Source organism: Bradyrhizobium sp. UFLA05-89 (genome assembly GCF_059803475.1).
On sequence record NZ_JBANBA010000051.1, the window covers coordinates 1 to 56,716 of the forward strand.

Consider the following 56,716-nt stretch of genomic DNA (forward strand, 5'->3'; position numbering starts at 1 on the left):
AGGGCACGTTGCGCGGATCCCCTCCCGTTCCCGAAGATGATGTCACCACACTCCAGACAGCCTTCTATCTGGTCGGCAAGAAGAGTCTCGACAACGATATGATTGCGGGCTTCACGCACGCCATCACGACCGCTCGCAGGGACCTTCTGGCCGAATTGCCGATCCTGGCGCAGTTCAAGGCACCTGATACCGACGCCGGCGCCTTTCTTCCCGTCCATGCGGGAGCGGCGGAGTTTTACAATGGCAGTCAGTTATCCTTCCTGGACAAGTGGAGCAACGCCATCTTCTTGGCACCGATGGCGCTTGGCGCGCTGATCACGGTGCTCGCGGCAGCCTGGCGGTTTCTCCGATCCGGCGAGCTGAAGCCGAGGGAGCCGGCGCTCGATACGCTCTATGCGTTGGGGCAACGGATAAGGCACGCCGGAAACGCCTCGGAATTGCTGGAGATCGAAAATCAGATCGACGACGTCTTGCGCGCGCAACGCGCCACGGCGGACGACGAAGAACAAGCCCTGGATGCTGCAACACTCAATGTTGCAGCCCATCGTCTCGAGAATCTGATTCATGATCGCAGGACGGCGCTCGTTGCCGCCGGTTCGGACGCGGCGCACAAGGCAATGCCGTGACGAATCCGTATTCGAGGGGCGGGCTTGCCGGGTCGTCCGTCGTCAGGCAGCTATACCGTGAGCTATTGCCCAGCTCGTGAGTATATGATCGAATGCCTCGATGGACGCAACCAGGCCCGACCTGATCATCTTCGACTGCGATGGTGTGCTCGTCGACAGCGAGCTCTTGAGCTGCCGCTGTCTCTCCGAGGTGCTGTCCGAATTCGGGATCGCGCTCAGCGAGCAGCAGGCGCTCGAGCTGTTCCTGGGGCGTAGCACCAAGGCGATCGAGCAGCATTATCGCGATCTCGGACAAGTCGTGCCGGATGGCTTCCTGCCTCGCTTCAAGTCGAGGGTGCTGACCACCTTCGCAGGTGCATTGCAGCCGATCCCCGGGATCGGCGCGGTGGTATCGGAGTTGAACAGGCCGTTTTGCGTCGCTTCGTCGAGCGACATCGATCGCGTGTCGCTTTCGCTCGACGTCACCGGCCTCAAGCCGCATTTCGGCGACCGGCTCTACACGGCGCAAATGGTCAGATACGGCAAGCCGGCGCCCGACCTGTTCCTTTACGCCGCAGAGAAGATGCGTGCCGATCCGGCGCGCACGCTGGTGATCGAGGACAGCGTCAGCGGCGTGCAGGCGGCCAAGGCCGCCGGCATGATGGTCTGGGGATTTGTCGGCGGCAGCCATTATCGCGCCCGCGACGGCCGCGCTATATTGACCGCTGCCGGGGCCGATCGGGTCTTCGCGCAGATGGGCGATTTCTGGAAGGACGCGTGACGCCGGCCATGGCGATGGAGAACGAAAAATCCAGGCTCGACGATGCCGCGCGCGCCGGCTGGCTCTACTTCATTGCCGGTCACACGCAGGACGAGATCGCCAAAATGCTCCAGGTTTCGCGCGCCTCGGCGCAGCGACTGGTTTCGCTGTGCCTTGCCGAACGCCTGATCACCTTTCGCCTCGAGCATCCCATTGCCGCCTGCATGGAACTGGCGGCGCGGCTGAAGCAGCGGTTTGAGCTTGCCCATTGCGAGGTCGTGCCGGCCGATCCCGCGGCGCCGCAGGCGACCGCTGGAATTGCCGAGCGTTGCGCCAACCTCCTGGACTCGACGCTGCGCTCCGAGACGCCGGTCATCGTCGCGCTCGGGACGGGGCGCGCCGTGCGCGCGGCGGTCGAGCGCGTTACCCCGATCGAGCGGCCGAATCACCAGATCGTCTCGCTGGTCGGCAACATTTCCGCGGACGGTTCGGCGAGCTTCTACGACACCGTCGGGCGCCTGGCCGACCGCACCGGGGCGCGCCACTATCCAATGCCGCTGCCGTTCCTGATGTCGTCGGAGGACGAGCGCAACAAGATGGGTCGGATCGAGCCGATCGCGAAGGTGAAGGCGATCGCGACCAAGGCCGATCTGCGGCTCGTCGGCATCGGCCAGATGGACCAGAAGGCGCAGGTCCACGTCGACGGCTTCGTCACCCGCGACGAGCTGTTCGAGATGATGCGGCTGGGCGCCATCGGCGAGATCACCGGCTGGGCCTATGATGCCAAGGGCCGCCTGCTCAAGGGCGGCACCAACAAGCGCCTCACCAGTATCCCGCCCGAGGTGCCGGTCAAGACCACGACGATCGGGGCGGCGGTCGGCGCGGCAAAAGTGCCGGCGATCGCCGCGGCGCTGAATGGCCGCCTGATCAACGGCTTGATCACGGACGAGGCGACCGCCCGCGCGATTCTCGAGCGCTGAACCAGCGGCCTCGCGGCGCATCTGCACTAATCTCTCTTGCACTGCACCACCCTGAATTGAGGGGAGGGCGCACGCGCCTGCTTGACAAAGCTCCGGCCTTGAGTTGAACATACGCCCAACGCGTGGGCAGATGCTCAAAACGCGAGTATAGGGAGGTCACCGTGAAAAAAGTCCTAGGCGCCGTCTGCGGCGTGTCTGCACTGCTGTTTTCCGCCCCCTCGATGGCCGAAACGACCCTGACGATCGCCACCGTCAACAACAGTGACATGATCCGCATGCAGGGACTGACCAGCGAATTCACTGCGAAGAACCCTGATATCAACGTGAAATGGGTGACGCTCGAGGAGAACGTGCTGCGCCAGCGCGTTACCACCGACATCGCCACCAAGGGCGGGCAGTTCGACGTCCTCACCATCGGCACCTACGAGGTCCCGATCTGGGCCAAGAAGGGCTGGCTTGTGCCGCTCGCCAATCTCGGCGCCGAATACGACGTCGCCGACCTCTTGCCGAAAATCAAGGATGCGGTCTCCGTCGATGGCAAGCTCTACGCAGCGCCGTTCTACGGCGAGAGCTCGATGGTGATGTACCGCACCGATCTGTTTGAGAAGGCCGGCCTGAAGATGCCGGAAAGCCCGACCTGGGATTTCGTGATCGATGCGGCCAAGAAGCTCACCGACAAGAATGCTGGCGTTTACGGCATCTGCCTGCGCGGCAAGGCCGGCTGGGGCGAGAACATGGCGTTCCTCACCGCCATGTCCAACTCCTACGGCGCGCGCTGGTTCGACGAGAAGTGGGAGCCGCAGTTCAACTCGCCGGAATGGAAGACGACGCTCACGACCTATGTCAATCTCATGAAGGAGGCCGGCCCTCCCGGCGCGAGCTCGAACGGCTTCAACGAGAACCTGGCGCTGTTCAACGCCGGCAAGTGCGCGATGTGGATCGACGCGACGGTTGCGGCGTCCATGGTCTCCAATCCGAAGGAATCGAAGGTCGCCGACAAGGTCGCCTTTGCGCTGGCGCCGAACACCGGGCTCGGCAAGAACGCAAACTGGCTGTGGGCCTGGAGTCTCGCAATCCCTGCCGGCTCGAAGAAGACGGACGCTGCCGAGAAGTTCATCGCCTGGGCGACGAGCAAGGACTACACCAAGCTCGTGGCTTCCAAGGAGGGCTGGGCCAACGTGCCGCCAGGTACGCGGACCTCGCTCTACCAAAATCCTGATTACCTGAAGGTCGCGCCGTTCGCAAAGCTGACGCTGGCCTCGATCGACGCGGCGGATCCGAACAAGCCGACTGTGAAGCCAGTGCCTTATGTCGGCGTGCAATATGCTGCGATCCCAGAATTCCAGGGCCTCGGCACGCAGGTAGGACAGCAGTTCTCCGCCGCATTGTCGGGATCGACCACCGTCGATGCCGCGCTTTCGGCGGCGCAATCCACGACCGAGCGCGAGATGAAGCGCGCCGGCTATATCAAGTAGGTAGGACCAAGGCTCACCCTCCTGAGAGCCTAAACTGCGGCCATCCGCCAGACAGGATGGATGGCCGCCTTCTTCCCTCCAGAGGAGAAGCAAGGATGGCAACCAAGCAGACCCAGATTCTTGCGCGGTCGCTCCTGGCCCCGGCCGTCGGGCTGCTGTTCATCTGGATGATCGTCCCGCTCGCGCTGACGCTCTATTTCTCGACGCTGCATTACAGCCTGCTCGATCCCGGCTCCGAAGCGTTCGTCGGTCTGGAAAACTTCCGCTACTTTCTCACCGATCCGGCCTTTCTCGCCTCGCTTCAGAACACGCTGGTATTGGTCGGTTCGGTGCTGCTGCTGACGATTCTGCTCGGCATTCCCCTGGCGCTTCTGCTCGATCAGCCCGTGATCGGCCGCAACATCGTGCGGCTGATGGTGATCGCACCATTCTTCGTGATGCCGACGGTGAGCGCGCTGGTCTGGAAGAATTTGCTGATGCATCCGGTTTCCGGCCTGTTTGCCTGGCTCGCCAAGGTGTTCGGGCTGACGCCGATCGACTGGTTCAACGACGTGCCGCTGTTCGCCATCATCCTGATCGTCGCCTGGCAATGGCTGCCGTTCGCGACTCTCATCCTCCTGACCGCGCTGCAATCGCTCGACGAGGAGCAGAAGGAAGCCGCGGAGATGGACGGGGCGAGCGGGGTTTCGACCTTCATCTACATCACGCTGCCGCATCTCGCGCGCCCCATCACTGTGGTGATCCTGATCGAGACCATCTTCCTGCTGACGGTGTTTGCCGAGATCTTCGTCACCACCGGCGGCGGACCCGGCCTTCAGACGACCAACATCGCTTTCCTGATCTATTCGCAGGCGCTGATCCAGTTCGACGTCGGCAGCGCGTCCGCGGGCGGCCTCGTCGCGGTGGTGATCGCCAACATCGTCGCCTTCTTCCTCGTCCGCATCGTCGGCCGCAATCTGGAGGCTTAGATCATGGCACGGATCGCAACGACGCAGCGGGTCGCGGTCTCGACGGCAGCCGCCTGGCTTTGCGGTTTCCTGATCTTCTTTCCAATCCTCTGGATGGTGCTGGCAAGCTTCAAGACCGAGTTGGAGGCCTTCGCCATTCCGCCTTCATTCCTGTTCTTCCACTGGACTCTTGAAAACTACGCGACGGTGCAGGAGCGCAGCGACTACCTCCACCACGCACTGAACTCGATCATCATCGCCGGCGGCTCGACGCTGATCGCGCTGTTGATCGCCATTCCGGCCGCGTGGTCGATGGCGTTCTCGCCCACAAAGCGCACCAAGGACATCCTGCTCTGGATGCTGTCGACCAAGATGATGCCGCCGGTTGGCGTGCTCGTGCCGATTTACCTGATCTACAAGAACGTCGGCCTGCTCGATTCACGCATCGGCCTCATCTTCATCCTGTGCCTCGGCAATTTGCCAATCGTGATCTGGATGCTCTTCACCTATTTCAAGGAGATTCCGCGCGACATCCTGGAAGCGGCGCGCATGGACGGCGCCACCGTCGGCCGCGAGCTCGTCTATGTGTTGACGCCAATGGCCATCCCCGGCCTGGCGTCGACCTTGCTGCTCAACCTCATCCTCGCCTGGAACGAGGCGTTCTGGACGCTCAACCTGTCGACATCGGAGGCGGCGCCGCTGACGGTGTTCATCGCGTCCTATTCGAGTCCCGAAGGATTGTTTTGGGCAAAATTGTCGGCGGCCTCCACGCTGGCAATCGCGCCTATTCTTGTCCTCGGTTGGTTCAGCCAGAAGCAGCTCGTGCGCGGGCTCACCTTTGGCGCGGTCAAGTAGCGAAAGGGCTGTCGCAACATGGGTCAAATCACACTTCAAGGCGTGCAGAAAGCCTTCGGGCCCGTGCACATTATCAAGGGCGCCGACCTCGACATCGCGGACGGCTCCTTCGTGGTGTTCGTCGGTCCCTCCGGCTGCGGCAAGACCACGCTCTTGCGGTTGATCGCCGGGCTCGAAGACGTGACGGATGGACGGATCCTCATCGACGGCAAGAACGTCGTCGCCGTTCCGCCCGCCAAGCGCGGCCTGTCGATGGTGTTTCAGTCCTACGCCCTCTATCCGCATATGAGTGTGCGTGGCAACATCGGCTTTGGGCTCAAGATGGCAGGACTCGCAAAGGACGAGATCGACCGCAAGGTCGAAGCTGCAGCCGCGACCCTCAACCTCACGCCCTATCTCGAGCGCAAGCCGCGCGAGCTGTCTGGCGGCCAGCGCCAGCGCGTCGCGATCGGGCGCGCGATCGTGCGCGAACCCAAGGCGTTCCTGTTCGACGAGCCGCTGTCGAACCTCGACGCCGCGCTGCGCGTGCAGATGCGGATCGAGGTGACGCGGCTCCAGAAGCAGCTCGGCACCACCGCGATCTACGTCACCCATGACCAGGTCGAGGCCATGACGATGGCCGACAAGATCGTCGTGCTCAATGCCGGTAAGATCGAGCAATATGGCTCACCGCTCGAGCTCTATGAGAAGCCGGCCAACCTGTTCGTCGCGGGCTTCATCGGCTCGCCCAAGATGAATTTCGTCACCGGCGAGCCCGCCCTTCAGCACGGCGCGATCACGATCGGCGTGCGGCCTGAGCATTTGAAGATCGAGCGCGATGGTGGAGGCGGCTGGCCGGGTACGATTGCGGTCGCCGAGCATCTCGGCAGCGATACTTTTCTTTATGTCGACGCCGGCCAGCTCGGCATGCTCACCGCACGCTATATCGGCGAGTTGAGCCTGCATGCCGGCGACCGTGTGTCGCTGGTGCCCGTACCTGCGCGCATTCACCGCTTCAACGAGGGCGGCAACGCGATCCGGGGCTGACAAGCTGGGCGAACAAGAAACGGGAAAAAGCAACATGTACCTGGAAAAGTTCAAGCTGAACGGCAGGACTGCGATCATCACCGGGGGCGGGCAGGGCATCGGGCTCGCCTGTGCCGAGGCGCTGGCGGAGGCCGGCGCCAGGGTGATCATCGCCGACCGCGACGGCAAGGTTGCCCAGGCCGCCCAGGCAGGCCTGAAGACCAAGGGCTACGATACCGAGACCGTCGTCATGGACGTGACCGACACCAGGCGCGTCGCCGACGTCGCGAACGAACTCGTCGCCCGTCACGGCAAGGTCGATATTCTCGTCAACAATGCCGGCATTGCCCGCAGCGAGACCCCGGCGGAGACCGTGACCGACGAGCACTGGCTCAACGTCATCGATGTCAATCTCAACGGGACCTTCTGGTGCTGCCGCGAATTCGGCAAGCACATGCTGAAGGCGAAGGCGGGAACCATCGTCAACGTCGGCTCGATGTCGGGCTTTATCGTCAACAAGCCGCAGGAGCAGTCCTTTTACAACGCCTCCAAGGCCGCGGTGCATCATCTGACCAAGTCGCTTGCCGCCGAATGGGGTGCGCGAGGCATCCGCGTCAACGCGGTCGCGCCGACCTATATCGAGACGCCGCTGAACGCCTTCGTGAAGAGCAATCCCAAAATGTATGACGCCTGGATTGGTGGAACTCCGATGGCACGGATGGGGCAGGTGGAGGAGATCGCCTCGGTTGTGCTGTTCCTGAGCTCCGAGGCCGCGAGCCTGATGACGGGCAGCATCGTGCTAGTGGATGGCGGTTACACTTGCTGGTAGGCTCCTCGTCGAAATTGACGGGAGCGACAATGCCGCAAGCGTATATCGGTGTCGATGTCGGGACGACCAGCACGCGGGCAGGGGTTTTCGACGAGGCTGGCAACCTTCTGGCGACGGCGCGGCATCCGATCCGGATCTGGCACGAGGCCGGCGATATCGTCGAGCAGTCGTCGTCGGACATCTGGGATGCTTGCGCGAGATCCGTCCGCGCAGCCATGGCTGAGGCGGGGATTGCGCCTGATACCGTGCGAGGCATCGGCTTCGATGCCACCTGCTCGCTGGTCGTGCTCGGCAAGGATGGCGAACCGGTCACAGTCAGCACCTCCGGCGACCGGGAGCGCAACGTCATCGTCTGGATGGATCACCGCGCCACGACCGAAGCGCGTCTGATCAATGAGACGCAGGACGATGTGCTGCGCTATGTCGGCGGATCGATCTCTCCCGAGATGGAAATGCCGAAGCTGCTGTGGCTGAAGCGCCATCTGCGCCAGAGTTTTGATATCGCCGGCCATTTCTTCGATCTCGCGGACTATCTGACCTGGCGCGCGACCGGCTCGCTCCAGCGCTCGACCTGCACGGTGACCTGCAAATGGAACTATCTGGCGCATGATGGTGGCGGCTGGAGTGCGCCGTTCTTCCAGCGTATCGGGCTGTCGGACTTCGTATCAGAAAAATATGCCCGGATCGGCACCGAGATCGTCGCGCCGGGCACGCGGCTCGGCGCCGGCCTGGCGCGGGCGGCGGCGGCCGACCTGGGGTTGAGTGCGGGTACGCCGGTCGGCGCATCGCTGATTGATGCCCATGCCGGCGGCATCGGCGCAATCGGCGGACGTGACGGCTCGGGCGGCACCGCAGATGTCTGCGACCGCCTCGCCTACATCATGGGGACATCCGCCTGCATCATGGCGACGACCACCGAGCCGTGCTTCGTTCCCGGCGTGTGGGGGCCCTATTACTCCGGCATGGTGCCGAATTTCTGGTTGAACGAGGGTGGACAGTCGGCAGCGGGAGCCGCGATCGACCATCTTTTGAAGTCGCACGCTGGATATACCGAGGCGAGCGCGGCTGCGCGCAAGGACGGGGTTGATATCATCGACTTCCTGGAGAAGCGCGTTATTGCGCGCGCGGGTGATGTGAGCCGTGCCGCGTTGCTGGCGCGCGACATTCACGTTCTCCCGGAGTTCATCGGTAACCGCTCGCCATACGCCGATCCAGATACGCGCGCGGTGATCGCGGGCCTCGATCTCGATACCGACATCGGCGCGATGGAGCGCTTGTTCGTCGCGGGGCTCTGCGGCCTTGCCTACGGCCTTGCCGAGGTGATCGAGGCCTTTGCCGCGCACGGCGTTCACTCCAGCATCATGATCATGGGAGGCGGGGCGAGCCGCAGCCCGCTGGTGCGGCAGATCATGGCGGACACCACGGGACTGACCGTCGCGCTGCCGCAGACCAGGGAGCCGGTGCTGCTCGGTGCCGCGATGCTCGGCGCGGTCGCCGGCGGCGCCTTCGCTTCGATCGGCGAGACCATGGCCAAAATGTCGGCGCTTGGCCGCCTCAGCGAGCCGACGGCTCCCGGCATGGCCGAATTTCACAGCCGCAAGCGGAAGGCCTATAAGATGTTGCGCGAGGTCGACCGTGGCAGCCGCGAAGCGATGGCCGGCTTCGGGCTGACGCTGCCGGGATAAGGGCAAGATAAGGTTAGGGGTGATGCTGCTCAGTTGTGGCGATGCGCTGATCGATTTCGTGCCGACGCGCGCAGCCGACGGCCGCGAGGCCGTGATGCCCGCGGTCGGTGGCTCCTGTCTCAACGTCGCCATCGGCATGGCGCGGCTGGGCGCGCCGACCGGATTCGTCGGAGGCCTCTCGAACGACATGTTCGGGCAGATGATCGCGGCCCATGCCGAAGCCTCCGACGTCGAGCTTCGCTGCGCCACGCGCAGCGATCATCAGACCACGCTCGCTTTCGTGCGCATCATTGCCGGCGAGTCGCATTACGCCTTTTACGACGCCGAGACCGCGACACGGAACTGGACCTATCGGCGCGGTTCCATTCCATTGGAGACCATCGAAGCGGTGCATGTCGGCTCCACCACGCTGGTCAACGACACCGGCGCGGCCGAGACGGAGGCGCTGATCGCGGACGCCAGGGCATCCTCGACCATCTCGTTCGATCCGAACTGCCGGCCCAACCTCGTCAAGGACAAGCCGTCCTATGTTGCGCGCATGGGTGAGTTCGCGGCGAACGCCGATATCGTCCGCATGTCCGACGTCGATTTCACATATCTCTATGGTGACGAGCCATACCAGCGGAAGGCCGAAGCGTTGCTTGGGCAAGGCGCCAAACTCGTCGTCATCACCCGCGGCATCGACGGCGCCGTCGCCTGGCACAAGGCGGCGGGGAAGATCGAGGTCGCCGCGCCCAAGGTGACGGTTGCCGACACGATCGGCGCCGGCGACAGCTTTCAGGCGGCGCTGCTGTTCGCCCTGCACAAGCAGGGACGTCTTCGACGTCAACCCCTGGAAGACATCGGCGCCGATGAGCTGCGCCGCGCGCTGTCCTTCGCGGCCAATTGTGCCGGCTTCACCTGCACCCGGCCCGGCGCCGATCCGCCGCGCCTCAGCGAGATCGACTGGCGCTGGTAGCGCATCCGGGCGCTCGCCTCCAAGAATGTCCCCCGGGACTGCGGCCATGCGCCGTCGGAAATGGACAGGCCCGCTTGAGGCTGCCAAGTTCGCGACAACGTCACGCGAGCCTGTCCCGACATGAGCGAAGATCTCTGTTTTCTATCGGCCGTTGAACTGCGCAGACGCGTCAGCCGCAAGGAGATATCTCCTCTCGAGGTCACACGTGCGGTGCTCGCCCGCGCCGAAGCGTTGCAGCCGAGGCTGAACTGTTTCATCACGCTGTGTGGCGACGAAGCGATGGAAGAGGCGCGCGAGGCGGAACGCAAGGTGATGGCGGGCGAGCCGCTCGGCCTTCTTCACGGCATTCCCACTACCATCAAGGACATCGTCAACACCAAGGGCGTGAAAACCACTTTCGGCGCCGTTCCCTACAAGGACAATGTGCCGGAGGAGGACGCCGTGGCGGTGGAACGGCTGCGCGCCCATGGTGCGATCCTGGTTGGCAAGACCACGACGCCGGAATTCGGCTCGAAATGCCTGACCGACTCGCCGCTGTTCGGCTGCACCCGTAACGCGTGGGACGTGCATCGCTCCTCCGGCGGTTCCAGCGGCGGTGCCGCAGTGGCAGTTGCGAGCGGCATCGCGCCGCTGGCGGTCGCAACCGATGGCGGCGGCTCGACCCGCATTCCCGCAGCTTGCAACGGCGTCGTCGGCCTTAAGCAGAGCAACGGCGTGATCCCGCACAGCCAGGTGCAGGACGTCTTCGGCAACCAGACCTATGTCACGCCGACCACGCGGACCGTCGCGGACACCGCGCTGATGATGCAGGCCATGGCCGGGGAGGATGCCTGCGATCCCTGGTCGATCGGTCTTCCCGCGCCTGATTTCGTCGGCGCGGCCGTGCCGCGCGGCGATCTGCGCGGACAGAAGATCATGTACTGCCTGTCGCCGCCCGGACGACCCGTCTCGGCCGATGTCGCCAGTGCTTTCAAGGCAAGCCTCGACCGGCTGGCGGGTCTCGGCGCGGAGCTCGAAGAATTCTCTGGCGAGGGGTTTGACATCGAGCCGATCTGGCGCGCGATCAACCACACCGTCTGGCGGACGCGTTTTTCCAAGCTCGCGGCCGACCACAAGGATGAGTTGAGCGAAACGTTCCTCAAGCAGCTCGCGCTCGCCACGAAGGTAAGCGGCGTCGACTACCAGGAGGCGATGTTCGCGCGCACGGCGTTATTCCGCCGCGTGCAATCGCTGCTCGCGCGCGGCCATTTGCTGGCGATGCCGACCCTGACCCGGACGGCGCTGCCGATCGACCAGGACCTGTTCGGCACCATCGAGATCGACGGCAAGAGCTTTGACAGCGTCCGGCCGCACTGGTTCCCCTGGACCATGCTGTTCAACATGACCGGTCATCCCGCGATCAGCCTGCCTTGCGGGTTCGGCCGCGATGGGTTGCCGATCGGCCTTCAACTCGCCGGCCGCTTCCGCGACGATGCCGAGCTGTTGCGTGTCAGCGCGCTGTTCGAGGCCTCGCACGATCTCTTGTCCCGCCGGCCCGGCTGAAAGTGGGACACAGGCACCGAGGTACTTGCACCAAGGTACTTGCACCAAGGCACTTGCGTCCGGCGCCCGGACATGTTGATCGTGCCAGGGAAGCCCTGAATTCCAGAGCCTGAACCCGAGAGCGCATGAGCGTATTTGTCCTAAGGCGGCTTGTGACCTTGCTGGCGACGCTGATCGGCGCGTCCTTGATCATTTTCCTGGTGCTGGATGCGCTTCCGGGCAACGCCGCGCAGATGCTGATGGGCGCCGATGCTTCGCCGGATGCAGTGCGGGCCCTGACCATCAAGCTCGGCCTCGATCAGCCGCTCATGGTGCGCTACCTGCAATGGATCAAGGGCATGGCGGTGGGTGACCTCGGCAACAGCTACGTCTACGGCACGCCGGTCGCCGGCCTGATCGCCGAGCGCCTGGTGCTGACCATTCCGCTGGCGATCATGTCCATGCTGATCACGGTGACACTCGCGCTCGCCGCCGGCATCTACACTGCCGCCAATCACAACAGGCTCGGCGATGTCGGTGTGATGTCGCTGACCCAGGTCGGCATCGCGCTGCCGAACTTCTGGTTCGCCATTCTGCTGATCTTGCTGTTCTCGGTGAAGCTGCAGTGGCTCTCGGCCGGCGGCTTTGCCGGTTGGGACGACGGCATCTGGCCCGGCGTCAAATCGCTGCTGCTACCGGCGATCTCGCTCGCCGTAGTGCAGGCAGCGATCCTTGCCCGCGTCACGCGCTCGGCTGTGCTGGAAGTCTTGCGCGAGGATTTCGTCCGCACCGCCCGCGCCAAGGGGCTCGGCAAGCGCGAAGTACTGTGGGGCCACGTGCTGCGCAACGCGATGATCCCCGTGATGACCGTGATGGGTCTGCAGTTCGCCAATCTGCTCGCCGGAACCATCGTCATCGAGAACGTCTTTTATCTGCCCGGCTTAGGCCGACTGATCTTCCAGTCGATCGCCAATCGCGACCTGATCGTGGTGCGCAACTGCGTGATGCTGCTTGCGGCCATGGTCGTCATCGTCAATTTCGTGGTCGATGTGCTCTATGCCTTCATCGATCCCCGCATCAAGGTCCACGACCTGTGAGTGATCCGCTGACCGCCGCCGTCGGCTTGCCGACGACTTCAGCACCGTCGCAGCCTGCGACCGGCTTCTGGCGCCGCGCGTTCCGCCATCGCAGTTTCGTCCTGGGCGGCGCGTTGGTTCTCTTGGTGATCGGCTCGGCGCTGCTCTCGCTGGTGTGGACACCCTGGTCGGCCTACGAGATCGACATCGCCTCGAAACTCAAGCCGCCGTCGTTGTCGCACTGGCTCGGCACCGACTCCTTCGGCCGCGACATCGTTTCGCTGCTATTGGTCGGTGCGCGCTCGACCATCCTGGTTGGCATCATCGCGGTCGGCATCGGGCTGAGCTTCGGTGTCTGCCTCGGCCTGATCGCCGCCGCGCGCAAGGGCTGGACGGAAGAGCTCATCATGCGCATGAGCGATTTCACCTTCGCCTTTCCGGCCGTGCTGTCGGCGATCATGCTCGCGGCGGTGGTCGGTCCGGGCATGCTGACCTCGATCACCGCGATCGGCATCTTCCAGATCCCGATCTTCGTTCGCGTCACCCGCGGTTCGGCCAACGCGATCTGGGCGCGCGAGTTCGTACTGGCGGCGCGCGCGGCGGGGAAGGGGGCTTTCCGCATCACGATCGAGCACGTGCTGCCGAACATCCTGTCGATCCTGATCGTGCAGGCGACGATCCAGTTCGCGCTCGCGATTCTCGCCGAAGCCGCGCTGTCCTATCTCGGGCTCGGCACCCAGCCGCCGCAGCCTTCCTGGGGACGAATGCTGAACGACGCGCAGACGCTGCTGTTCCAGTCGCCGATGCTTGCGGTCTATCCGGGCGCGGCGATCGCGGTCGCCGTCCTTGGCCTCAATCTTCTCGGCGATGGATTGCGCGATCTGCTCGATCCTCGTCTGGCGCGGGAGCGGTGACGATGGGCAACCCCGCAAACGCGCCGCTGATCGACGTCGACAATCTCGGCGTCCGTCTCAACACCAGCCGAGGCCCGGCCCAGGCCGTTCGCGGCGTGAGTTTTTCGCTGAAGCGCGGCGAGACGCTCGGTCTGGTCGGCGAATCCGGCTGCGGCAAGTCGGTCACCGCGCTCGCACTGATGGGCCTGTTGCCTGAGAGCGCTGTCCTTGGCGGCAGCGTCCGCCTCGACGGTCGCGAGCTCGTAAGACTTTCCGATGCGGATTACTGCAAGCTGCGGGGCAACCGCATCAGCATGATTTTCCAGGAGCCGATGACTGCGCTCAACCCGATGCATACGGTCGGGCATCAGGTCGCCGAGCCGCTGCGGCGGCACAAGAATTATTCGGCGGCGCAGGCGCGCGCCGAGGCGATCGCCTTGCTCGACCGGGTCGGGCTCCCGGACGCGGCAAAGCGCGTCGATGCCTATCCGCACCAGTTTTCCGGCGGCCAACGTCAGCGCGTCACCATCGCGATGGCGCTCGCCTGCGAGCCCGACCTGCTGATCGCGGACGAGCCGACCACCGCACTCGATGTCACCATCCAGGGCCAGATCCTCGACCTCATTGCCGATCTCGTCGAGGAGCGGGGCATGTCGATGATCTTGATCTCGCACGATCTCGGTGTCATCGCCGAGAACGTCGAGCGCATGATGGTGATGTATGGCGGCACGGTGGTCGAGAGCGGGCCGACCGACGACGTATTCAGGCGCATGGGCCATCCCTATACGCAAGGCCTGTTCCGGGCCCGGCCGCGGCTCGGCGCGCGGAAGGGGACGCGGCTCAAGACCATCACCGGCACCGTGCCCGAACTTGCCGATCTGCCGTCCGGCTGTACGTTTGCCGATCGTTGTCCGCTGGTGATCGATGGTTGTCGTGCCGCGCTCCCGCCGATGGTGGAGGTCGGACATGACCATGGTGTCCGCTGCATCAGGACTGACGTGTCAATGGCTGATCGCGTCGGAGCGGTGCCGGCATGACCGCCACCTCGCAACCGCTTCTCCGCGTGAACGACCTCGTGCAACGCTACACGCTGCCACGCGAAAGCCTGTTCCGGCCGCCGGGCGAGGTGCTGGCGCTCAACGGCGTGAGTGTACGGATCGAGGCGGGGAAGAGTCTCGGCGTGGTCGGCGAATCCGGCTCGGGCAAGTCGACCTTTGCCCGCGTGGTGATGGCGCTGGAGCGGCCGACGTCGGGGCGGGTCGAGCTGCTCGGCCGCGACCTCAATCAATTGCCCGCGGATGAGCTCCGTCGCGCGCGTCGCGATTTTCAGATGGTGTTTCAGGATCCGTACGGATCGCTCGATCCGCGCCAGACCATCGCGCGGATCGTCGCCGAGCCGCTCACCGCACTCGAGCGCACCGATCGTACGACACTGCGCGTGCGGGTCTCTGCGGTGCTGCGACAGGTTGGCCTGCGCGATGCGGACATGGACAAATATCCGCACGAATTCTCCGGTGGCCAGCGCCAGCGAATCGCGATTGCGCGCGCGCTGATCACCCAGCCAAAACTGATCGTCGCCGACGAGCCGGTCTCCGCGCTCGACGTCTCAGTGCAGGCGCAGGTTCTGAACTTGATGCAGGACCTCCAGGAGCAGTTCGGCCTGAGCTACATCCTGATCAGCCATGACCTTGCGGTCGTCGACTATCTTTGCGACGAGGTCGCGGTGATGTATCTCGGCCGGATCGTCGAGCAGGGCCGGCCGGAGGACCTGTTCGAACATTGTGCCCATCCGTATACGCGCGCGCTGCTGGAGGCGGTGCCGCGCGCGCGCGCCGGGCGTGTGCGTAGCCGCCGCGGCGCGCAGGCGATTGCCTCACAATCGTCAGCTGCGACCGGATGCCCCTATGTTTCCCGCTGCCCGCTCGCCGACCAGCATTGCCGCGAGGCCGCCCCTGCGCTACGCAAGGTCGGCGAATCGCACCTTGCCGCCTGCCACAAGGCCGAACAGGTGATGGCGTTGCCAGCCGCGACCAGCGAGGCGGGTTAGCGCCAAGCTGCGGATTGGCATAGATTGATCGGGTCAATGGCCGGGGAGAAAAGAAATGTTCAAGAAACTCATCATCGTCGCGGTAGCGGCCGCGTTTGCCGCGGCACCGCTGCCAGCTCTGGCGCAGAGCAAGAAGGACGGTGTCATCATGGGCATGACGCTGGAGCCGCCGGGGCTCGATCCGACCAATGCGGCCGCCGCGGCGATTGCCGAAGTCACGCTCTACAACGTCTATGAGACGCTGACCAAGATCAACGAGGACGGCTCGGTGTCGCCGCTGCTCGCCGAGAGCTGGGTGGCGTCGCCCGACCTGAAGACCTATACCTTCAGGCTGCGCAAGGGCGTCAAATTCCACAATGGCGAGCCGTTCGAATCCGCTGCGGTGAAGTTCTCGTTCGAGCGCAACGCAGCCGCGAACAGCACCAACAAGGACAAGAGTCTATTCCAGAGCTTCGAGAAGATCGACGCGCCGGACGCCGACACGGTCGTGGTTGCGCTGAAATATTCCGAACCGAACCTGCCGTTCCTGCTCGGGCAGGCGAGTGCCTCGATCGTCGAGCCGAAGAGCGCGCCGACCAACGTGACCCAGCCGGTCGGCACCGGGCCGTACCAGCTCGGCGCCTGGGTCAAGGGCTCCTCGATCACGCTCAACAAATGGGCTGACTATCGCAATGCCTCCGCGATCAAGCTCGCCAAGGTGACGATCCGCTTCATCGGCGATCCCGCAGCGCAGATTGCTGCCCTGCTGTCCGGTGACGTCGACGCGTTTCCGCGTGTCACGACTCGCGGCGTCGCTCAGTTCAAGGGCGATCCGCGGTTTACCGTGCTGGTCGGCGGCTCCAAGGCCAAGACCATCGTCGCCATCAACGAGAAGAAGAAGCCGCTCGACGACGTGCGGGTGCGCCGCGCCATCCTCGCCGCAATCGATCGCAAGGCGCTGATTGAGGGCGCCGTGGAAGGTTTTGGCACGCCGATCGGCAGCTTCTATACGCCAGGCTCGCTCGGCTATGTCGACACCACCGGTGTTAATCCCTACGATCCCGAGAAGGCGAAGAAGCTGCTGGCGGAAGCCGGCGTCGCCACGCCGCTAGAAATCAGCCTGAAGCTGCCGCCGCCGCCCTATGCACGGCAGGGCGGCGAGATCCTGGCGGCCCAGCTCGCCAAGGTCGGCATCACCGCGAAGATCGAGAACGTCGAATGGGCGCAGTGGCTGTCGCAGGTCTTCGCGCCGAACGGGCCACACAACTATGACCTCACGATCGTCTCCCATGTCGAGCCGTTCGATCTCGTCAAGCTGACTGAACCCGACTACTATCTCGGCTATAACAACGAGGCGTTCAACGCCCTCTACAAGCAGATCGTGACGACGCCGGACGAAGCCGGCCGCGCAAAACTGCTTGGCGACGCCCAGCGCATGCTGGCAACTGATGCGGTTGCCGGCTTCCTGTTCCAGCCGCAATGGGTCACCGTTACCAACAAGAAGCTGAAGGGTGTCTGGAAGGAAGTCCCGCAGTTCGAGAACGATTTCTCGGCCTGGTCGTGGGAGTAGGGGCGCGCTTCGCGCATCGCCTTCCTGAGTTATGACGGCCGGGCTCGACCCGGCCGTCGTCGCCCGTCATCAGCCCTTGAACGTCGGCTGTCGCGGGTGGACGACATCGCTGAAGTCCGCAAATCCCTTCCACTTCGGTTCCGGCGCGGCGCACCCGGCCTGCGGCGTGTAGATCGAGGGCTCGGCGAGCTGCATTGTCGGAATGTAGCGCGGACAGTTCGGGAATATCGCGCGCGCGGTGACACGCACGATGAGCTGCGCGCCGACGGTCTCGGCCAGAAGCGGATCGGCGTCGCTCACCTTCGCCGTGCCGTTGACGCGCAGGCGCCGCGGCTTGCCGTGCATGGCGATGAAGAGGAGGCCGACATCGGCGTTGACGACGATGTTGCCGAGACTCTTGAACATGCCGTTGCCGTCGTAGTCCGGAAAGGCGATCTCCGATGGCCCGATCACGCGCACGAAGCCGGGCGGCCCGCCCTTGAACGAGCAGTCCGGCTGTCCCTTCGCATCGGCCGTTGCCAGGAAAAAATAGGGCAGGCTCCCGATGAACAGCCTGTCGTCGTCGGAAAATTCTGTCCGCGTCAGCTTCTCCTCCAGCCGGTCGGAAATCCGCCGGCTGTCGAACTGGTCCTGCAACTGCCGATTTCCATCGTGAAAAATCACGCTCGCGGACATTGAGGTCCTCCCGCTGAAATACTGGTCCGGCCGGACAGGCGCAGGAGGAGCATACGCCTTTCGCGTGAATTCGGATATGGTCGATCTCGTCCCTTGAGACCCGTTCCGTCTGCCAGTGGAGGCCAGGATGCTTCAGCTCTACGGAAATCTGCGATCGCGCGCGACTCGCTGCCTTTGGATGCTCGAGGAGATCGGACAGCCCTACAAGCTGATCGAAAGGAGCACCAGCCCCGCTGATCTGCAAACGTCGGACTATCTCCGTCTCAATCCGAACGCGTTGATACCGACGCTCGTCGACGGCGATCTCGTGCTGTGGGAATCCATGGCGATCAATCTCTATCTCGCACAGAAGTATGGTGGGCCGATGCATTGCGGGCCGGAGGTCACCGGCCTTGCCTCGCAGTGGAGCATCTGGGCGATGCTGGAGCTGGATGGCCTGCTGCTCGATCTGTTGATGCATCGCGCATTGCTGCCGGACTTCTGCCGCGACCCCTCGCATGCCGCGCGCTCCGAACTTCTACTGAAAAAGCCGCTCGGCATCCTCGACCAGGCGCTCGCCGCACGCGGTCATCTCGCTGGCGACGGCTTCACGGTTGCCGACCTCAACGTCGCCTCCATCCTTGCCTGGGGCAGGATTTCCCGGCTCGATCTCTCGGTCTGTCCGCATCTGGCGCGGTGGCTCGACGGCTGCCTCGCACGTCCGGCCTACGCGCGCGTGCGCGCGCTGTCGGGGCGCAACTGAGCTGCGCATTGGTGTGCCTTCTCCGTATATTTGCGGGGGACTTGCGTGGCTCTGGTTGCTACCTGTTTTTCCCGCACTCTATGCTTGCGGAATTGCCGAAAGCCGATAGCGCCATGGCATGATCATGGAAATCTTATTTAACGATTTGACTCTAATTGTCACGATGTCGTTCTGGCGTTTCATTGCGTCGAAGCTTTTTGGTGTCGCGAATGACACGTTTTTTTGGGGACATTGTATGCCGGTGCGCGGCTCCTATCGCTCGATCGCCTTCCTTGCGACGATCGCCTCGGCTGGTCTTGGCGTTCTCGGCTTCAGCACGATCGGTTTTGGCGCGGCCGTCGTCGGTGAAAGCCGGAAGGTCGAGATCACGCAGAAGGCGTCGGGCGGACTTGATGCCCTGAAGGCGCAATACCGCCGGCCGACGACGATTCCGTTTCCCAAGGATGATCCGTACACGCCCGAGAAGGCTGCGCTCGGCAAGAAACTCTATTTCGATACGCGCCTGTCGGTGAGCTCGGCGCAGTCTTGCGCGAGTTGCCACAGTCCCGGCTTCGGCTGGGGCGACGGGCTCGCTGTCGGTATCGGTCACGGCATGGCGAAGCTCGGACGCCATTCGCCGACCATCGTCAACGCCGCCTGGAGCGCGATCTTCATGTGGGACGGGCGTCTTCCGACGCTCGAGGAGCAGGCGCTCGGCCCGATCCAGTCGCCCGGCGAAATGAACATGAAGCTCGACGATCTGTTGGCGCGCCTTTCGAGCATTCCCGAATACAAGCCGTTGTTCGACGCGGCCTTTCCCGGCGAAGGCATGAAGGCGAAGACACTCGCGCAGGCGATTGCCACCTATGAGCGCACCATCGTCTCGGAGCGCGCGCCGTTCGACGTCTGGATCGACGGCAACGAGAAGGCGATCTCGGAAGACGCCAAGCGCGGTTTCGCCGTGTTCAACGGCAAGGCGCAGTGCGCCGCCTGCCACGAGGGCTGGAATTTCACCAACGAAGGTTTTCAGGACATCGGTCTGCCGAGCAAGGATGTCGGTCGCGGCGAATATCTGCCCGGCGTCGTCAAGATGCAGCACGCCTTCAAGACTCCGGGCCTGCGCGAGATCGGCCGCCGCAGCCCCTATATGCATGACGGCTCGCTCGCGACCCTCGAGCAGGTGATCGACCACTACGACCATGCCGGCGTCGATCGTCCCAGCCGCTCGGACCTGATGCGGCCGCTCGGGCTGACGGTCCAGGAAAAGGCCGATCTCGTCGCCTTCCTCAAGACATTGACCAGCGAACTCGGTCCAACGGCCGTGCCGGTCCTTCCACGCTAGCAACGATCTTCAAAAAGGATATCCCCATGCGTACACTCGCTCTGTTCACCGGCGTCATCATCTGTGGTCTTTCGGTCGGCGCCTACGCTGCGACCGAGGTGATTCACCAGCAGGGCCGCGTCTTCTCGTCCGAAAGCATCTCGGTCAAGAAGGGCGAGGCGGTCACGTTTCTCAATGACGATACGGTGCCCCACAACATCATGTCGGCCACCAAGGGCAACGAGTTCAATCTCGGCTCACAGGCGCCGGGCACCTCGACCGATGTCTCCTTCAAGGAATCTGGCGACGTGCAGGTGATCTGCGCGATCCATCCGCGTATGAAGATGATGGTCAAGGTGACGGACTAACGGGCCCGCCGGGTACCGGAGATTGATGATGTCGATACGTTACAAGATTTTCGGTGCCTTCAGCGTCGTCGTCCTGCTCGCCTGCGCGATCGCTTTCTACGGTATTCGCGCGATAGGCAATTCCGGCGACATGGTCGTCAAGCTCTATGACGGACCCCTGATGGGGATCAACCATGCGCGCTCCGCCCATGCGGCCCTGCACGAGGCGCGCCTCGTGCTCCAGCGCAGCCTGGTTGCCGGCGCCTCGGGTGACATGGTCACGAAATTCGAAAGACTGGTGCGCAGCAGCTTCGAAGACCTCAATGTTGTGCGTGAACGCACGCCGTCGCCGTCCGTTGCAGCGGCGCGCGAGAAGGCCGAGAACCAGCTCAGGGACTGGTCGGGCGCTGCACTCAAAATCCTCAAGCCGTCGCCCGGCGGGGTGACGGAGATTCCGACGAGCTTCCTGCTCGCCGAGCAGGGCGATCGCCTGATGGCCTCGATCGACGATCTCGTCGAGCTGGTTGCAGCCTATGGCTACGAGTATCGCACTGCCGCAGAAGGGGCGGTGGAGCAGGCGCGCACCACGATGTTATCGGTTGCGGTCGGTACGGTGATGATCGGGCTGATCATCGCGCTCGCCTTCTCCTACTCGATGAGCCGGCCGATCTCGGCGGCGGTCCGGGTTGCCGAACGTGTCGCGGCCGGCAATTTCACCGATGAGATCTCCGTACGTCGCAGCGACGAGCTGGGCCGGCTCCTGAAATCGCTCGCCGTCATGCAGGCGAGCCTCAAGGCCCGCGCCGATGACGATCTGGCGCTGATTGCCGCCAAGGACCAGAGCAGCGCCGCGCAGAGCAACCGCCGGCAGCGCCTGGAAGCCGAGATCGATGCCTTCCGATCCGCCTTCAGCACGGTGCTAAGCAACACCGATCGCATGACCGGTGAACTGACCGACACGGCGCAAAACCTCGCCTCCACCGCGCGCACTGCGGGCACGCAATCGAGCGAGGCGGCATCAACCGCCAAGGAAACCTCGACCAACGTCCAGACGGTCGCGAGCGCCGCGAGTCAGCTCGGCGAATCCGTCCAAGCGATCACGTCCCAGCTTGCCGATGCGACCACGATCGTGCAGCGCGCCTCCGGCATGGCGGAAGCCGCGAACCAGACGATCGGCCGGCTGGCCGTCGCCGCGCAGCAGATCGACGAGGTGGTCGGCTTTATCCGTACGATTGCCGGGCAGACCAATCTGCTCGCGCTCAACGCCACGATCGAAGCTGCGCGCGCCGGCGAAGCGGGCAGGGGCTTTGCGGTCGTCGCCTCCGAAGTGAAGGCGCTTGCGACCCAGACCGCGAAAGCGACCGAGGACATTTCTTCGCAAATCACCGAGGTGCAGTCGGCAACGCGCCATGCCGTCGACAATGTCGGCGCCATCGCGCTGATCATCGGCGAGATCGACAGCTTTACCGGACGCATCGCGGCGGCCGTTAGCCAGCAGAATGCCGCTGCCGGCGAGATCTCCAGAAACATCGGCCAGGCGGCCAACGGCACCGCCGTTGTCGCACGCAGCATCGCCGGAACGGCAGAGGCGACCGACAACGCCAACCGGTCGGCTGACATGGTGCTTGCCACCGCGCACGATCTCTCCAACCAGGCGATGCAATTGCGCTCGTCGGTCGACCGCTTCCTGGCGAACGTGGCTGCGTGAGCGAAAGCTTCGGCGCCTCCCTTTTTGCGCCTCAATTTGAGCGTGTGTTTGCGCCCTCACGATGAGAACAGTGGGGAAGCATGCAGTTCAAACGAATATTGGCAGGCGCTGCAGTCGGCGGTCTGATTTTGGGGTGCGCTTCGGTCTCTCCGACCTACGCGGCGGGGTGCACGGTGGACAAGCTTCAGGGCGCCTATGTCTTCGACGGACGGGGCACCAACGTGCACTACGGGGTTTTCAATTTCGATGGCGGCGGCAGGTTCTCGGGCAAGCAGACCTCGATCCGCCAGACGAACAGCGCGGCGCGCGAGACGCTTCAGGGCACATATACCATCAACGCTGATTGCACCGGTGCCATGATCATGGACGGCCAGCCCGGCGGCACCGCGCATTGGGATATCTTCGTCACGTCCGACGGCAAGAAGGGGCGGATGATCCGCACCGATGCCGGCATTCACGGCGTGCGCACCTTCGAGCAGTGAGCTGACCGCGGACGAAGCGGCTTTGCGCACACCTGACGCCTGAGCTATGAAAGGCCTTGCGAAGGAGAGGTGCGCATGGCCGATCATCGGAAGGAGCTGCGGGTTGCGATCGCGGGATTGGGCTCGATCGGCACGAAGATCGCCGCCGAGCTCGATCGCGGCATCGAGGGCCTCGTCCTGACGGCGATCGCCGCACGCGATCCCGACAAGCATCGCCCATTTCTGAGCGGCCTGCACCAGCCGGCAGCCATCATGCCCATCGAGCAGCTCGCCGAGGTGGCCGATATCGTCGTCGAGTGCGCGCCGAGCCATCTGTTGCGCAGCATCGTCGAGCCCGTGGTGAGGCGAGGGAAGGCGGCGGTCGTCGTCAGCGTCGGCGCGCTGTTGGACAATTCCGACCTCATCGATCTCGCCAAGACCCATGGCGGCCGCATCATCGTGCCGACGGGTGCGCTGATCGGGCTCGATGCGGTCAACGCGGCAGCCGTCGGCACCATCCATTCGGTCAGGATGGTCACGCGTAAGCCGATCGACGGTTTGAAGGGTGCGCCGTTCATCGTGCAGAACGGCATCGACATCGACAATTTGCGCGAGCCGCTCAGACTGTTCGCGGGCACCGCGCGGGAGGCGGCCAAGGGCTTTCCGGCCAATCTCAACGTCGCGGTCGCGCTGTCGCTGGCGGGCATCGGCCCCGATCGCACCATGGTCGAGATCTGGGCCGATCCGACCGTGACGCGCAACGTGCATCGCATCGAGGTGGAGGCGGATTCCGCGCGCTTCTCGATGGGAACTGAAAACATTCCCTCGGAGAACCCCAAGACCGGCATGATCACGGCGTTGTCCGTGATCGCCCTGTTGCGCAAGCAGCGCGCCACGCTCAGCGTCGGGACGTGAGCGTGCTTACGCGCCCGTCACGCGCCAGATGACGTTGCCGACGTCGTCGGCCACCAGCAGCGAGCCGTCAGGCCCGAGCGCGACGCCGACCGGCCGGCCATAGGACTCCTTCTCGTCGGGTGCGAGGAATCCCGACAGGATGTCCCGTGCAGGACCAGAGGGTTTGCCGTTCTCGAACGGCACGAACACGACCTTGTAGCCGCTCAACGTCGAGCGATTCCAGGAGCCGTGCTGGCCGATCACCATGCCGTCGGGGAAGCCGGGCAAGGTGCCGGCTGGCATCCAGCAGAGCCCGAGCGAGGCGGTGTGTCCGCCGAGCGCATAATCCGGCGTGATCGCCTTTGCGACCATGGCTGCATCCTGCGGCACGCGGTCGTCAACGGTCTGGCCCCAATAGCAATAGGGCCAGCCGTAAAAGCCGCCGTCGCGCACCGAGGTCAGGTAATCTGGCGGGGTCTCGTCACCAAGCCCGTCACGCTCGTTGACGACGGTCCAGAGCGCGCCGGTGTTCGGCTCAAAGGCAAGGCCGACAGGATTGCGCAGGCCGCCGGCGAAGATGCGGCTTGCACCGCTTGCAAGATCGAGCTCATAGACCGCGGCGCGGCCTTCCTCGACCTCCATGCCCGTCTCGGCGATGTTGCTCAGCGAGCCGACGCCCGCATAGAGTTTCCTGCCGTCCGCGCTCGGCAACAGGCTGCGCGTCCAGTGTCCGGCCGGCTTGAAAGTGACGAGCGTGCGTCCAGAAGCCTTGATGCTTTCCGCGCCCGCGACATAGGGAAACGCGACCACGCCGTCGGTGTTGCCGACATAGAAGGTGTCGCCGATGAGCGCCATGCCGAACGGCTGGCTCAGTCCATCCATGAACGTTCCACGCTGCTCTGCGACGCCGTCGCCGTCCGCATCACGCAGCCGCGTGATGCGGTTGGCGCTGATGCCGAGCGCGGCGGCGCGCCGCATCGTCGCCTGCATCGCATAGTGAAACACGCTCCTCGGCGGACCCGCTATCTGCGTTGCCTCGGCGATCAGCACGTCGCCATTCGGCATCACGTTGATCCAGCGCGGGTGGTCGAGCCCGCTCGCGTATGCGTTGACCTTCAGTCCGGGCGCGGCGACCGGCGTCTCGCCATCGCGCCAGCCACGCGCGGTCGGCATCTTCAGCGTCGGGATGGCGCCTTGCGGCTTGGCTTCCGGAATCTGCGGTGCTCCGCCCCAGGCCGGTTGTGGCTGGGTTTCCGACATCCGCCGCCAGACGAGCGCAGCTCCGCCGATCAGCGCGACGATGCGCGCGAACACGCTGGAAAAACTCATGAAAATCCCCTGTTACGCCCGCGGAACCGATCCGGCCTGCGTGGCTGTCGCGATGGTCCTGCGGTCAGCCCGCTAGTAGAAGGCAGACGCAGATGACAGTAGTTATACGATCTTACCGTTTCCAATCGAATCGCCGAGATTGCATAGCGCTCCCTTGTCAGGGCGCTTCCTCCCTTAGAAATCCTGCCCGCCCTGGTTGGCGGGCCTCTTTTTGGGCCGCCAGGACTCCGGTGCAGGCGCGCGCCTTTCTTCGGCGCGGATCAGGCCAGCCAGCGCTTGCAGGGATGCCTGCCGGAGCGTGTCCAGCTCAAGGGCTGCGATCCGGCACTCCCCAATCGACATCGATGCGGCCGCAAGCTCGATCGCGTTGCAGGCTTCGAACAGGCGGACGAGGCCAAGCGCGCTGGCGGCGCTGCCGAGCCGGTGCGCGGATTTCGCAAGCTGCACGCGATCATCCGCGGCTACGGCCCGCATGATGTCTGCAACCAGCGTCTCACTCGTCTCTTCGAGCAGTTCGCAGAGCGCAGCGATCTGCTGCGCGCCCAGCAGCTCCTTCTGATCGCTCAGGAAACGCTCGTCGATCAGCGTGCCTGCGGCCAGCCGGGCTGTCTCCGATCCCTCTTGCAAATCGTCTTCGAGCGCGTGGCGCAGGTTCTTGATCAGGATTGGCTTGCCGACGATCTTGCTGATCCCGGCACCGGCGAGGCGCTCGCGCGCATTCCGCGACACGTCCGCGGTCACCGCAATGATGCGCGGCATCTGCTGCAATCGAAGCTCCCGGATGCGCGCCGCAGCCTCCACGCCGTCCATGTCGGGCATGTGCAGGTCCATCAGGACGACATCGAACGCCGCGCGGCGGACCTGCTCGACCGCCGACGCGCCGTCTGTGGCAATCACGGCATGGTGCCCGAGCCGGCCGAGCATGGCTTCGCCGATCTCGCAATTGACGGGATCGTCGTCGACCAGCAGTACGCGCAGCGCGCGCGATGGCGCGCGCGGCCCCCCCTGGGAGGTCTCGGGCTCGGCAAGTGCGAGCGGGACTGCGAGGTGGAACACGCTCCCGGAGCCCGGCGTGCTTTCCAGCGTCACGTCCCCGCCCATCAGTCGCGTCAGGCGGCGGGCGATCGCAAGCCCTAGCCCGGTGCCGCCGAAGCGTCGCGCAATACTGTCGTCGGCCTGCACGAAATCCTCGAAGACCCGCTCGTGCATGTCGGAGACGATGCCGATACCGGTATCGGCGACGGCGACGCGGAGCAGCGGGGCATCCTGTCGCTGCGTGAGCGCGGCCCTGAGCGTGATGCTGCCCTTCGCGGTGAACTTGACGGCGTTGCCGATGAGATTGAGCAGCACGCGATTGAGCCGCACCGGATCGCCATGCACATGCGCATTGAGGCTCGCATCGCAGGAGAGGTCGAATGTCAGCCCCTTCGCCACCGCCTGCGGACGCATCAGGTCGGCGGCCGTCTGGATAAGCTGGTCGAGGCGGAAGTCGCGGGTCTCCAGTGCTTCCGTGCTCGCTTCAAGCCGGGCATATTCAAGGATCGCATCCACCAATGCGATCAGGGTTTCACCAGATCCGGCCGCGGTCGTGAGGTGTCGCCGCTGCGTCTCGTTCAGGATCCCATCGTCGAGCAGTTGCAACACGCCCATGACGCCGTTGAGCGGCGTACGGAGCTCATGGCTGACTATGGCCAGGAAGCGCGACTTGGTCTCGTTGGCCTCAACGGCGGCGCTGCGCGCGCGCTCAGCGGCATCGTGCTCGGCGAGCGCATGATCACGGGCCTTTTCCAGCTCAGCCGTGCGTTCGGCGACCTTCCGCTCCAGCGTCGCATAGGAATCGCGCAGATGCGCGGCCATCACGTTGAACTGGTCGCCGAGCGCCTCCAGCTCGTCATTGGTGTTGATGGCGAGGCGCAAAGAGAGATCTCCGCTGCCGATCCGCTTTGCGCCCTGCGTCAGCATCTGGATGGGGACGGTCATGCGCCGGCTGAGCAGGAACGCTGCCAGAACGGCGAATGCGAGCAGGGCGACCAGCAGGAATGTCGAGCGCCCGATCGAGGCGTAAATCGGCGCATAGGCTTCGCTGATCGGCAGCTCGACGAAGACGAGCCAGCCGAGCGGAGGGACCGTTGCGTAGGTCGACAACACGCGCCGCTGCGCCAGGTCATCCTTGACGAATCCTCCCGCGGCGGGCGGGGTGCCGGCAAGTGCCGCCTGGACGTCGGGACGATTGGAAAGATCGGTGTGGCGCAGCGCCGGCCACAAGTCCGGATGTGCGATCAACTGTCCCTCGCGATCGACGACATAGGCCTTGCCGGTGCTGCCGACCTTGATCCTGGCGACGAGATCCCAGATGAAGCGCAGATTGACCTCGGCGACCGTGACTTGCGGATCGTTTCCGCCGCCGAGAACGGCAAGCGTCATGAACGGCTCGGTATCACCGAAGAAGTAGACCGGTCCGTAGTAGATGCCGCTAGCCCTGGCGCCGAGAAAAGCTGGCGAGGCCGCAAGATCGGCCTGGCTGCTGACCTTGTCGGCGAGGCGGCGTGAGACGCGGACCTGCTCGCGTCCGCGGGCATCGAGCGTTGCGATCTCGGCGATGGCGGGTGAGAGGCGCAAGAGACGGATGGCGTTCAGCCGCTCATCCTCCTGTGCCGACAGATCCGGCGGCAGGCGCGAGAGCCATTTGAGCTGGCTCTCGATCTGACCGATGAACTGGCCGATCTGGATCGCAGCCGATGCGGCCTGTTCGCGCTGGGTTGCCGCGAGGAGCCGCTTCTGCTCGCGGTAGGAGAACCAGACCTCGAGCGCAGTGTTGACGGCGAGCGCCGCGAAGGCGAGCGCGACGAACGAATAGAGATATTTGCGGAACAGCCGGCTCGGAGGCGCGCGCGAGGTGTCGTGGTCGGCCGGCTCGCTCACTCGCGGATCTCGTCGGCGCGTGCGAGCAATGTGGCCGGCAGCTTCAGCCCCAAAGCGTCAGCGGCCTTGCGATTGATCAGAAGCTCGTATTTGCGCGGCGACTGCACCGGAAGGTCGCCCGCTTTGGTCCCGCGCAGGATGAGGTTGACATAATCCGCCGAGCGCACCTCGAGAGAAGCGCCGTAGCTCATCAGCCCGCCGACGTCGATGAAATAGTGAAACGGATAGATCACCGGGACGCGGTGCTGCGCGGCGGCGTTGACGATGGTGCGCCGGTTGATGACGAGGAAGGGGTCGACGAGCGCGATCATCCCGCCCGGGGGCGCACCGGCATAGCCGCGAATGGCCTGGTCTATGCCGGTTGTGTCGTTGACCGGCAACGGCGTGACGGTCACGCCCAAGGACGCGGCTTCGGATTCGATCGAGTCGAGAAAGAAACGCCCGGCGCGCGGAGCGGTCGCAGGATTGAAGAGCACACCGACGCGCGCGATGGCGGGAGCTGCTTCCCGCAGGAGCTGAAGCCATTTGCCGCCCATTTCGGCGGTGCCGTTGGTGAAGCCGGTGACGTTGCCGCCGGGTCTCGCGAGACTCTCGACGAAGCCATTGCCGACGGGATCGTTGGCGGTGGCGAACACGATCGGGATCGTCTTGGTGGCCGCCGTCAGAGCTGCGGTCTCGATCGTCGACGAGGTCAGGATTACGTCCGGCTTGAGTGCGAGGATTTCCCGGATCGCAGCTTCCTGCTGCGCTGGGCCGCCGAAGCTCGAACGCGTCTCGTAGCGGACATTGACGCCTTCCACCCATCCGCGCTCGGTCATTCCCTGGATCAGAGCGCTCAGTCGCGAGGCAGCGCTCTCCGGTGCACTCCGGTTCGTCAGGGGGTCTCCGAGCGGCAATCCGATCAGGGAGGCGACGACGCGGACCCGGTCCGGCGATGCGGCGAGCGCAAGCCATCCCGCGGCCGATGCACCGGCGAGGCGAATGAAGTTTCGGCGGTCGACCGCCACCGGGGCGAGGGGATGCGCGGACTGCCCGGTCATGAAATAGACTGCACGATGGCCTGTTCCAGCCGGTGTGAATAGCGTGAAAGCGCGGTGATCACAAATGGTGAGGGATCGTGCCTGTGAATGCTCGTTCGCAGCTACCGGGCGTGAGAGCCTAACGGGAGTTTCTTTGCGGCCATCCGTCGAGACGCCCGCGTTTTGGCAGGAGACGAGACTGCAGGATGCCATAATTCCGAATTCTGTCAATGTGAAATTTGAGCGGTGGAAATGCCCGGGCGTCGGTGGGATTGGCGCCGGCGGCGCACGTGATTTCTCATTTAGCGAAAACAACCCCATGCAAAGTAGAAATCGTAGCCCGGGGTAAGCGAAGCGTGATCCGGGATCGCAGCCCGCGGGGCAAACCTGGATTGCGCTGCGCTCCATCCAGGCTTCGGGCGCCGGGTTGACTTGCCTGCCCAACCGAAGCGAATGCGCCCTCGGTTGCGCGCCCGGAGGGATTCTGGTACGTTTGAGGTGCGTGCCTCATTTTTTTCTTCCTTGCAGGCTGGAGCCGACGGCGCCCGCGACTTCCGTTGATCCGGAGCGGCGCTTCGTTGGTCCAGTGGTGGGGAGAAACAGGGTGGCTTGCGTAAATGACATGAAGAGTTGGCCGCGATCGACGGTCGACCGCTTAAAAGGGAGGGATGAATGAAGCGTCTCTTGGTTGCAGGTGTCTCCGTTGCGTTCGCGGTCGCGCTGGGTCTCGGCTCGGCCAACGCGGCGGACAAGAAGGTTCTGGCCTTCGTCGTGAACGGCGCGTCCGACTTCTGGAAAATCGCCGAAGCCGGCGTCAAGAAGGCGCAGGGCGAACTGCCCAATTTCGAGCTTCAGTTCAAATATCCGGAGCAGGCCGCGGCCGCCGTGCAGCAGCGGGTGATGGACGACCTCGTCGCGGCAGGTGCTGCCGGCATCATGGTCAGCGCGGTCGATCCCAAGAACCAGACCGAGCAATTGAACAAGGTCGCTTCGCAGACGGTGCTGTTCACGACCGACAGCGACGCGCCGGCCTCCAAGCGCGTGGCCTATATCGGTTCGTCGAACACCGATCTCGGCAAGGAAGCCGGCAAGCTGATGCTGAAGGCGCTGCCGAGCGGCGGCAAGTGCGTCGGCTTCGTCGGTCTGCCCGGCGCCGACAATGCCCGCGAGCGCATCGAGGGCGTCAAGGAAACGATCAAGGGCTCGAAGGTCGAGCTCGTGGACGTTCGCGGCGACGAGATCGACCAGACCCGCGCCAAGCGCAACGTCGAGGACATCCTCGCCGCGATGCCCGACGTGAGCTGCCTCGTCGGCTTCTACTCCTACAACACGCCGCGCATCTACGAGGTGCTCAAGGAGGCCGGTAAGCTCGGCAAGATCCAGATCATCGGCTTTGACGAGGATCCGATCACACTCGGCGGCGTCAAGGAAGGCAGCATCGCCGGCACCGTCGTCCAGCAGCCGTTCGAGTGGGGCTATCAGGGCATGAAGCTGATGGCCGCCTACATCGGGGGCGACAAGTCGGGCATTCCGGCAAACGGCATCATCATCGTTCCCGGCAAGGTCATCGACAAGGCGAATGTCGACGACTTCATGGCATCGATGAAAGCGATGCTCAAGAAGTAGGGGTGTCAGCGCTGCTCGCAGCCGCCAATGCCTGAGCCGTTCCTCGAATTGGTCGACATCAGCAAGACCTATCCCGGCGTGGTCGCCCTCGACCACGTCGACCTCAAGGTCGCGCCGGGCGAGGTGATCGCGCTGATCGGCGAGAACGGCGCGGGCAAGTCGACCTTGATGCGCGTGCTCGGCGGCGTCGTCGAGCCGAGTGGCGGCCTCATCCGGGTTGACGGCGTCGAGCGGGGCTCGTTCACCGTGGCGGAGGCGATCCAGGCCGGCATCGCCTTTGTCCACCAGGAGCTCAATCTCTTCGACAATCTCGACGTCGCCGGCAACGTCTTCATCGGTCGCGAGCCGGTCCATGGCGGGCCGCTCAGGCTGATCGATCGGCAGGCGCTCTATGCGAAGGTGCGGCCGTTGCTGGAACGGCTCGGCGCCGACTTCGAACCCGACGCGCCACTCGCCGAGCTGTCGCTCGCCCAGCGCCAGCTCGTCGAGATCATGAAGGCGCTCTCGCTCGACGCGCGCCTCGTCATCATGGACGAGCCCACCTCGAGCCTGACGCTCACCGAGACGGACCGCTTGATGCGGGTCATCGCGGGCCTCAAGGCTGACGGCGTCAGCATCATCTTCATCACACACCGCCTCAACGAGGTGATGCAGTGCGCCGATCGCGCGGTGGTGCTGCGCGACGGGCGGATGGTCGGCGCGCTGACCCGCGCAGAGCTGTCGCCGGCCGCGATGATCCGCCTGATGATCGGGCGCGACCTCAAATCGCTGTACGTTCCGCCGGCAGCTCCTCCCGGCAAGGCCGTGCTCGACATCGTCGAAGTCGTTACCGACACATATCCAGAGCGCGCCGTCAGCCTGTCGGTGCGCCGCGGCGAGATTTTGGGGCTTGCGGGCCTCGTCGGATCGGGGCGCACGGAACTCGCGCGGGCCATTTTCGGCGTCGATCCCTTGCGCGGCGGCGCGATCAGGCTGGAGGGCACGCCGATCCGCATTTCCAGTCCCCGTGCCGCGATCGAGCACGGCATCTATCTCGTCCCGGAGGACCGCAAGAGCTCCGGCCTCCTGCTCGACTTCTCGATCGCCGAAAACATCTCGCTGCCGGATCTGTCGTCCTACTTGCGGCTCTGGCTCGTGAACACCGCGCGCGAGACCGAGAACGCCCGCCGCCAGCGCGAGCGCCTCAAGATCCGCGCGCCTGACGTCGAAACCGCCGTGGGCTCGCTGTCCGGCGGCAACCAGCAGAAGGTCGTGCTCGCCAAATGGCTGTCGATGCGGCCGAAAGTCTTGATCTTCGACGAGCCGACGCGCGGCATCGACGTCGGCGCCAAGCAGGAGATCTATGACATGCTGCGCCGCCTGACCGATGCGGGCGTCGCGGTCCTGATGATCTCCAGCGACATGGAGGAGGTGATCGGGGTGAGCGACCGGATCGCGGTCATGCATGAGGGCGCGATCTCCGGTTTCCTTGATCGCAGCCAGTTCAGCGAGCACAATGTGCTGCAACTGGCAGTCGGCCACACAATCTGAGGCGAGGGGCCCTTGAACAAGAAAGATCTGAGCCTTTTGGTCCTGATCCTCGTGGTCGGCGCGGTCGTCACCTTCATCAACCCGCGCTTCCTGCTGGTCGGCAATCTCTCCAATACCGCCAACCAGGTCGGGATGTTCGGCATCTTCTCTATCGCGGAAGCGTTCGTCATCATCATCGGCGGCATCGAGCTGTCGGTCGGCTCGGTCATCGCGCTGCTCGGTGTGCTCTTCATCGACCTCATCGTCAATCACGACGTCAACTGGATGCTGGCCTTTGCGGCAATCATCGCCGGCGGGCTCGCGATCGGCCTCGTACACGGCACGCTCGTCACCAGGATGCACATCCAGCCTTTCGTGGTGACGCTCTGCGGACTTCTGATCTATCGCGGCGCCGCGCGCTACTACACCGAGGACGCGACCGCCGGCTTCGGCTTCGGCGCGAGCTTTCCGACGCTGGAATGGCTGACCGCGGGACGCACCAATGTGCTGGGCTTTCCCTTGCCGCACAGCGTGGTCGCGCTGTTCATCGTCGCTGCGGTCGCCTGGGTGCTGCTGCACCGTTCCGTGTTCGGCCGCTATCTCTACGCCGTCGGCAAGAACGAGGAAGCGGCGCGCTATTCCGGCATCCGCTCCGATCGCGTCGTTGTTTCAGCCTACATCATCTGTGGCGGGCTGACCGCGTTCGCCGCGATCCTGATTGCGATGTACACCCGATCGATCTCGCCGGCGGTGCACGGCTCCTTCTACGAGCTCTACGCGATAGCCGCCGCGGTGCTCGGCGGCTGCTCCTTGCGCGGCGGCGAGGGCTCGATCATCGGCGTCGTGCTCGGCACCGTGCTGCTTCAGGTGCTGCAGAATCTCGTCAATCTCCTGGGCATTCCGAGCTCGCTGAATTTCGCCGTTATGGGGACGGTGATCCTGATCGGCGTGCTCGGCGACCAGTATCTCATGCAGCGCCGCCGCACGACGACCGCAAAGGCGCGGCCGCAGGCGAACGTCGCGGCCGCGCCGCTGGAGCGCGCGAACGCGGAGTGAGGTTGACGCGCGGCGTCAGACCCAGCCGCCGTCGACGACGTAGTGCTGCGACGTGCACGCCGAAGCCTCATCGGAGGCGAGGAACAGCGTCACCTTCGCGATCTCGTCCGGCATCAGCTTGCGTTTCAGGCACTGGCGGCGCATCAGCTCTTCCACGCCTTCCGGGGTCAGCCATTTCGTGACCTGACGCTCGGTCATGATCCAGCCGGGCGCGATCGCGTTGACGCGGATGTTGTAGGGGCCGTAGTCGCGCGCGAGCGAGCGGGTGAGGCCGATCACGCCGGATTTGCTGGCGGTGTAGGCGGCCATGCCGCCTTGTCCCGCCATCCAGGAGACCGAGCCGAAATTGATGATGGCGCCGGCGCTCGCCGCCTTCATGTCCGGCAGGACCGCCTGCGCCGCGAAGAACTGATGCTTCAGGTTCACGGCGATGCGGTCGTCCCAATATTCCGGCGTCACCTCCTCGGTCGGATGCCGCTCGTCATGCGCGGCGTTGTTGACGAGGATGTTGATCGGGCCGTGGGCCTTGCGGGCCTCCGCGATGCCGGTCCGCAAGGCCGCGATATCGGTGAGGTCGACGTGGTGGAAATGCGCCGCGAGGCCTTGGTCTGACAGCTCGCGTGCCAGCCGCGTGCCGTCATCCGCCTTGATATCGAAGAACACGACGACGGATTTTTGCTGCGCAAAGCGCCGCACGATCGCTTCGCCGATGCCGGACGCGCCGCCCGTGACGAGAACGACCTTGTCTGCAAGGTCCGGATAAATGGCGGCCACGATGTCCTCCCAATACTGGTGTCCGGGCAATGCTTGCCCGGCAAAACTACTCGTCGGAACCTTAGCCACATGACCGGTGAGGTGCATAGATCAGAATTTTAGTTGCGTACCTCAAAAAATGAGGGCAGCATTGCCGCAACGACATAAGCAAGACCAAAACCAATAGTCGGGAGGAATGCTGATGAGGCTGCTCAGGAAACTGGGACTCGCTGCTACCGCATGGCTGCTCGCGCAAGGCGCGGCGATGGCCGACACCACGGTGAAATGGCTCCACATCGAGGTCAATCCCGCGCAGGTCAAGATCTGGGAAGAGGTGGCGCGGGCCTATGAGGCCTCGCATCCCGGCGTCAAGATCGAGATGCAGTTCCTCGAGAACGAGGCGTACAAGGCGAAGCTTCCGACCATTCTTCAGTCCAAGGACCGGCCCAACATCATCTATAGCTGGGCGGGCGGCGTGTTGAAGACACAGATCGAGGCCGATGTCCTCGACGACATCACCGACCAGGTGAAGGGTTATTCCGACACGCTGACGCCTGCGGCGCTTGCCGCCTTCAGCAGGGATGGCCGCGTCTACGGCTTGCCGACGGCGCTGTCGCAGGTCGGCTTCCTCTACAACAAGGAGTTGATGGCGAAGGCAAATGTCGATCCAGCCGCCATCAAGACCTGGGACGATCTGCTCGCAGCGGTGAAAACGCTGAAAGCCGCGGGCGTGACGCCGATCGTCGTCGGCGGCGCCGACAAATGGCCGCTGCATTTCTACTGGACGCACCTTGCGGTGCGGATCGGCGGCAAGCCGGCCTTCGATGCCGCGCTGCGCGGCGAAAACGGCGGCTTTGCCGGCGAGACATTCCAGAAATCCGGCGAACTGTTCAAGCAGCTCGTGGACCTCCAGCCGTTCCAGAACGGCTTCCTCGGCTTCAAGAATCCGCAAGCCGTGGGCTATTTCGGCGACGGCAAGGCGGCGATGACGCTCGCCATCAGCACCGTCTATCACCTGCAGCGCGCGCTTGCCGCCGACAAGGTGGGCCTCGGTGAAGACAAGATCGGCTGGTTCGATTTCCCGGTGGTGACCGGTGGCAAGGGCGCGCCATCAGACACGCTCGGCGGTATCACCGGCTGGCTCGTCACCAAGGGCTCGCCGAAAGAGGCGGTCGACTTCCTCAAATACTTCGTCTCCAAGGACGTGCAGACGCGCCTTGCCGCCGGCAATTACATCATTCCCGTGGTGAAGGGCGCCGATGCCGGGCTCAACAACGCCTTCATGAAGCGCATCGCGGACAATCTTGCGAAATCGAACTACCACCAGAACTTCTATGACCAGAGCCTCGGTCCTTCCGTCGGTCGCGTCGTCAACGACGTCGCGGCGGAGATTGCCGGCGGCAGCATGAGCCCGCAGGATGCGGCCAAAGCGATCGAGGCAGCCTGGAAGCAGGGCAACTGACCGTGGCGCGGCGGATGGCGACTTCGCCGGCGATGGGTGTGGTTGAGCCCGCACCATCGCCGATCGCGGTGCGCGGTCCGAGCTGGGACGGCCGGCTCACCGTGCTCGTGCTGTTCCTTCCGCCGGCGCTGCTGCTGTTCACCCTGTTCGTCGTGGTGCCGATCGGGGAGGCGGCCTGGTATTCCACCTTCACCTGGAACGGTTTTGGCCGGCCGACCAACTGGATCGGGCTCGACAATTACCGCTTCGTGCTCCAGACGCGCGCCTTCTGGCTCGCGCTGCGCAACAACGGCCTGATCATCGCGGTCTCGCTGCTCGTCCAGTTGCCGCTGGCGCTGACCCTCGCGCTCATGCTCGCCGAACGCTTTCGCGGCGCGGTCGCGCTGCGCATGCTGTTCTTCATGCCTTACATCCTGGCCGAGATCGCCACCGGGCTGATCTTCTCGTTCGTTTATGACGGTGATTACGGCCTCGTCGCCTCGATCTGGCGCGCCTTCGGTAGCGAAGCGCCGCATCTGCTCGCCTCGACCGACACCGCGATGCTGGCGGTGCTCATCGTGATCGTCTGGAAGTATTTTGGCTTCCACATGATGCTGTTCATCGCCGCGCTGCAGAGCCTCGACAGGAGCCTGATCGAGGCGGCGCGCATCGACGGCGCAACGCGCTCGCAGACGCTGCGCCACGTCGTGATTCCCTTGCTCTATCCGACCATTCGTCTCTCGGTATTCTTCGCCATCATAGGGTCGTTGCAGCTATTCGACCTGGTGATGCCGTTGACGCGTGGGGGGCCGGCGGATTCCTCGAATACGATGGTGAGCTTCCTCTACAACAACGGCATCTCGCGCATGCGGGTCGGCTATGGCAGCGCCATCGGTGTCATCCTGTTCATGATCTGTGTCACCTTCGCCTTCACCTACAAGCGATGGTTCATGCGCGATGAGTAACGTCGAGGTCACCCGCGCGCCGTTCGATCCCGCCGTGCTGTACAAGGCGATGTTCCTTGCTCTCGTCGCGATCTTCGTCGCGATGCCGCTGCTCGCGACCGTGCTCGGCGGCTTCAAGACGCTCGGCGAATTGCGCGTCAATCCGTTCGGTCTGCCGCGGCACTGGGAATGGCAGAACTACGCCGACATCCTGTTCTCGCAGCGCTACTGGCAGCTCCTGCGCAATTCACTCATCATCTCGACGCTGACGGTGACGCTCACTCTGATCGTCGCGTCGATGGCGGCATTCACCTTCGCCCATGTCCGGTTCTTCGGCAGCTCGATGCTGCTGAGCTACTTGACGCTGGGACTATTGTTTCCGGCCGCAACCGCCGTGCTGCCGCTGTTCATCAAGGTGCGGGATCTCGGGCTGCTCGATACCTATCTCGGCGTCGTGCTGCCGCAGGTCGCCTTCAGCCTCGCCATGAGCATCCTGCTGCTCAGGCGTTTCTTCAAGGACATCCCCTACGAGCTGCTCGAGGCGGCGCTGGTCGATGGTTGCAGCTACATCAAATTCTTCCGCTACGTGACGCTGCCGCTGTCGCGGCCGATCCTGGCCACCGTCGGCACCATCACCTTCGTCAATAGCTGGAACGCCTATCTGTTGCCGTTGGTGATGCTCAACACCGATGCGCTTTATCCCTGGCCGCTCGGCATCATGGTTTACCAGGGCGAATATTCGTCGGAGTGGCACCTGATCCTCGCCTTCATCACATTGACCATCCTGCCGACGATCATCCTCTTCCTCTTGGCGCAGAAGCACATCGTCGCCGGTCTCACCGCGGGCGCAGTCAAGGGATGAACGACACCTCACGGAGACAAGAATGAGAAAAGTCGGCATCGGCATCATCGGTTGCGGCAATATCAGCACCGCGTACCTCAAGGCAGCGCAGGGCTTCCCGGTCCTCGACATTCGCGCGCTCGCCGACATGCGCAGCGATGCGGCGGAAAAACGGGGGGCCGAGTTCGGCCTGCCCGCGATGCGCGTGGACCAGTTGCTCAAGCGCGACGATATCGAGATCGTGGTCAATCTCACGGTGCCGCTCGCCCACACCGACGTCAGCCTCGCGGTCCTGAACGCGGGCAAGCACGTTCATTCCGAGAAGCCGCTGGGCGTCAATGTCGCCGAGGCGTGCAAGGTGATGGATCTCGCCGCGCAAAAGAACCTGCGTGTTGGCTGCGCGCCGGACACCTTCCTCGGCGGCGGCCACCAGACGGCGCGGAAGCTGATCGACGACGGCGCCATCGGCACGCCGGTCGCGGGCAGCGCATTCTTCATGTGCCCTGGCCACGAACGCTGGCATCCGGCGCCGGGCTTCTACTATTTGCGCGGCGGCGGGCCGATGCTGGACATGGGGCCATATTATATCACCGACCTCGTGCAACTGCTCGGTCCCGTCGCGAGCGTGATGGGCTCGACCGCGCGGCCGAGATCCGAGCGTCTCGTGACCAGCCAGCCGATGAACGGCCAGATGATCCCTGTCGAGGTCGCAACCCACGTGGCCGGCACGCTTGAATTTGAAAGCGGCGCGGTGGTCTCGATCGCCATGAGCTTTGACGTGCCGAAGCACCGACATGCGCCGATCGAGATCTATGGCGACAAGGGCAGCATGCTGGTCCCCGATCCCAACCGCTTCGGCGGCGAGGTGCAGGTGGCGAAGACCGGCGGCGAGTGGGAGGCCGTGCCGCTGACCCATGGCCATGTCGAAGGCGAATTCCGCTCGATCGGCGTCGCCGATATGGCAACCGCAATCGTCACCAACCGGCCGCACCGCGCCAGCGGCGCGCTCGCTTTCCACGTGCTGGAGGCGATGGAAGCGTTCCAGGCCTCCGCCGATGAGGGACGCCGCGTCAAAATCGAGAGCCGCGTCGAGCGGCCGGCGATGTTGCCGGCCGGGCGTGAGACCGGACAGATCGACTGAGGATCATGACAATGCGCAAGGCAATGATTGTATGGGGTGGCTGGCCGGGACACGATCCTGATCTGTGCGCCTCGATGATACGAGGCTGGCTGAAGCAGGAAGGCTTCGAGGTCCGTATCGAGACCACGACGGCGGCGTTCGCCGATCCCGCGATCCACGACCTCTCGCTGATCATTCCGATCTACACCATGTCGAAGATCGAGAAGCCGGAGGCGCTCAACCTCTGCGCGGCCGTGCGCGGCGGCGTCGGACTCGCGGGTCATCATGGCGGCATGTGCGACGCCTTCCGGGAGTCCGTCGATTATCAATTCCTCTGCGGCGGCCAGTGGGTTGCCCATCCCGGCAACATCATCGACTACAGGGTGGACTTGACGAAGCCGGATGACCCCATCATGAAGGGTCTGAAGAGCTTTGAGCATCGATCCGAGCAGTACTACATGCATGTCGACCCCGCCAACGAAGTGCTGGCCACGACGACGTTTTCCGGCGAGCACGCGCCCTGGATCGAGGGCGTGGTGATGCCCGTGGTCTGGAAGAAGCGCTATGGCGAGGGCAGGGTGTTTTATTCCTCGCTCGGCCACCGCGCCTATGAACTGGACGTGCCCGAGATCAGGACCATGATGATCCGCGGCATGCTGTGGGCCGCGCGCGGATGACGGGCGGCGAGACGCAATCGGCCATGCGCGCGACGCTGGAAGACGTCGCGCGCATGGCCGGAGTGTCGCTCGCAACTGTCGATCGGGTCGTCAACCGTCGCGAAGGCGTGCGTGCCAAAACTGTGGCGCGCGTGGAGGCGGCGGTCGCAAAGCTTGGCTATCGCGCCGATGTCGCCGCCGCCCGGCTCGCTCGTGGCCAGACGTTCCGCTTCGCCTTCGTGCTGCCGACCGGCAGCAACAGCTTCATGACCAACCTGACCGAGCAAGTGCAACGTACGGCTGAATGGCTCGCGAGCCAGCGCGGATTCATCGATATCCTGCACGTCGACGTGTTCGACCCGGACGTGCTGGCCCGCACCCTGGAAGAGCTGTCGACGGCCTATCACGGTGTCGCCGTCATCGCGCTCGATCATCCGCGCGTGCGTGCTGCGATCGACGATCTCGCGGCCCGCGGGGTTGCCGTGGTGACGCTGGTCTCGGACGCGCCGAGCGCGCGGCGCCTGCACTATGTCGGTATCGACAATCCGGCCGCCGGTCGCACGGCTGCGACCCTGATGGGACGCTTCCTTTCGGGACGCACAGGCAGCGTGGCCGTCATCGCCGGCTCGCTGTCGCTACGCGATCACACCGAGCGACAATTTGGCTTCCACCAGATTCTGACGAGCGAATATCCGGATCTGGTTGTGCTGCCGGTGCTGGAGGGGCGCGACGACAGCAAGCGCACGCGCGTACTGACCACAGAGCTCTTGTCGCGACGGTCCGATCTGCTTGGCATCTACTCCTGCGGAGCGGGCAATCGCGGCATCGCGGAGGCGTTGGAAGCCTCGGGTCGTGCCCGCGATGTGGTCTGGATCGCCCACGAGCTCACCCAGTTCACGGGGCGCTTTCTGGTGCGCGGCACCATCGATGCGATCATCAACCAGGATCCCGGCCACGAGGCGCGCTCCGCCGCGCGCGTGTTGCTCGCGCATTGCTCGGGCGAGCCGATCAGTGCTGACCAGGAGCGTATCCGCATCGATATCTTCTTGCGGGACAATCTGCCGTGACAGAGCGCCTCAGCGCCGGATCGTGACGTCCGTCGACGGCCGCCGGTGTTCCCAGTCGACCCGCTCGAGCTCGGGACGATCGAGCTCGGCCTCGGGATAGCCGATGCAGAGATAGCCGATGAATTTCCAGTTGACGGGCACGTCGAGAATCTCGCGCACGCGGGCGGGGTTAAGGATCGACACCCAGCCGATGCCGATGCCGTCGGCGCGCGCAGCGAGCCAGGCCGAGACGATTGCGGCGACGACTGAATAGTCGAGGGTCTCCGGCATCGTCGCGCGGCCGAGGCCGTGCCCGGTCTCGCACGTTTTTTCTGAAAACACCGCCAGATGTCCGGGTGCCTCTTCGAGGCCGGCGAGCTTGAGGGCGGCATAGCGCGCGGCGCGCTCGCCGGAATAGGTTTTGAGCGCGTCCGCGTTGCAGATCTTGAAGTCGTCGATGATGGCGCCGCGCCGCGCCGGATCCTCGACGATCACGAAGCGCCAGGGCTGGCTGAGCCCGACCGATGGCGAGAGACACGCGATGTCGATCAGCCGCTCCAGCGTGCCCTCGGGCAGCGGGTCTCTCCGGAAGCGCCGCACGTCGCGCCGCCAGACGAAGAGCTCGCGCAATTGCCGGCGGAAATCGTCGTCAAAAGAGACCATCATCAGGCGGCCGCATGAAACAGCGAGGCGGCCATCAGCAGGATGGCGGTCTCGGCGACTTGCTCGTAAGCACCGAGTATATCACCGGTCTGTCCCCCGAGCTGCCTGATCGCGAGCCAGGCGATCAGCAGGCCGAGAAAGGCGAGGAGGATCACGGCCAGGATTGCCTTGCCCGGCCCAAAGCCGATCGCGAGTACGATGGCACCGAGGCCGAGCGCAATGGCGGCGTTTGGCCCTGCGGGCCGGCCGGCGCCCGCGGACAATCCATCCGTTCGCGCCGGCGGCACCAGCGCCATGAACAGCGGCAGGCCTGCGCGCGCGGCGACATGCGCTAGCAATAGAGCGATGAGGATCGAGCGCGGGGCGGCGATGGCGGCGAGAGCGCTCCAGCGCAGTGTTAGCGAGACAATGAGCGCGCACACGCCAAAACTGCCGATCCGGCTGTCGCGCATGATCTCGAGTTTTCGCGCGCGCGTCGAACCACCGAGACCGTCGGCGGCGTCCGCGAGCCCGTCCTCGTGCAGTGCTCCGGTGATGATGATCGTGCTCGCAAGCGCCAGCATCGCGGCGGGACCGGGCGTCACGCCGAGCGCATGTGCGCTTCCGTACACGCCGGCACTGAGGAGACCGATCAGCAATCCCGCGACCGGCAGTGTCCAGCCCGCACGCGCAATGTCGCCATCGCCGACCGGCGTCGACGGGCCGAGCGGCAGGATGGTGGCGAGCGACACGCCGATCCGCAAATCCGTGACGATGGCGGTGAGTTGCGTGCGGTTGGTCATAGCTTCACTTGACCTTCATCGGCAGGCCCGAAACCACGAGCTCGACCTCGTCGGCGACTTCGGCAACCGCCTGGTTCAGCAGGCCTGCGGCATCGCGAAACCTGCGCGCCAGCGCATTGTCGGGCACGATGCCGAGGCCGACCTCGTTGGTCACGAGGATCACCGGGCTCTGTTGCCTGCGAAGTGCAGCGGCGAGCAGCGCTGCCTCGTTCGACCAGTCGCGGCCGGCATGGAGCAGGTTGGAGAGCCACAGCGTCAGGCAGTCGACGAGCCGTGCCCCGCCGCCGTCGGTCGCATCGAGCGCCGCCACGAGATCGAGCGGCGTCTCGCGCTCGATCCACTCGTCGCCGCGGCGGGCGCGATGGTGCGCGATCCGCTCCGCCATCTCCGCATCGAGCGCCTCCGCGGTCGCGATGTAGACGGGCCGGCCGGGAAAGCTGCGGACGCGCGCCTCGGCGCGACGGCTTTTCCCGGACCTCGCCCCTCCCGTGATCAGGACAACCGCCATGAAACCTCCCGTTCTGACCCGCACTAACCACCAAACGGGTGCAAAGACAAAGCCGAAATCGGCGAGGAGGGGCTTGCGCTGTGACCCAAATCTTGCGCATCAGGGCATGCGAGGAGATGTGACGTGGGATTTGCCGGTGCGATGGCGGTAGCGATGACTGTGGATGCCATCTGGGGATGGCCCGCCGCATTGTTCGCGCGGATCGGCCATCCCGTGACCTGGATCGGCAGGTTGATCGCTCTGCTCGATCGCAACTGGAACAGGTCCAAAGATGCGCCCGAGGCGCGGCGCATGGCCGGCGTCGCCGCCGCACTTCTGGTGATCGCGTTGTGCGCCGGCATCGGCTGGATCGTGCAGAGCTGGCTCGTTCCCGGGTGGAGCGCCGTCCTGCTTGGGGTTCTGGCCTGGCCGCTGGTCGCACTGCGCTCGCTCCACGATCACGTCGCTGCCGTCGCGCAGCGCCTGCAGTCGGGCGATATCGACGCGGCGCGGCTTGCGGTCGCAGAGATCGTCGGCCGCGATCCCGCGTCCCTCGATGAGGCCGGGATTGCGCGTGCGGCGCTCGAGAGCCTCGCAGAGAATGCTTCCGACGGCATCGTGGCGCCGGTGTTTTGGGGCGCGCTGCTCGGCCTGCCCGGCATCCTTGGCTACAAGGCGATCAACACGCTTGATTCCATGATCGGTCATCGCTCCGAGCGTCACCTCTGGTTCGGCTGGGCAGCCGCGCGCATCGACGACGTCGCCAATTTCATTCCGGCGCGGCTGACGGGCCTGTTGTTCGCGCTGGTGACGGCGCACCCTTGGGCGCCCTTGTCCTGCATGTCGCGCGATGCAAATCGCCATCGCTCGCCGAATGCCGGCTGGCCGGAAGCGGCAATGGCGGGTGCGCTCGGCGTGCGCCTGAGCGGGCCGCGCAGCTATCACGGCGCTGTGACCGAGGAGCCCTGGCTGAACGCGGGCGCGCGCGATCCGCTTGGCGCTGACATCCGGTTGGGCCTGAAACTCTACGTTCGCGCGATGCTGCTGCTGGGCGGCTTACTCGTAGCATTGGCATTGGTTTGAGGGGCGGCGATGCGCGAGCATGGTGGCAATCTCGACTCCGCGATGCAGCGTTTCGGCGGGCGCATCAAGGACTGGATCGATCTGTCGACCGGCATCAATCGGCAGCCTTACGCGGTGGGCGAGATCGAACAGCACGCATGGCGTGCGCTGCCGTCGCGATCCGAGATTGAAGCGCTGCACGAGGCCGCGCGGCAGGCCTATGCAACGCAGGCGCCGCTGCTCGCCATGGCCGGCGCGCAGGCGGCGATCCAGTGTCTGCCGAGTTTGTCGCGCAAGGGCCGCGCGCGCATTCTCGCGCCGACCTACAATGAATATGCCGCGGTGCTTTCTCCGGTCGGCTGGGACGTTGCCGAGGTCTCCAATCTCGACGCGCTCGCTGGTGCCGATCTCGCCGTCGTCGTCAATCCCAACAATCCCGACGGTCGGCAGCATGACAAGGCCGATCTGCTTGCAATCTTGCCGCGCGTCGGTCGCCTCGTGATCGATGAGAGTTTTGCCGATGCGCTGCCCGAACTCTCGCTCGCGCCCGAAGCTGGCCAGGGCGGCCTCCTGATCCTGCGCTCGTTTGGCAAGTTTTACGGATTGGCAGGCTTGCGCCTTGGCTTTGTGCTCGGCGCGGAAGCGGACATTGCAACGCTCGTAGCGATGGCGGGGCCGTGGCCGGTCTCAGGCGCTGCGATCGCCGTCGGTCGGCGCGCGCTGCTCGATCGCGAATGGGCCAGCGCAACGACGGCGCGGCTCGGCCAAGACTGCGCACGTCTCGATGCCATGGCGACTGCGCAAGGATGGCGGCTGATCGGCGGCACGCCACTGTTTCGTCTGTACGATGTCGGTGATGCGCTTGCCGCGCAGGATAAGCTCGCGCGCGGCCGGATCTGGTCGCGCGTCTTCAGCCAGCAGCCGAATTGGCTGCGCCTGGGCCTGCCGGGCGACGAGAGGGAATGGGCGCGTCTTGCGTCAACGCTCTCCAGTTGACCTTCAGCGCGCCAGCGCGAGCAGGCCTTCGACGTCGAGATGGGCCTCGATGTGATCGGCGAGTGCGTCGAGCGCGCTCTCGACCCTTGCGCCGTATGGCTGGTCTGTCGTGGGAATATCGAGCTGCGCGAGGAACGCCTTGCGGAAACCGTCCGACGTGAACAGCCCATGCAGATAACTGCCGTGCACGCGCCCATCGCTGGAGATGGCGCCCTCCGGTGCACCATCGAGCATCGCGAAGGGACGCGCGCGATCCGGCCCATCGGTGCGGCCAATGTGAATCTCGTAAGCGTCAATCGGCTCGCTGGTCCCGGCATGGCGCGCGGTGACGCGCGTCAGCGTTTTTTGCGGCGACATCACCGTCGTCACCTCAAGAAGGCCGAGGCCGGCTGTCGCGCCGGTCGAGCCCTCGATGCCTTCGGGATCATCCACGCTGCGGCCGAGCATCTGGTAGCCGCCGCAGACACCCAGCACGTGCCCGCCGCGGCGGTGATGTGCGAGGAGATCGATGTCCCAGCCTTGCGCGCGCAGGAAGGCGAGGTCGCCGCGCGTCGATTTCGAGCCAGGGATGATGACGAGCTGTACGTCGCCCGCGATGGCTTCGCCGGGACGGACCATCACGAGGTCAACGTTTGGTTCGAGCTTGAGCGGATCGAGATCGTCGAAATTGGCGATCCGCGACAGCGCCAGAAACGCGATCTTGCATCTGCCGGGCCTTCGCGCGTCGCCCAATCCCAGTGCATCCTCGGCCGGCAATTCGCCGGCGCGGTTAAACCAGGGCAGCACGCCAAAGCCGCGCCAGGATGTCTTGTCCTGGATCAGCCGGTAGCCGTCGTCGAACAGCGTGGGATCACCGCGGAACTTGTTGATGACGAACCCCTGGATCATCGCGGCATCGTCAGGATCGATCACGGTCTTGATGCCGACGAGCTGCGCGATGACGCCGCCGCGGTCGATGTCGCCGACCAGCACCACCGGAACATCAGCCTTGCGGGCAAAGCCCATATTGGCGATGTCGGCCTTGCGCAGATTGACTTCGGCCGGGCTGCCGGCGCCTTCGACCAGCACGAGATCGGCGCGCGTCTTCAGCCGTTCGAAGCTTTCGAGCACGGCGCCCATCAGCGTCGGCTTCATCGCCGCGTAGTCGCGGGCGCGCGCGGTGGCGATGCGCTTGCCTTGGACGATGACTTGCGCGCCGACATCGGTCTCGGGCTTGAGCAGCACGGGATTCATGTCGGTGTGCGGCTCGACGCCGGCGGCGAGCGCCTGGAGCGCCTGCGCGCGGCCGATCTCTCCGCCATCGACGGTCACCGCCGCATTGTTCGACATGTTCTGCGGCTTGAAGGGAAGCACGCGCAGGCCGCGGCGCTTTGCGGCACGCGCAAGGCCCGCGACGACGAGCGACTTGCCCACGTCCGAGCCCGCTCCCTGGATCATCAATGCGCGCGCCATCGAAGTCTCAGAACTCGACGCCGGCTTGTGCCTTGATGCCGGAGCGGAACGGATGTTTCACCAGCGTCATCTCGGTGACGAGATCGGCGATCTCGATCAGCTCGTCCTTGGCGTTGCGTCCGGTGAGGACGACATGCGTCAGCGGCGGCTTCTGCGTTTTCAGGAAGTCGACGACCTCGGCAATATCGAGATAGTCGTAGCGCATTGCGATGTTGATCTCGTCGAGCACGACCATGCGCAAATTGGGGTCGAGGATCAGCTCCTTCGCCTTCTCCCAGCCGGCCTTCGCCGCGGCGATGTCGCGGGCGCGGTCCTGCGTCTCCCAGGTAAAACCTTCGCCCATGGCGTGGAACTGGCAGAGATCGCCAAAATGCCCGGTGAGCAGGCGGCGCTCGCCGGTATCCCAGGCGCCCTTGATGAACTGGACGACCGCGCAAGGGAAGCCATGCGCGACGCAACGAACGATCATGCCGAAGGCGGAGGAGGACTTGCCCTTGCCCGCGCCGGTATGGACGATGATCAGCCCCTTTTCGCCGCTCTTGGTCGCCATGATCTTGTCGCGGGCAACCTTCTTCTTCGCCATTTTCGTGGCATGCCGGGCGTCGGTGTCTTGCACCGCTGGGGTATCCGGTTCAGGCGTCATCTGAAATGGTCCTTCGGCTTGACAAGTGGCGGCCATGGGCAAATGGTGGGCCAGTGTTGGTTCCTGTCCTACGACAGGCGAAGAGGGAATGCGATAGGGCTCGAATCGGCAAGATTCGTGTTCGAAAAGCAGCCGCCCCCGCGACCGTGACCGGAGAGATGCCCGAAGCCACTGATCCCATGGGATCGGGAAGGCGGGGATCGAAGGGAAATACCCTGCTCCGCAAGCCGGGAGACCTGCCAGCGCGACTGTTTTGGACCGGCGGACGGGGTGTTCCGCGACGGGGAAACGGACCCTCTTTCGAGCGGTTCGTGCGCCTCATCGCCTCCCGCAGATATCCTGGAAGGGGCGATGGCCGTCACACTTCACGTTTGTATCACCTGCCGCGCCGGGCAGACACCCGGCGAAGGTGAAGCCACGCCCGGCGCACGGCTGCATGCCGCGATCCTCGAGGCCGGCGTGCCCGAGGGCGTCAACCTGGTTCCCGTCGAATGCCTCTCGGCGTGTAGCCAGGGCTGCTCGGTCGCACTCAGCGCGCCGGGCCGATGGTCCTACGTCTACGGCCGCCTGTCGGATGCCAATGCGAACGATGTGATCGCAGGCGCTTCGGCTTACGCGGCTGCGCCCGACGGCATCGTGCCATGGCGCAGCCGCCCCGAAATCTTCCGCAAGCAATCGCTTGCCCGCATTCCCCCCATCGCCGTCGTGCCGGAGGCCGCCGAATGAACACGCTCGCAAAAGTCCCGGTCACGGTCGTCACGGGTTTTCTGGGATCAGGCAAGACGACGCTGATCCAGCATCTGATCAGCAATGCCAACGGCAAGAAGCTCGCGGTGCTCGTCAACGAATTCGGCAGCGAAGGTGTTGACGGCGAGATCCTGAAATCCTGCGCAGATGCCAATTGCCCGGAGGAAAACATCGTCGAACTCGCCAATGGCTGCATCTGCTGCACCGTGGCCGACGATTTCATTCCGGCGATGGAGCAACTGCTCGCACGTCGGGTGAGGCCGGATCATATTCTGATCGAAACGTCGGGGCTGGCCTTGCCGAAGCCGCTGCTGAAAGCGTTCGACTGGCCGGAGATCCGCTCACGCATCACGGTCGACGGCGTGATTGCGCTCGCCGACGCCGAGGCTGTCGCGGCCGGACGCTTCGCGCCCGATCCGGCTGCGGTGGAGGCGCAGCGCGCGGCGGATGAGAATCTCGATCACGAGACGCCGCTGTCGGAGGTGTTCGAGGACCAGATCGCCTGCGCCGATATCGTGCTCCTGACCAAGGCCGATCTTGCCGGCGCGGCGGGACTCGAAGCAGCGAAGGCGGCGATCGCGGCGGAAATGCCGCGCCCCGTTCCAATGCTGCCGGTCGTCGACGGCGCGGTGGACTTGCGCGTGATCCTCGGTCTTGAGGCGGCGGCCGAAGATGATCTCGCCGCGCGCCCCTCGCATCACGACGGCGAGGACGATCACGAGCACAATGATTTCAACTCCGTCGTGATCGATCTGCCTGAGGTCGTCGACGTCGAGGCGCTGATCGCCTCGGTGCAACGGCTGGCGCGCGAGCAGAACGTGCTGCGCGCAAAGGGCTATATCGCGGTCAAGGGCAAACCGATGCGGCTGTTGCTGCAATCGGTCGGCGAACGCGTGCGGCACCAGTTCGATCAGCCCTGGGGCGTGCGTCCCCGGCAATCCAAGCTGGTCGTGATCGGCGAGCATGGCGACATCGACGAGACCGCGATCAAGGCAGGACTTGGTATCTCAGGGCTTGGGATCTGATGCACGTCGTCTTCCGCGAGAGCCGTGGTCTGGAAGAGACTGCGACGCCAAGGGACATCGGCCAGGATCCGGCCGATCTCGTGGTGCTCTCGTTCTCGGACTCAGATCTCGCCGCGTTCGCGGCTGGTTGGCGGCGAGGGTGCGCGAGCCTGCCGTCGCTGCGGCTGGCGAATCTCGCCGAGCTGCGTCATCCGTTGTCGGTCGACACCTATATCGAGCGGACGCTGTCGCAAGCGCGCGGCATTCTGCTGCGCCTGATCGGCGGCGAGTCCTATTGGGCGTATGGGCTTGCAGCCCTGCAGCAACTGGCGAAGGACCGCGGCATCGCGCTTGCCGTGTTGCCAGCGGATGGTCGCGACGATGAACGGCTGGATGCGTTCTCGACCTTGCCGGTCTCGACGCTCAGACGGCTGAAAGTGCTCTGCGACAAGGGCGGACCGGTCGCCGCACAAGCCGCGATCGCGCAGCTTGCGCTGGCCTCGGGTCTCTATGCGGGACCGGTGGTAGGTGAGATCGAGGTTCCCGAGATTGGATTTTACGAGCCGGGAAGCGGCGTTGTCGGGGCGCTGCCCGACCCCGGCGGAAAACCTCGCGCGATCGTGACCTTCTATCGCTCTTATCTCACGGCCGCCGATACTGCGCCCGTCGATGCGCTGATCGCAGCGCTGCGCGAGAGAGGTTTCGAAGCCTTTGGTGTCTTCGTTACATCGTTGAAAGCGCCCGGCGTGGCGGATTGGCTACGCGCACTGTTTGCACAATGTCTGCCAGCGGCCATCGTCAACGCGACGGCGTTCTCTGCGCTTGGCGATGACGGCACGACGCCGTTCGATGCTGCGTCATGCCCGGTCTTCCAGGTCGCGCTCTCCACGGCACGTCGTGAGGACTGGGCCGAGTCGCTCCGCGGTCTCTCGCCGGGCGATCTTGCGATGCACGTCGTGCTGCCGGAGGTCGACGGCCGCGTGTTTGCGGGCGTGGTGAGCTTCAAGTCGGCTGGCGAGCGCGATCCTGATCTGCAATTCGCGCATCTCGCCCATCGGCCGGACGAAGAGCGCATTGCCGCCGTCGTTGCGCGCGTGGCGGCCTGGCAGCGGCTCGCGGAGAAGCCGGCAAGCGAGAAGCGGCTGGCGATCGTGCTCTCCAACTATCCCGGTCGGCCGCACCAGATCGCCCACGCGGTCGGGCTCGATGCGCTTGCGTCCGTCGAGGCGCTGCTCTCTGATCTCAGCGAAGCTGGCTTCGATGTTGAACCACAGAGTGCTCTCGGCGATCACTTGCTGAAACAGGAATTGACGTGGAGCGCAGCCGATTATCGCGCGGCGCTTTCCCGCCTTCCGCAGGCATTGCAGGACGATCTGGCCCGCGCCTGGGGGCCGCCGGAGAATGATCCGAGCTGCCGCGGCGGCGCATTTCATTTCGCGGCGATCAGAAGCGGCAAGGCTATCATCGCGGTGCAGCCGGAACGTGGCTATGTCAGTCACCGCGACGCCGACTATCACGATCTTTCGCGCACCCCGCGCCATGCCTATGTCGCGTTCTATCTCTGGCTCCGGCAGCAGGGCATGGACGCCGTCGTGCACATGGGCGCGCATGGCACGCTGGAATGGCTGCCGGGGAAATCCGTGGCGTTGTCGTCGTCCTGCTGGCCCGAGGCGCTGATCGGCGGTCTGCCTGTCGTCTATCCCTTCATCGTCAACGACCCCGGCGAGGCCGCGCAGGCCAAGCGGCGCACCGGTGCGGTGACGATCGGCCATCTGCCACCGGCGCTGGCGAAGTCCGCGGTGCCGGAGGGCTTGCGCCGGCTCGAGCAGCTGCTCGACGAATATTCGACCGCCGACGGCCTCGATCCCGCGCGCCGGCACCGGCTCATTGCCGCTATCCGCGACGAGGCGCACGCGGCCGGCCTCGACGCCGACCTCGGCCTTGCCGCATCGGCGCTATCTGCCGAAGCGATTCCACGCATCGACCGTTTCGTCTGCGATCTCAAGGAAAGCCAGTTCGGCGATGGCCTGCATGTGTTCGGTCGGGGGATTTGCGGCGAAGCGGAGAGGGACGCGCTCATTGCGGCGCTGTCCGGCAGGCGCGTCGCCCCCGGGCCAGCGGGCTCGCCCTATCGCGGGCGCCAGGACGTGCTGCCGACCGGGCGCAACCTGTTCGCCGTCGATCCGCGCGCCGTGCCGACGCCGTCGGCGCATGCGCAAGGTGTGAAGCTCGCCGAAGAACTGTTGCGCCGCCACTTGCAGGATCACGGCGACTGGCCGAAGGGGCTCGTCGTCGATCTCTGGGGGTCCGCGACCATGCGCACGGCGGGTGAGGAGTTTGCGATGGCGTTGCATCTGGCCGGGCTCGCGCCGCGCTGGGATCACGCATCAGGACGCGTGACTGGCTACGACATGATCGCGCTGGCCGAGCTCGGCCGTCCTCGCATCGACGTCACACTTCGCGTGTCGGGACTGTTCCGCGACGTCTTCGCGGGTCTCGCCCAATTGTTCGAGGCAGCCAGCGAGGCACTCTCGACCCGCGAAGACGAGGGTAACGAAAATCCCTATCGCACGCGCGCCGCGCGCGTGTTCGGGCCACGTCCCGGACAATATGGCGTCGGCCTCTCCTCGATACCGGATGTCTTCACTGAAGGTTCGCGTGAGGCGGCCGGCGAGGCCTGGCTGTCGGCGTCATCCTGGGCGTTGTCTTCAGACGGCGAGATGCGGCCCGATCGCGCCGGCATCGAGACGAGGCTCGCCAGCGCCAACGCCTTCGTCCATGTGCAGGATCTGCCAGAGACAGACCTGCTGCTCGCCGCCGACTATGCCGCGCATGAGGCGGGCGTTGCGGCTGCGGCGGCAAAGCTAGGCGTGGCCGCGCCGTCGCTCTATCACCTCGACGCGACGCGGCCCGACCAGCCGCAGGCGCGCGCGCTTACGGAAGAGATTTCGCGCGTCGTTCGCGCCCGCGCCGCCAACCCGGACTGGATCGCAGGCATGATGCGCCATGGTTTTCGCGGCGCTGCCGAGATCACTGCGACGCTCGAGCACATGGCCGCATTCGCGCATCTGGCGGGCGCCGTGCCGCCGCATCTGTTCGATGTCTATTATGATGCGACCCTAGGCAACGACGATGTCCGGTCGTTCATGGCGCGGGAAAATCCGGCCGCCTTGGCTGCGATCGAAATCTGCTTCGCTCGCCTGCACGAAGCCGCCCTCTGGAAGACCCGCCGCAACTCGATCGCGGCGGCGCTGAAGGAGGCCTCATGAGCGCGGTCGCGATCAAGGGCTGGTGTCCCGGCGCGCTGCGGCCGATGCTGTCGGGTGACGGCCTCGTGGTCCGCGTGCGCCCGCATGGCGGCCGGCTGGCGGCGGCGCAGGCGGCAGGCATTGCGGAGCTTGCCGCGCGGTATGGCAACGGTTTGATCGACGTGACCAGCCGGGCCAATCTTCAAGTGAGGGGCGTGACCGAGGCGGCGCATCTGCCTCTCCTCGACGGCCTCGCGCAATTGGGCCTGCTCGATTCCGATCCGGAGACCGAATCACGACGCAATATTCTGGTGACGCCATTCTGGAACGCCGGCGACGACACCTGCCTGCTCGCCGACGAGCTCGAGCAGGCTCTTGCGGGTAGCGCGCTCGATCTTCCGACCAAGTTCGGCTTTGCCATTGATGACGGTCGTGAGCGTGTGCTGACGAGCGCATCCGCGGACATCCGGATCGAGCGCGACCGTACGGGGGCGCTCATGGTGCGTGCCGATGGCGCGCAACTTGGGCGCGCGGTTACGCGGCGAGAAGTTGTGACCGCGGCGCTCGCGCTGGCAGAGTGGTTCGTGGCATCCCGTGACGCCAAGGTCAGGCGAGGGCGGATGGCAGCGCATATCGCTGCCGGCGCGAAATTGCCTGACGCCTTGCGTGGCGGGGTCGAGCCTGCCGTCACGGCAGCTGCAGCCCGTCCCGATCTTTACCCGCAAGGCGCGATGATTGGTGCGGCCTTTGGGCAGTTGCCGCATTCGGCGCTCACTCATCTTGCCTCTTGCGCGTCGGCGCTGCGCATGACGCCGTGGCGGATGATTTTGGCGGAGGGCATGCGCGAGTTGCCGGGCGGTGAAGGCCTCATCACCCGGGCCGATGATCCCGCGCTGCGCGTGATCGCCTGTAGCGGCGCGCCGCGTTGCCGTGAGGCACATGCCGACACCCGCGCGCTTGCTGCCGCGCTCGCGCCTCACATCGCGCCTGATGCGCGGCTTCACGTCTCCGGCTGCGCCAAGGGTTGCGCGCATTCGGGACCGGCAACGCTTACGCTCGTTGCAACTCGTGACGGATTTGATCTCGTCCGTTGCGGCTCGACCCGCGATATGCCTGTGCGGCGTGGTCTGAGCGGCGCCGAGATCGTCAAAAATCCCTCCGTGCTAATGGGAGGGCGCTGATGCCGCACGTGTACGAGACCGACGGCGCGGCGATCTATCGGCAATCCTTTGCGACCATCCGTGCCGAGGCCGACCTCGCGCGCTTCACGCCGGACGAAGAGCAGGTCGTCGTGCGCATGATCCATGCCGCTGGGATGGTTGGGCTCGAGGTGAATGTCCGCTTCACGCCCGGCATGGCGCGCACCGCGCGCGCGGCGCTCGAGAGCGGCGCGCCGATCCTGTGCGATGCGCGCATGGTGTCGGAAGGAATTACGCGCGCGCGGCTGCCGGCGAACAATGCCGTCATCTGCACGCTCGGCGATCCTGCCGTGCTCGCGCTCGCCGAAACCATGCGCAACACGCGCTCGGCGGCGGCGCTCGAGCTTTGGCGGCCGCATCTGAACGGTGCGATCGTTGCGATCGGCAACGCGCCGACCGCGCTGTTTCACCTGCTGAACATGCTGGAGGACGAAAACTGTCCACGTCCGGCGGCGATCATCGGCTGTCCGGTCGGCTTCGTCGGCGCGGCCGAATCCAAGGCAGCCCTGATGGCGAATCCGCCGGCGCCGGCATTGGCGGTCGACGGGCGCCTCGGCGGCTCGGCGATTACCGTTGCCGCCGTGAATGCGCTGGCGAGCCGGAGCGAATAGAGATGGGGCGTATCATCTGCTGCGGCCTTGGGCCCGGCGATCCCGATCTGATGAGTGTGCGCGCCGATCGCGAGGTGCGCACGGCCAAGCACGTTGCATATTTCCGCAAGAAAGGGCGTCCCGGCCAGGCGCGGCGCATCGTCGAGGGCATGCTCGCAGGCGACGTCACCGAATATCCGATGGAATATCCGGTCACGACGGAGATCGCCTTCGACAGCCTGGAATATGTGCGCCTGCTCGCCGGCTTCTACGACGAATGGGCCGAGCGGCTGGCGCGGCTGGCGCGCGCGGTCGACGTCGTCGTGCTCTGCGAAGGCGATCCTTACTTCTACGGCTCCTTCATGCACCTGCACGCACGTTTGCAGGGGCGCGTCGAGATCGAGGTCATTGCCGGCATTCCCGGCATGGCCGGCTGCTGGAACGCGGTCGGCCAGCCGATCGCGCTCGGCGATGACGTGACGACGGTCCTGATGGGCACGCTGGCCGAGGACGAGCTTGAGCAGCGCATGTGCAATTCCGATGCGCTCGTCATCATGAAGACCGGTCGCAATCTGCGAAAAGTGCGTCGCGCGCTCGCCTCCGCCGGCAGGCTCGATGATGCCTGGCTGGTCGAGCGCGGCACCATGCCTGGTGAGCGCGTTGCGCGGCTCGCCGATATCGACGAATCCGACTGTCCTTATTTTGCAATCGTGCTGGTGCACGGGCGGGGACGGCGCATGGACGCCGGCGAATGACGGGAACGCTGACCATCGCGGGGCTTGGGCCCGGCGACGAGGCCTTGGTGACGCGGGAGGTTTCTGCTGCGCTCGCGGCTGCGACCGACGTCGTGGGCTATGCTCCCTATGTCGCGCGTGTTGCGCCCCGCGATGGCCTGACGCTGCACCCCTCGGACAATCGCGTGGAGCTTCAGCGCGCGAGCGAAGCGCTGCGGCTTGCAGCGGAAGGACGGCAGGTGGTCGTGGTGTCGTCCGGCGATCCCGGCGTGTTCGCGATGGCGTCGGCCGTATTCGAGGCGCTTGAACAGACTCCAGAATGGCGGGAACTGCCGATCCGCGTGCTGCCCGGCGTGACCGCGATGCTGGCCGCCGCCGCGCGCGCGGGCGCGCCGCTCGGCCATGATTTTTGCGCGATCAATCTCTCTGACAATCTCAAGCCATGGCCATTGATCGAGAAGCGCCTGCGACTCGCGGCGGAGGCCGATTTCGCCATTGCGCTCTACAATCCGCGCTCGGCGAGCCGGCCGGAAGGCTTTGGCCGCGCGCTCGCGGTGCTGAAGGAGGCGGGCTGCGGCGAGAGGCTGGTGATCTTCGCCCGCGCGATCAGCGCGCCGGACGAGCGGATCGAGACGGTCGCGCTGAACGAGGCGACACCGGAGATGGCCGATATGCGCACGCTCGTGATCGTCGGCAATTCGCAGACGCGCCGTGTCGGCCGTTGGGTCTATGCACCGAGGCAGGCCCGATGACCGAGCCACGCCATGACTTCGGCTACGCTTTCTACCCGCAGCCGCTCGGGAAGTCGCGGCCGTGCGATCATGATGACGGGCAGGCTAAGGGCGCGGGCCGCGTCGATCTTGGCGCGCGCGCCTTCGCCGCCGGAATTGCGGGCGACGATCCATGCGATGCCACGCGACCGCAGCAGCTCAACCTCGCCCTCGAAGGTGAACGGCCCACGCGACACGATGATTTCGGCTTCGAACGGCAGCGTCGCCTCGGAAGGATCGACGAAGCGCAATGTGTAGGTGTGCTGCGGTCTCTCGCCAAACGGGGCGATATGCTGCCGGCCGATCGCGAGGAAAACGCGCGCCGCCTCCTCGGGCAGCGCCGCGACAGCGGCGGCGAGATCCTCGACCTCGATCCAGTTATCGCGCGGCGCTTTCATCCAGGGCGCGCGTTCGAGCGCGATCAGCGGTGTTTGCGTTTCCTCGCAGGCCAGGGCCGCATTGCGGCTCATCTCAGCGGCAAAGGGATGCGTGGCGTCAATGACGTGCGTGACGCCTTCTTGCCGGATGTAATCCGCAAGTCCGCTCACGCCGCCAAAGCCGCCGGTGCGGATCGGCAGGGGCTGTCCGGCAGGCACGCGGGTGCGACCGCCATAGGAATAGATCGCATCGACGCCGGCGCGCGCGATCTCCGTGGCGAGCGCATTCGCATCACTCGTTCCGCCCAGAATGAGGGCGCGCATCATGGCTGATCCCTGGCTGACCATCATCGGTATCGGCGAAGATGGCCTTGCCGGCCTCTCCGAGGCAAGCCGAAAGGCGCTTGCCAGGGCCGAGACCGTGTTCGGCGGCGAGCGCCATCTTGCGCTGGCAGGCATAACCGATCGTGGCCGCCCGTGGCCAGTGCCGTTCGATGCGGATGTCGTGCTGGGCTGCCGCGGCCGGCCCACCGCGGTGCTCGCGTCCGGTGATCCGTTCTGGCACGGCGCCGGCGCCAGCCTCGCAGAGAGGCTTCAGGCCGGTGAGTGGATCGCGCATTCCGCGCCGTCGACGTTCTCGCTTGCCGCGGCGAGGCTGGGCTGGCGGCTGGAGAATGTCGTCTGTCTCGGATTGCACGCCGCGCCGTTCGAACGCCTGGTGCCGCATCTCGCCAATGGTGCGCGGATTATTTGCCTTGTGCGCGACGGCAAGGCCGCCGGCGATCTCGCGAAGTGGCTGACGGAACGGGGCTGGGGTGCTTCAGCACTGTGGACTCTCACCGCGCTCGGCGGCCCGCGAGAAAACATCAGAGCGCATCGTGCAGACGGTTTCACGGCGGAAGCCGGCGACAGCCTGATCGCGGTCGCGCTAGAGACAAGGGGCCTGAATGGCATTCCGCGCAGTTCCGGACTTGCCGACGATCTCTTCGCGCATGACGGCCAGATCACAAAGCGGCCGATGCGCGCGCTGGCCTTGTCCGCGCTGGCGCCTCGACCCGGTGAATGCCTCTGGGACATCGGCGCGGGCTCCGGCTCGATCTCGGTCGAATGGGCCTTGTGCGGCGGTTCGGCGATTGCGGTCGAGGCGCGCGAGGACCGCGTTGTAAACATCCGGCGCAATGCCACGGCACTCGGACTTGCACACAAGATCACCGTCATCGCCGAACCTGCGCCCGGTGCACTGGTAGGTCTGGCGGCGCCGGACGCCGTGTTCATCGGCGGTGGTCTCGACGCCGCGATGTTCGATGCTATCTGGTCTCGCATTGGGTCAGGTACGCGGCTGGTGGCCCATGCCGTGACGCTGGAGACGGAAACGTTGCTGGTGGAGCTTCACCAGCGCCATGGCGGCGACTTGATGCGGGTCGAGATCGCACATGCGGGCTCGTTGGGGCGCTATCGCTCCTGGGAGGTGGCGCGGCCGGTCGTGCAATGGAGCGCGGTGCGATGAGGGTCGCAGGGCTCGGCTTCAGGAGCGACGTCACGCTTGCCGCGCTGCGCGAGGCGCTTCTCGCCGCCGGCGGTGTGGAAGGTTTAGCGGCTGTCGCAACCGTCAGCGACAAGGCGGACAGCGCCGCGCTGAAGCTGCTCGCGGGCGAATTCAACGTGCCGATCAAGGCCATTTCCGCCAATAAGCTCGTGGGCATTACGACGCCGACGCAGTCAGGCCTCATCAAGGAAAAATTCGGCACCGGATCGGTGGCGGAAGCCGTCGCGCTCGCGGCAGCGGGCCGTGATGCGCGCCTGATTGCGACGCGCGTGGTCTCGCAGGACCGGACCGCGACCGCGGCGATTGCGGAGGGAGACGGCGAATGACCGTGCATTTCATTGGAGCAGGGCCGGGCGCCGCCGATCTCCTCACCTTGCGCGGGCGCGACCTGATCGCAGCCTCACTGGTTTGCCTTTATGCGGGCTCGCTCGTGCCCGAAGGCGTTCTGGTGCACTGCCCGAAGGGCGCCCGGATCGTCAACACGGCGCCATTGTCGCTCGACGAGATCATCGCCGAGATTGCCAACGCGCACGCGGAAGGCAAGGATGTCGCGCGGCTGCATTCGGGCGATGTTTCGATTTGGTCGGCGATGGGTGAGCAATTGCGCCGCCTGCGCGCGCTCGGCATTCCCTTCACCGTCACGCCGGGCGTGCCGTCCTTCTCGGCGGCCGCCGCAGCGCTGGAAGCCGAGCTGACCTTGCCGGGGCTTACGCAATCTGTGGTGCTGACGCGTACGCCAGGCCGGGCGAGCGCGATGCCGGAGGGCGAGAAGCTTGCTGCGTTCGCCGCGACCGGCTCGGTGCTTGCCATTCATCTGTCGATCCATTTGCTCGACAAGGTGA

Annotated in this window: 53 protein-coding genes, 1 pseudogene and 1 riboswitch (1 of these 55 cut by a window edge); of the genes and pseudogenes, 43 read left to right on the forward strand and 11 right to left on the reverse strand. The window is 65.0% G+C overall.

Features of this window, described 5'->3' with window-relative positions; genetic code table 11:
* The 16 genes and pseudogenes from SO139_RS24595 to SO139_RS24670 all read left to right on the forward strand — a co-directional run.
* Positions 1-626: pseudogene (locus SO139_RS24595) on the forward strand (TAXI family TRAP transporter solute-binding subunit); the annotation flags it as partial.
* A gap of 100 nt (positions 627-726) precedes the next feature.
* Positions 727-1,386, forward strand: a complete 660-nt coding sequence (locus SO139_RS24600; protein ID WP_449378370.1) for an HAD family hydrolase — start codon at positions 727-729, stop codon at positions 1,384-1,386.
* An 8-nt stretch (positions 1,387-1,394) separates the two neighbouring features.
* Positions 1,395-2,345 carry a sugar-binding transcriptional regulator gene (locus SO139_RS24605; protein WP_449378397.1) on the forward strand — a complete coding sequence of 317 codons (951 nt, stop codon included), beginning with the start codon at positions 1,395-1,397 and terminating at the stop codon, positions 2,343-2,345.
* A gap of 221 nt (positions 2,346-2,566) precedes the next feature.
* The gene (locus SO139_RS24610; RefSeq protein WP_449378398.1) at positions 2,567-3,820 is read left to right on the forward strand and encodes an ABC transporter substrate-binding protein; all 1,254 of its coding nucleotides are present in this window, start codon (positions 2,567-2,569) and stop codon (positions 3,818-3,820) included.
* Between the two features lie 95 nt (positions 3,821-3,915).
* Positions 3,916-4,788, forward strand: a complete 873-nt coding sequence (locus SO139_RS24615; RefSeq protein WP_449378371.1) for a carbohydrate ABC transporter permease — start codon at positions 3,916-3,918, stop codon at positions 4,786-4,788.
* 3 nt (positions 4,789-4,791) lie between these two features.
* Positions 4,792-5,622, forward strand: a complete 831-nt coding sequence (locus tag SO139_RS24620) for a carbohydrate ABC transporter permease (protein ID WP_027521139.1) — start codon at positions 4,792-4,794, stop codon at positions 5,620-5,622.
* 18 nt (positions 5,623-5,640) lie between these two features.
* Entirely contained in the window at positions 5,641-6,648 is a 1,008-nt protein-coding gene (locus tag SO139_RS24625) for an ABC transporter ATP-binding protein (protein WP_498540708.1), read from the forward strand.
* 34 nt (positions 6,649-6,682) lie between these two features.
* A complete protein-coding gene (locus SO139_RS24630) occupies positions 6,683-7,456 on the forward strand; it encodes an SDR family NAD(P)-dependent oxidoreductase (protein WP_449378373.1) in 774 nt (257 codons plus the stop codon).
* 29 nt (positions 7,457-7,485) lie between these two features.
* Entirely contained in the window at positions 7,486-9,141 is a 1,656-nt protein-coding gene (locus SO139_RS24635; protein WP_449378374.1) for an FGGY-family carbohydrate kinase, read from the forward strand.
* 22 nt (positions 9,142-9,163) lie between these two features.
* Positions 9,164-10,099 carry a carbohydrate kinase family protein gene (locus SO139_RS24640; protein WP_449378375.1) on the forward strand — a complete coding sequence of 312 codons (936 nt, stop codon included), beginning with the start codon at positions 9,164-9,166 and terminating at the stop codon, positions 10,097-10,099.
* A gap of 120 nt (positions 10,100-10,219) precedes the next feature.
* Complete coding sequence (locus SO139_RS24645) at positions 10,220-11,641, forward strand: amidase (RefSeq protein WP_449378376.1); 1,422 nt, start codon at positions 10,220-10,222, stop codon at positions 11,639-11,641.
* A gap of 125 nt (positions 11,642-11,766) precedes the next feature.
* The gene (locus SO139_RS24650) at positions 11,767-12,717 is read left to right on the forward strand and encodes an ABC transporter permease (protein WP_449378377.1); all 951 of its coding nucleotides are present in this window, start codon (positions 11,767-11,769) and stop codon (positions 12,715-12,717) included.
* On the forward strand, positions 12,714-13,610 hold the full coding sequence (locus SO139_RS24655; protein WP_449378378.1) for an ABC transporter permease: 897 nt from the start codon (positions 12,714-12,716) through the stop codon (positions 13,608-13,610). The genes SO139_RS24650 and SO139_RS24655 overlap by 4 nt, the downstream gene beginning before the upstream one ends.
* A 2-nt stretch (positions 13,611-13,612) precedes the next feature.
* Positions 13,613-14,626 (forward strand): ABC transporter ATP-binding protein, encoded by a 1,014-nt coding sequence (locus SO139_RS24660; RefSeq protein WP_449378379.1) that lies wholly within the window; start codon positions 13,613-13,615, stop codon positions 14,624-14,626.
* Complete coding sequence (locus SO139_RS24665; protein ID WP_449378380.1) at positions 14,623-15,636, forward strand: ABC transporter ATP-binding protein; 1,014 nt, start codon at positions 14,623-14,625, stop codon at positions 15,634-15,636. The genes SO139_RS24660 and SO139_RS24665 overlap by 4 nt, the downstream gene beginning before the upstream one ends.
* 55 nt (positions 15,637-15,691) lie before the next feature.
* Entirely contained in the window at positions 15,692-17,185 is a 1,494-nt protein-coding gene (locus tag SO139_RS24670; protein ID WP_498540709.1) for an ABC transporter substrate-binding protein, read from the forward strand.
* Positions 17,186-17,254: 69 nt separating this feature from the next.
* Here the strand turns inward: SO139_RS24670 and SO139_RS24675 are convergent, their stop codons facing one another.
* Positions 17,255-17,860 (reverse strand): pyridoxamine 5'-phosphate oxidase family protein, encoded by a 606-nt coding sequence (locus SO139_RS24675; protein WP_449378382.1) that lies wholly within the window; start codon positions 17,858-17,860, stop codon positions 17,255-17,257.
* 127 nt (positions 17,861-17,987) lie between these two features.
* Here SO139_RS24675 and SO139_RS24680 point away from each other — a divergent pair, with 127 nt between their 5' ends.
* The 6 genes from SO139_RS24680 to SO139_RS24705 all read left to right on the forward strand — a co-directional run bounded on the left by SO139_RS24680 (position 17,988) and on the right by SO139_RS24705 (position 23,333).
* Complete coding sequence (locus SO139_RS24680; protein WP_498540710.1) at positions 17,988-18,602, forward strand: glutathione S-transferase family protein; 615 nt, start codon at positions 17,988-17,990, stop codon at positions 18,600-18,602.
* A 235-nt stretch (positions 18,603-18,837) separates the two neighbouring features.
* Positions 18,838-19,923 (forward strand): cytochrome-c peroxidase, encoded by a 1,086-nt coding sequence (locus tag SO139_RS24685; RefSeq protein WP_449378384.1) that lies wholly within the window; start codon positions 18,838-18,840, stop codon positions 19,921-19,923.
* A 26-nt stretch (positions 19,924-19,949) separates the two neighbouring features.
* Positions 19,950-20,270 carry a plastocyanin/azurin family copper-binding protein gene (locus SO139_RS24690; RefSeq protein WP_449378385.1) on the forward strand — a complete coding sequence of 107 codons (321 nt, stop codon included), beginning with the start codon at positions 19,950-19,952 and terminating at the stop codon, positions 20,268-20,270.
* 28 nt (positions 20,271-20,298) lie between these two features.
* The gene (locus tag SO139_RS24695) at positions 20,299-21,957 is read left to right on the forward strand and encodes a methyl-accepting chemotaxis protein (protein WP_449378386.1); all 1,659 of its coding nucleotides are present in this window, start codon (positions 20,299-20,301) and stop codon (positions 21,955-21,957) included.
* Between the two features lie 173 nt (positions 21,958-22,130).
* A complete protein-coding gene (locus SO139_RS24700; protein WP_449378387.1) occupies positions 22,131-22,439 on the forward strand; it encodes a hypothetical protein in 309 nt (102 codons plus the stop codon).
* Between the two features lie 75 nt (positions 22,440-22,514).
* Complete coding sequence (locus SO139_RS24705; RefSeq protein WP_449378388.1) at positions 22,515-23,333, forward strand: aspartate dehydrogenase; 819 nt, start codon at positions 22,515-22,517, stop codon at positions 23,331-23,333.
* Positions 23,334-23,339: 6 nt separating this feature from the next.
* On the opposite strand, the gene SO139_RS24710 is transcribed toward SO139_RS24705, so the two are convergent.
* The 3 genes from SO139_RS24710 to SO139_RS24720 form a co-directional block, all read right to left on the reverse strand.
* Positions 23,340-24,641 (reverse strand): PQQ-dependent sugar dehydrogenase, encoded by a 1,302-nt coding sequence (locus SO139_RS24710; RefSeq protein WP_449378389.1) that lies wholly within the window; start codon positions 24,639-24,641, stop codon positions 23,340-23,342.
* A gap of 174 nt (positions 24,642-24,815) precedes the next feature.
* Positions 24,816-27,563 (reverse strand): hybrid sensor histidine kinase/response regulator, encoded by a 2,748-nt coding sequence (locus tag SO139_RS24715; RefSeq protein WP_498540711.1) that lies wholly within the window; start codon positions 27,561-27,563, stop codon positions 24,816-24,818.
* Positions 27,560-28,603: an ABC transporter substrate-binding protein gene (locus SO139_RS24720; RefSeq protein WP_449378391.1), complete on the reverse strand. Its 1,044-nt coding sequence runs from the start codon at positions 28,601-28,603 to the stop codon at positions 27,560-27,562. The genes SO139_RS24715 and SO139_RS24720 overlap by 4 nt, the downstream gene beginning before the upstream one ends.
* Before the next feature lie 651 nt (positions 28,604-29,254).
* Here SO139_RS24720 and SO139_RS24725 point away from each other — a divergent pair.
* Genes SO139_RS24725 through SO139_RS24735 form a run of 3 tightly spaced genes read left to right on the forward strand, consistent with a single transcriptional unit; the run spans position 29,255 to position 32,773 of the window.
* A complete protein-coding gene (locus SO139_RS24725; protein ID WP_449378392.1) occupies positions 29,255-30,208 on the forward strand; it encodes a sugar-binding protein in 954 nt (317 codons plus the stop codon).
* 27 nt (positions 30,209-30,235) lie between these two features.
* A complete protein-coding gene (locus SO139_RS24730) occupies positions 30,236-31,738 on the forward strand; it encodes a sugar ABC transporter ATP-binding protein (protein ID WP_449378393.1) in 1,503 nt (500 codons plus the stop codon).
* Positions 31,739-31,750: 12 nt separating this feature from the next.
* Complete coding sequence (locus tag SO139_RS24735; RefSeq protein WP_474797131.1) at positions 31,751-32,773, forward strand: ABC transporter permease; 1,023 nt, start codon at positions 31,751-31,753, stop codon at positions 32,771-32,773.
* Positions 32,774-32,788: 15 nt separating this feature from the next.
* Here SO139_RS24735 and SO139_RS24740 read toward each other — a convergent pair whose 3' ends face one another.
* Positions 32,789-33,547, reverse strand: coding sequence for an SDR family NAD(P)-dependent oxidoreductase (locus SO139_RS24740; RefSeq protein WP_449384603.1), 759 nt, complete (start codon positions 33,545-33,547; stop codon positions 32,789-32,791).
* A 181-nt stretch (positions 33,548-33,728) separates the two neighbouring features.
* Here SO139_RS24740 and SO139_RS24745 point away from each other — a divergent pair, with 181 nt between their 5' ends.
* The 6 genes from SO139_RS24745 to SO139_RS24770 are packed head-to-tail and all read left to right on the forward strand — an operon-like array spanning position 33,729 to position 39,595.
* Positions 33,729-34,988: an ABC transporter substrate-binding protein gene (locus SO139_RS24745; RefSeq protein ID WP_449384604.1), complete on the forward strand. Its 1,260-nt coding sequence runs from the start codon at positions 33,729-33,731 to the stop codon at positions 34,986-34,988.
* Between the two features lie 2 nt (positions 34,989-34,990).
* Positions 34,991-35,932 carry a carbohydrate ABC transporter permease gene (locus tag SO139_RS24750; RefSeq protein WP_449384605.1) on the forward strand — a complete coding sequence of 314 codons (942 nt, stop codon included), beginning with the start codon at positions 34,991-34,993 and terminating at the stop codon, positions 35,930-35,932.
* Positions 35,925-36,773: a carbohydrate ABC transporter permease gene (locus SO139_RS24755; RefSeq protein ID WP_449384606.1), complete on the forward strand. Its 849-nt coding sequence runs from the start codon at positions 35,925-35,927 to the stop codon at positions 36,771-36,773. Before SO139_RS24750 ends, SO139_RS24755 begins: the two co-directional genes overlap by 8 nt.
* 22 nt (positions 36,774-36,795) lie before the next feature.
* Complete coding sequence (locus SO139_RS24760) at positions 36,796-37,893, forward strand: Gfo/Idh/MocA family protein (RefSeq protein ID WP_449384607.1); 1,098 nt, start codon at positions 36,796-36,798, stop codon at positions 37,891-37,893.
* Positions 37,894-37,904: 11 nt separating this feature from the next.
* A complete protein-coding gene (locus tag SO139_RS24765; protein WP_027521114.1) occupies positions 37,905-38,549 on the forward strand; it encodes a ThuA domain-containing protein in 645 nt (214 codons plus the stop codon).
* On the forward strand, positions 38,546-39,595 hold the full coding sequence (locus SO139_RS24770; protein WP_474797136.1) for a LacI family DNA-binding transcriptional regulator: 1,050 nt from the start codon (positions 38,546-38,548) through the stop codon (positions 39,593-39,595). Before SO139_RS24765 ends, SO139_RS24770 begins: the two co-directional genes overlap by 4 nt.
* 9 nt (positions 39,596-39,604) lie before the next feature.
* Here SO139_RS24770 and bluB read toward each other — a convergent pair whose 3' ends face one another.
* The 3 genes from bluB to cobU are packed head-to-tail and all read right to left on the reverse strand — an operon-like array spanning position 39,605 to position 41,527.
* Entirely contained in the window at positions 39,605-40,237 is a 633-nt protein-coding gene (gene bluB, locus SO139_RS24775; RefSeq protein WP_449377426.1) for a 5,6-dimethylbenzimidazole synthase, read from the reverse strand.
* A gap of 2 nt (positions 40,238-40,239) precedes the next feature.
* On the reverse strand, positions 40,240-41,019 hold the full coding sequence (gene cobS / locus SO139_RS24780; RefSeq protein WP_449377414.1) for an adenosylcobinamide-GDP ribazoletransferase: 780 nt from the start codon (positions 41,017-41,019) through the stop codon (positions 40,240-40,242).
* Positions 41,020-41,023: 4 nt separating this feature from the next.
* A complete protein-coding gene (gene cobU, locus SO139_RS24785; RefSeq protein WP_449377413.1) occupies positions 41,024-41,527 on the reverse strand; it encodes a bifunctional adenosylcobinamide kinase/adenosylcobinamide-phosphate guanylyltransferase in 504 nt (167 codons plus the stop codon).
* A gap of 123 nt (positions 41,528-41,650) precedes the next feature.
* Between cobU and cbiB the strand changes: the two genes are divergently transcribed.
* Both cbiB and cobD read left to right on the forward strand, forming a co-directional pair.
* Positions 41,651-42,589, forward strand: coding sequence for an adenosylcobinamide-phosphate synthase CbiB (gene cbiB / locus SO139_RS24790; protein ID WP_449377412.1), 939 nt, complete (start codon positions 41,651-41,653; stop codon positions 42,587-42,589).
* Between the two features lie 9 nt (positions 42,590-42,598).
* On the forward strand, positions 42,599-43,564 hold the full coding sequence (gene cobD / locus SO139_RS24795) for a threonine-phosphate decarboxylase CobD (RefSeq protein ID WP_449377411.1): 966 nt from the start codon (positions 42,599-42,601) through the stop codon (positions 43,562-43,564).
* 3 nt (positions 43,565-43,567) lie between these two features.
* On the opposite strand, the gene SO139_RS24800 is transcribed toward cobD, so the two are convergent.
* Both SO139_RS24800 and cobO read right to left on the reverse strand, forming a co-directional pair.
* Complete coding sequence (locus SO139_RS24800) at positions 43,568-45,016, reverse strand: cobyric acid synthase (RefSeq protein WP_449377410.1); 1,449 nt, start codon at positions 45,014-45,016, stop codon at positions 43,568-43,570.
* Between the two features lie 7 nt (positions 45,017-45,023).
* Positions 45,024-45,659, reverse strand: coding sequence for a cob(I)yrinic acid a,c-diamide adenosyltransferase (cobO, locus tag SO139_RS24805; RefSeq protein ID WP_449377409.1), 636 nt, complete (start codon positions 45,657-45,659; stop codon positions 45,024-45,026).
* 40 nt (positions 45,660-45,699) lie between these two features.
* Positions 45,700-45,917, forward strand: a riboswitch (cobalamin riboswitch).
* Positions 45,918-46,010: 93 nt separating this feature from the next.
* On the opposite strand from cobO, the gene SO139_RS24810 reads away from it, so the two are divergent.
* The 7 genes from SO139_RS24810 to cobJ are packed head-to-tail and all read left to right on the forward strand — an operon-like array spanning position 46,011 to position 53,933.
* A complete protein-coding gene (locus tag SO139_RS24810) occupies positions 46,011-46,385 on the forward strand; it encodes a DUF1636 family protein (protein ID WP_449377408.1) in 375 nt (124 codons plus the stop codon).
* Entirely contained in the window at positions 46,382-47,431 is a 1,050-nt protein-coding gene (gene cobW / locus SO139_RS24815; RefSeq protein ID WP_449377407.1) for a cobalamin biosynthesis protein CobW, read from the forward strand. Before SO139_RS24810 ends, cobW begins: the two co-directional genes overlap by 4 nt.
* Positions 47,431-50,679, forward strand: a complete 3,249-nt coding sequence (gene cobN, locus SO139_RS24820) for a cobaltochelatase subunit CobN (RefSeq protein WP_498540712.1) — start codon at positions 47,431-47,433, stop codon at positions 50,677-50,679. Before cobW ends, cobN begins: the two co-directional genes overlap by 1 nt.
* Positions 50,676-51,839 (forward strand): precorrin-3B synthase, encoded by a 1,164-nt coding sequence (gene cobG, locus SO139_RS24825; RefSeq protein ID WP_498540713.1) that lies wholly within the window; start codon positions 50,676-50,678, stop codon positions 51,837-51,839. The genes cobN and cobG overlap by 4 nt, the downstream gene beginning before the upstream one ends.
* Positions 51,839-52,468, forward strand: a complete 630-nt coding sequence (locus SO139_RS24830) for a precorrin-8X methylmutase (protein WP_449377404.1) — start codon at positions 51,839-51,841, stop codon at positions 52,466-52,468. The genes cobG and SO139_RS24830 overlap by 1 nt, the downstream gene beginning before the upstream one ends.
* A gap of 2 nt (positions 52,469-52,470) precedes the next feature.
* Positions 52,471-53,202, forward strand: a complete 732-nt coding sequence (locus SO139_RS24835) for a precorrin-2 C(20)-methyltransferase (protein ID WP_449377403.1) — start codon at positions 52,471-52,473, stop codon at positions 53,200-53,202.
* Entirely contained in the window at positions 53,199-53,933 is a 735-nt protein-coding gene (gene cobJ / locus SO139_RS24840; protein WP_449377402.1) for a precorrin-3B C(17)-methyltransferase, read from the forward strand. The genes SO139_RS24835 and cobJ overlap by 4 nt, the downstream gene beginning before the upstream one ends.
* On the opposite strand, the gene SO139_RS24845 is transcribed toward cobJ, so the two are convergent.
* Positions 53,909-54,655 carry a cobalt-precorrin-6A reductase gene (locus tag SO139_RS24845; protein ID WP_449377401.1) on the reverse strand — a complete coding sequence of 249 codons (747 nt, stop codon included), beginning with the start codon at positions 54,653-54,655 and terminating at the stop codon, positions 53,909-53,911. The two genes, cobJ and SO139_RS24845, sit on opposite strands and share 25 nt — an antisense overlap.
* Between SO139_RS24845 and cbiE the strand changes: the two genes are divergently transcribed.
* The 3 genes in view from cbiE to cobM are tightly spaced (each overlapping or abutting the next) and all read left to right on the forward strand, a layout consistent with a single transcriptional unit that may run on beyond the window.
* A complete protein-coding gene (gene cbiE, locus SO139_RS24850; protein WP_449377400.1) occupies positions 54,654-55,835 on the forward strand; it encodes a precorrin-6y C5,15-methyltransferase (decarboxylating) subunit CbiE in 1,182 nt (393 codons plus the stop codon). The genes SO139_RS24845 and cbiE overlap by 2 nt on opposite strands.
* Entirely contained in the window at positions 55,832-56,200 is a 369-nt protein-coding gene (locus SO139_RS24855; protein WP_474797144.1) for a cobalamin biosynthesis protein, read from the forward strand. Before cbiE ends, SO139_RS24855 begins: the two co-directional genes overlap by 4 nt.
* Positions 56,197-56,716, forward strand: partial view of a precorrin-4 C(11)-methyltransferase gene (gene cobM, locus SO139_RS24860; RefSeq protein WP_449377398.1) — the 5' portion only. Its footprint extends 263 nt past the window's final position; only the first 520 of its 783 coding nucleotides appear in the window; the start codon lies at positions 56,197-56,199; its stop codon lies off the right edge, out of view. The genes SO139_RS24855 and cobM overlap by 4 nt, the downstream gene beginning before the upstream one ends.

Excerpts from the sequence above, each read along its gene's own strand:
- SO139_RS24600 (WP_449378370.1), top strand. The coding sequence starts at position 727 with ATGGACGCAACCAGGCCCGACCTGATCATCTTCGACTGCGATGGTGTG.
- SO139_RS24605 (WP_449378397.1), top strand. The coding sequence starts at position 1,395 with ATGGCGATGGAGAACGAAAAATCCAGGCTCGACGATGCCGCGCGCGCC.
- SO139_RS24610 (WP_449378398.1), top strand. The coding sequence starts at position 2,567 with ATGGCCGAAACGACCCTGACGATCGCCACCGTCAACAACAGTGACATG.
- SO139_RS24615 (WP_449378371.1), top strand. The coding sequence starts at position 3,916 with ATGGCAACCAAGCAGACCCAGATTCTTGCGCGGTCGCTCCTGGCCCCG.
- SO139_RS24620 (WP_027521139.1), top strand. The coding sequence starts at position 4,792 with ATGGCACGGATCGCAACGACGCAGCGGGTCGCGGTCTCGACGGCAGCC.
- SO139_RS24625 (WP_498540708.1), top strand. The coding sequence starts at position 5,641 with ATGGGTCAAATCACACTTCAAGGCGTGCAGAAAGCCTTCGGGCCCGTG.
- SO139_RS24630 (WP_449378373.1), top strand. The coding sequence starts at position 6,683 with ATGTACCTGGAAAAGTTCAAGCTGAACGGCAGGACTGCGATCATCACC.
- SO139_RS24635 (WP_449378374.1), top strand. The coding sequence starts at position 7,486 with ATGCCGCAAGCGTATATCGGTGTCGATGTCGGGACGACCAGCACGCGG.
- SO139_RS24640 (WP_449378375.1), top strand. The coding sequence starts at position 9,164 with ATGCTGCTCAGTTGTGGCGATGCGCTGATCGATTTCGTGCCGACGCGC.
- SO139_RS24645 (WP_449378376.1), top strand. The coding sequence starts at position 10,220 with ATGAGCGAAGATCTCTGTTTTCTATCGGCCGTTGAACTGCGCAGACGC.
- SO139_RS24650 (WP_449378377.1), top strand. The coding sequence starts at position 11,767 with ATGAGCGTATTTGTCCTAAGGCGGCTTGTGACCTTGCTGGCGACGCTG.
- SO139_RS24660 (WP_449378379.1), top strand. The coding sequence starts at position 13,613 with ATGGGCAACCCCGCAAACGCGCCGCTGATCGACGTCGACAATCTCGGC.
- SO139_RS24665 (WP_449378380.1), top strand. The coding sequence starts at position 14,623 with ATGACCGCCACCTCGCAACCGCTTCTCCGCGTGAACGACCTCGTGCAA.
- SO139_RS24670 (WP_498540709.1), top strand. The coding sequence starts at position 15,692 with ATGTTCAAGAAACTCATCATCGTCGCGGTAGCGGCCGCGTTTGCCGCG.
- SO139_RS24675 (WP_449378382.1), bottom strand. The coding sequence starts at position 17,860 with ATGTCCGCGAGCGTGATTTTTCACGATGGAAATCGGCAGTTGCAGGAC.
- SO139_RS24680 (WP_498540710.1), top strand. The coding sequence starts at position 17,988 with ATGCTTCAGCTCTACGGAAATCTGCGATCGCGCGCGACTCGCTGCCTT.
- SO139_RS24685 (WP_449378384.1), top strand. The coding sequence starts at position 18,838 with ATGCCGGTGCGCGGCTCCTATCGCTCGATCGCCTTCCTTGCGACGATC.
- SO139_RS24690 (WP_449378385.1), top strand. The coding sequence starts at position 19,950 with ATGCGTACACTCGCTCTGTTCACCGGCGTCATCATCTGTGGTCTTTCG.
- SO139_RS24695 (WP_449378386.1), top strand. The coding sequence starts at position 20,299 with ATGTCGATACGTTACAAGATTTTCGGTGCCTTCAGCGTCGTCGTCCTG.
- SO139_RS24705 (WP_449378388.1), top strand. The coding sequence starts at position 22,515 with ATGGCCGATCATCGGAAGGAGCTGCGGGTTGCGATCGCGGGATTGGGC.
- SO139_RS24710 (WP_449378389.1), bottom strand. The coding sequence starts at position 24,641 with ATGAGTTTTTCCAGCGTGTTCGCGCGCATCGTCGCGCTGATCGGCGGA.
- SO139_RS24720 (WP_449378391.1), bottom strand. The coding sequence starts at position 28,603 with ATGACCGGGCAGTCCGCGCATCCCCTCGCCCCGGTGGCGGTCGACCGC.
- SO139_RS24725 (WP_449378392.1), top strand. The coding sequence starts at position 29,255 with ATGAAGCGTCTCTTGGTTGCAGGTGTCTCCGTTGCGTTCGCGGTCGCG.
- SO139_RS24730 (WP_449378393.1), top strand. The coding sequence starts at position 30,236 with ATGCCTGAGCCGTTCCTCGAATTGGTCGACATCAGCAAGACCTATCCC.
- SO139_RS24745 (WP_449384604.1), top strand. The coding sequence starts at position 33,729 with ATGAGGCTGCTCAGGAAACTGGGACTCGCTGCTACCGCATGGCTGCTC.
- SO139_RS24755 (WP_449384606.1), top strand. The coding sequence starts at position 35,925 with ATGAGTAACGTCGAGGTCACCCGCGCGCCGTTCGATCCCGCCGTGCTG.
- SO139_RS24760 (WP_449384607.1), top strand. The coding sequence starts at position 36,796 with ATGAGAAAAGTCGGCATCGGCATCATCGGTTGCGGCAATATCAGCACC.
- SO139_RS24765 (WP_027521114.1), top strand. The coding sequence starts at position 37,905 with ATGCGCAAGGCAATGATTGTATGGGGTGGCTGGCCGGGACACGATCCT.
- SO139_RS24770 (WP_474797136.1), top strand. The coding sequence starts at position 38,546 with ATGACGGGCGGCGAGACGCAATCGGCCATGCGCGCGACGCTGGAAGAC.
- bluB (WP_449377426.1), bottom strand. The coding sequence starts at position 40,237 with ATGGTCTCTTTTGACGACGATTTCCGCCGGCAATTGCGCGAGCTCTTC.
- cobS (WP_449377414.1), bottom strand. The coding sequence starts at position 41,019 with ATGACCAACCGCACGCAACTCACCGCCATCGTCACGGATTTGCGGATC.
- cobU (WP_449377413.1), bottom strand. The coding sequence starts at position 41,527 with ATGGCGGTTGTCCTGATCACGGGAGGGGCGAGGTCCGGGAAAAGCCGT.
- cobD (WP_449377411.1), top strand. The coding sequence starts at position 42,599 with ATGCGCGAGCATGGTGGCAATCTCGACTCCGCGATGCAGCGTTTCGGC.
- SO139_RS24800 (WP_449377410.1), bottom strand. The coding sequence starts at position 45,016 with ATGGCGCGCGCATTGATGATCCAGGGAGCGGGCTCGGACGTGGGCAAG.
- cobO (WP_449377409.1), bottom strand. The coding sequence starts at position 45,659 with ATGACGCCTGAACCGGATACCCCAGCGGTGCAAGACACCGACGCCCGG.
- SO139_RS24810 (WP_449377408.1), top strand. The coding sequence starts at position 46,011 with ATGGCCGTCACACTTCACGTTTGTATCACCTGCCGCGCCGGGCAGACA.
- cobW (WP_449377407.1), top strand. The coding sequence starts at position 46,382 with ATGAACACGCTCGCAAAAGTCCCGGTCACGGTCGTCACGGGTTTTCTG.
- cobN (WP_498540712.1), top strand. The coding sequence starts at position 47,431 with ATGCACGTCGTCTTCCGCGAGAGCCGTGGTCTGGAAGAGACTGCGACG.
- cobG (WP_498540713.1), top strand. The coding sequence starts at position 50,676 with ATGAGCGCGGTCGCGATCAAGGGCTGGTGTCCCGGCGCGCTGCGGCCG.
- SO139_RS24830 (WP_449377404.1), top strand. The coding sequence starts at position 51,839 with ATGCCGCACGTGTACGAGACCGACGGCGCGGCGATCTATCGGCAATCC.
- SO139_RS24835 (WP_449377403.1), top strand. The coding sequence starts at position 52,471 with ATGGGGCGTATCATCTGCTGCGGCCTTGGGCCCGGCGATCCCGATCTG.
- cobJ (WP_449377402.1), top strand. The coding sequence starts at position 53,199 with ATGACGGGAACGCTGACCATCGCGGGGCTTGGGCCCGGCGACGAGGCC.
- cbiE (WP_449377400.1), top strand. The coding sequence starts at position 54,654 with ATGGCTGATCCCTGGCTGACCATCATCGGTATCGGCGAAGATGGCCTT.
- SO139_RS24845 (WP_449377401.1), bottom strand. The coding sequence starts at position 54,655 with ATGATGCGCGCCCTCATTCTGGGCGGAACGAGTGATGCGAATGCGCTC.
- SO139_RS24855 (WP_474797144.1), top strand. The coding sequence starts at position 55,832 with ATGAGGGTCGCAGGGCTCGGCTTCAGGAGCGACGTCACGCTTGCCGCG.